General features: G+C 67.2%; 58 protein-coding genes and 3 tRNA genes (2 of these 61 only partly in view). 14 read left to right on the forward strand and 47 right to left on the reverse strand.

Annotated features, from left to right (window positions below; all coding sequences use genetic code 11):
- The 5 genes from ACZ5PP_RS02315 to ACZ5PP_RS02335 all read left to right on the forward strand — a co-directional run.
- A protein-coding gene (locus tag ACZ5PP_RS02315; protein WP_464826142.1) for a hypothetical protein crosses the window boundary here: on the forward strand, positions 1-260 show its 3' portion. It extends 85 nt beyond the left edge of the window; the window shows 260 of its 345 coding nt (coding positions 86-345); the start codon falls outside the window, past its left edge; it ends in the stop codon at positions 258-260.
- Positions 261-358: 98 nt separating this feature from the next.
- Positions 359-1,810: a DDE-type integrase/transposase/recombinase gene (locus ACZ5PP_RS02320; protein ID WP_464826143.1), complete on the forward strand. Its 1,452-nt coding sequence runs from the start codon at positions 359-361 to the stop codon at positions 1,808-1,810.
- Positions 1,807-2,652 carry an ExeA family protein gene (locus ACZ5PP_RS02325; protein ID WP_464826144.1) on the forward strand — a complete coding sequence of 282 codons (846 nt, stop codon included), beginning with the start codon at positions 1,807-1,809 and terminating at the stop codon, positions 2,650-2,652. The genes ACZ5PP_RS02320 and ACZ5PP_RS02325 overlap by 4 nt, the downstream gene beginning before the upstream one ends.
- 20 nt (positions 2,653-2,672) lie before the next feature.
- The gene (locus ACZ5PP_RS02330; RefSeq protein ID WP_464826145.1) at positions 2,673-2,900 is read left to right on the forward strand and encodes a hypothetical protein; all 228 of its coding nucleotides are present in this window, start codon (positions 2,673-2,675) and stop codon (positions 2,898-2,900) included.
- Between the two features lie 556 nt (positions 2,901-3,456).
- Positions 3,457-3,681 carry a hypothetical protein gene (locus tag ACZ5PP_RS02335; RefSeq protein WP_464827080.1) on the forward strand — a complete coding sequence of 75 codons (225 nt, stop codon included), beginning with the start codon at positions 3,457-3,459 and terminating at the stop codon, positions 3,679-3,681.
- Here the strand turns inward: ACZ5PP_RS02335 and ACZ5PP_RS02340 are convergent.
- A complete protein-coding gene (locus ACZ5PP_RS02340) occupies positions 3,631-3,999 on the reverse strand; it encodes a LysR family transcriptional regulator (RefSeq protein ID WP_464826690.1) in 369 nt (122 codons plus the stop codon). The genes ACZ5PP_RS02335 and ACZ5PP_RS02340 overlap by 51 nt on opposite strands.
- A gap of 713 nt (positions 4,000-4,712) precedes the next feature.
- On the opposite strand from ACZ5PP_RS02340, the gene ACZ5PP_RS02345 reads away from it, so the two are divergent.
- On the forward strand, positions 4,713-4,901 hold the full coding sequence (locus ACZ5PP_RS02345) for a LysR substrate-binding domain-containing protein (protein WP_432654225.1): 189 nt from the start codon (positions 4,713-4,715) through the stop codon (positions 4,899-4,901).
- 111 nt (positions 4,902-5,012) lie between these two features.
- Here the strand turns inward: ACZ5PP_RS02345 and ACZ5PP_RS02350 are convergent, their stop codons facing one another.
- From ACZ5PP_RS02350 to ACZ5PP_RS02420, 15 genes are all read right to left on the reverse strand, one after another.
- Positions 5,013-5,474 carry a cytochrome c gene (locus ACZ5PP_RS02350; RefSeq protein ID WP_464826691.1) on the reverse strand — a complete coding sequence of 154 codons (462 nt, stop codon included), beginning with the start codon at positions 5,472-5,474 and terminating at the stop codon, positions 5,013-5,015.
- Between the two features lie 60 nt (positions 5,475-5,534).
- A complete protein-coding gene (locus ACZ5PP_RS02355; protein ID WP_043743378.1) occupies positions 5,535-6,731 on the reverse strand; it encodes a lipid A deacylase LpxR family protein in 1,197 nt (398 codons plus the stop codon).
- Positions 6,728-7,171, reverse strand: a complete 444-nt coding sequence (locus ACZ5PP_RS02360; RefSeq protein WP_082047717.1) for an LOG family protein — start codon at positions 7,169-7,171, stop codon at positions 6,728-6,730. The genes ACZ5PP_RS02355 and ACZ5PP_RS02360 overlap by 4 nt, the downstream gene beginning before the upstream one ends.
- Entirely contained in the window at positions 7,168-7,575 is a 408-nt protein-coding gene (locus ACZ5PP_RS02365; protein ID WP_043743379.1) for a hypothetical protein, read from the reverse strand. Before ACZ5PP_RS02365 ends, ACZ5PP_RS02360 begins: the two co-directional genes overlap by 4 nt.
- Positions 7,572-7,991: a hypothetical protein gene (locus tag ACZ5PP_RS02370; protein WP_004255135.1), complete on the reverse strand. Its 420-nt coding sequence runs from the start codon at positions 7,989-7,991 to the stop codon at positions 7,572-7,574. Before ACZ5PP_RS02370 ends, ACZ5PP_RS02365 begins: the two co-directional genes overlap by 4 nt.
- 48 nt (positions 7,992-8,039) lie before the next feature.
- Positions 8,040-8,624, reverse strand: coding sequence for a hypothetical protein (locus ACZ5PP_RS02375; protein ID WP_004255136.1), 585 nt, complete (start codon positions 8,622-8,624; stop codon positions 8,040-8,042).
- A 25-nt stretch (positions 8,625-8,649) separates the two neighbouring features.
- Entirely contained in the window at positions 8,650-9,165 is a 516-nt protein-coding gene (locus ACZ5PP_RS02380; protein WP_004255139.1) for an ATP-binding cassette domain-containing protein, read from the reverse strand.
- Between the two features lie 7 nt (positions 9,166-9,172).
- Complete coding sequence (locus ACZ5PP_RS02385; protein ID WP_004255140.1) at positions 9,173-9,382, reverse strand: YgaP family membrane protein; 210 nt, start codon at positions 9,380-9,382, stop codon at positions 9,173-9,175.
- A gap of 20 nt (positions 9,383-9,402) precedes the next feature.
- A complete protein-coding gene (locus tag ACZ5PP_RS02390; protein ID WP_004255142.1) occupies positions 9,403-10,941 on the reverse strand; it encodes an efflux transporter outer membrane subunit in 1,539 nt (512 codons plus the stop codon).
- On the reverse strand, positions 10,938-12,056 hold the full coding sequence (locus ACZ5PP_RS02395) for an ABC transporter permease (RefSeq protein WP_004255143.1): 1,119 nt from the start codon (positions 12,054-12,056) through the stop codon (positions 10,938-10,940). Before ACZ5PP_RS02395 ends, ACZ5PP_RS02390 begins: the two co-directional genes overlap by 4 nt.
- 4 nt (positions 12,057-12,060) lie before the next feature.
- Positions 12,061-13,230 (reverse strand): ABC transporter permease, encoded by a 1,170-nt coding sequence (locus ACZ5PP_RS02400; RefSeq protein ID WP_004255145.1) that lies wholly within the window; start codon positions 13,228-13,230, stop codon positions 12,061-12,063.
- Positions 13,227-14,999: an ATP-binding cassette domain-containing protein gene (locus tag ACZ5PP_RS02405; RefSeq protein ID WP_004255148.1), complete on the reverse strand. Its 1,773-nt coding sequence runs from the start codon at positions 14,997-14,999 to the stop codon at positions 13,227-13,229. The genes ACZ5PP_RS02400 and ACZ5PP_RS02405 overlap by 4 nt, the downstream gene beginning before the upstream one ends.
- 1 nt (position 15,000) lies before the next feature.
- Entirely contained in the window at positions 15,001-16,038 is a 1,038-nt protein-coding gene (gene hlyD / locus ACZ5PP_RS02410) for a secretion protein HlyD (RefSeq protein WP_043743381.1), read from the reverse strand.
- A 27-nt stretch (positions 16,039-16,065) separates the two neighbouring features.
- Positions 16,066-16,491: a protein Asterix gene (locus ACZ5PP_RS02415; protein ID WP_082047718.1), complete on the reverse strand. Its 426-nt coding sequence runs from the start codon at positions 16,489-16,491 to the stop codon at positions 16,066-16,068.
- A 187-nt stretch (positions 16,492-16,678) separates the two neighbouring features.
- Positions 16,679-17,287 (reverse strand): TetR/AcrR family transcriptional regulator, encoded by a 609-nt coding sequence (locus ACZ5PP_RS02420; RefSeq protein ID WP_004255154.1) that lies wholly within the window; start codon positions 17,285-17,287, stop codon positions 16,679-16,681.
- Positions 17,288-17,622: 335 nt separating this feature from the next.
- Here ACZ5PP_RS02420 and ACZ5PP_RS02425 point away from each other — a divergent pair, with 335 nt between their 5' ends.
- The 7 genes from ACZ5PP_RS02425 to ACZ5PP_RS02455 all read left to right on the forward strand — a co-directional run bounded on the left by ACZ5PP_RS02425 (position 17,623) and on the right by ACZ5PP_RS02455 (position 23,971).
- The gene (locus ACZ5PP_RS02425) at positions 17,623-19,383 is read left to right on the forward strand and encodes a PHA/PHB synthase family protein (protein WP_043743383.1); all 1,761 of its coding nucleotides are present in this window, start codon (positions 17,623-17,625) and stop codon (positions 19,381-19,383) included.
- Between the two features lie 124 nt (positions 19,384-19,507).
- On the forward strand, positions 19,508-19,951 hold the full coding sequence (locus ACZ5PP_RS02430; protein WP_004255160.1) for a phasin family protein: 444 nt from the start codon (positions 19,508-19,510) through the stop codon (positions 19,949-19,951).
- Between the two features lie 10 nt (positions 19,952-19,961).
- Positions 19,962-20,708 (forward strand): acetoacetyl-CoA reductase, encoded by a 747-nt coding sequence (gene phbB / locus ACZ5PP_RS02435; protein ID WP_004255163.1) that lies wholly within the window; start codon positions 19,962-19,964, stop codon positions 20,706-20,708.
- A gap of 297 nt (positions 20,709-21,005) precedes the next feature.
- Positions 21,006-21,902, forward strand: a complete 897-nt coding sequence (locus tag ACZ5PP_RS02440; RefSeq protein ID WP_443080472.1) for a LysR family transcriptional regulator — start codon at positions 21,006-21,008, stop codon at positions 21,900-21,902.
- Between the two features lie 511 nt (positions 21,903-22,413).
- A tRNA-Cys gene (locus tag ACZ5PP_RS02445) sits at positions 22,414-22,487 on the forward strand.
- 72 nt (positions 22,488-22,559) lie between these two features.
- Positions 22,560-22,635: transfer RNA gene (locus tag ACZ5PP_RS02450), tRNA-Gly, on the forward strand.
- Positions 22,636-22,783: 148 nt separating this feature from the next.
- Positions 22,784-23,971, forward strand: coding sequence for an alkaline phosphatase family protein (locus ACZ5PP_RS02455; protein WP_004324896.1), 1,188 nt, complete (start codon positions 22,784-22,786; stop codon positions 23,969-23,971).
- 84 nt (positions 23,972-24,055) lie between these two features.
- Here the strand turns inward: ACZ5PP_RS02455 and ACZ5PP_RS02460 are convergent, their stop codons facing one another.
- On the reverse strand, positions 24,056-24,514 hold the full coding sequence (locus tag ACZ5PP_RS02460) for a DUF1178 family protein (RefSeq protein ID WP_004324898.1): 459 nt from the start codon (positions 24,512-24,514) through the stop codon (positions 24,056-24,058).
- A gap of 300 nt (positions 24,515-24,814) precedes the next feature.
- On the opposite strand from ACZ5PP_RS02460, the gene ACZ5PP_RS02465 reads away from it, so the two are divergent.
- Positions 24,815-24,898, forward strand: a tRNA-Leu gene (locus ACZ5PP_RS02465).
- Positions 24,899-24,972: 74 nt separating this feature from the next.
- Here ACZ5PP_RS02465 and ACZ5PP_RS02470 read toward each other — a convergent pair.
- The 30 genes from ACZ5PP_RS02470 to ACZ5PP_RS02615 form a co-directional block, all read right to left on the reverse strand.
- The gene (locus ACZ5PP_RS02470) at positions 24,973-25,221 is read right to left on the reverse strand and encodes a hypothetical protein (protein ID WP_464826692.1); all 249 of its coding nucleotides are present in this window, start codon (positions 25,219-25,221) and stop codon (positions 24,973-24,975) included.
- Positions 25,196-25,735, reverse strand: a complete 540-nt coding sequence (locus ACZ5PP_RS02475; RefSeq protein WP_464826693.1) for a hypothetical protein — start codon at positions 25,733-25,735, stop codon at positions 25,196-25,198. The genes ACZ5PP_RS02470 and ACZ5PP_RS02475 overlap by 26 nt, the downstream gene beginning before the upstream one ends.
- The gene (locus ACZ5PP_RS02480; protein ID WP_464826694.1) at positions 25,732-25,884 is read right to left on the reverse strand and encodes a hypothetical protein; all 153 of its coding nucleotides are present in this window, start codon (positions 25,882-25,884) and stop codon (positions 25,732-25,734) included. The genes ACZ5PP_RS02475 and ACZ5PP_RS02480 overlap by 4 nt, the downstream gene beginning before the upstream one ends.
- 132 nt (positions 25,885-26,016) lie before the next feature.
- Entirely contained in the window at positions 26,017-26,469 is a 453-nt protein-coding gene (locus tag ACZ5PP_RS02485; RefSeq protein WP_464826695.1) for a hypothetical protein, read from the reverse strand.
- Positions 26,469-27,536 (reverse strand): phage major capsid protein, encoded by a 1,068-nt coding sequence (locus ACZ5PP_RS02490; RefSeq protein ID WP_464826697.1) that lies wholly within the window; start codon positions 27,534-27,536, stop codon positions 26,469-26,471. Before ACZ5PP_RS02490 ends, ACZ5PP_RS02485 begins: the two co-directional genes overlap by 1 nt.
- A gap of 79 nt (positions 27,537-27,615) precedes the next feature.
- Positions 27,616-27,999 carry a hypothetical protein gene (locus tag ACZ5PP_RS02495; RefSeq protein ID WP_464826698.1) on the reverse strand — a complete coding sequence of 128 codons (384 nt, stop codon included), beginning with the start codon at positions 27,997-27,999 and terminating at the stop codon, positions 27,616-27,618.
- Positions 27,996-28,409, reverse strand: coding sequence for a transposase (locus ACZ5PP_RS02500; RefSeq protein WP_464826699.1), 414 nt, complete (start codon positions 28,407-28,409; stop codon positions 27,996-27,998). The genes ACZ5PP_RS02495 and ACZ5PP_RS02500 overlap by 4 nt, the downstream gene beginning before the upstream one ends.
- A 175-nt stretch (positions 28,410-28,584) precedes the next feature.
- Positions 28,585-28,860, reverse strand: coding sequence for a hypothetical protein (locus ACZ5PP_RS02505; protein ID WP_464826700.1), 276 nt, complete (start codon positions 28,858-28,860; stop codon positions 28,585-28,587).
- A gap of 136 nt (positions 28,861-28,996) precedes the next feature.
- Positions 28,997-30,559: a hypothetical protein gene (locus tag ACZ5PP_RS02510; RefSeq protein ID WP_464826701.1), complete on the reverse strand. Its 1,563-nt coding sequence runs from the start codon at positions 30,557-30,559 to the stop codon at positions 28,997-28,999.
- Entirely contained in the window at positions 30,556-31,197 is a 642-nt protein-coding gene (locus ACZ5PP_RS02515) for a hypothetical protein (RefSeq protein ID WP_138861433.1), read from the reverse strand. Before ACZ5PP_RS02515 ends, ACZ5PP_RS02510 begins: the two co-directional genes overlap by 4 nt.
- Positions 31,194-31,388, reverse strand: coding sequence for a hypothetical protein (locus ACZ5PP_RS02520; protein ID WP_138861434.1), 195 nt, complete (start codon positions 31,386-31,388; stop codon positions 31,194-31,196). The genes ACZ5PP_RS02515 and ACZ5PP_RS02520 overlap by 4 nt, the downstream gene beginning before the upstream one ends.
- Before the next feature lie 15 nt (positions 31,389-31,403).
- Positions 31,404-31,640 (reverse strand): hypothetical protein, encoded by a 237-nt coding sequence (locus tag ACZ5PP_RS02525; RefSeq protein WP_138861435.1) that lies wholly within the window; start codon positions 31,638-31,640, stop codon positions 31,404-31,406.
- A gap of 95 nt (positions 31,641-31,735) precedes the next feature.
- Entirely contained in the window at positions 31,736-32,524 is a 789-nt protein-coding gene (locus ACZ5PP_RS02530; protein WP_464826702.1) for a hypothetical protein, read from the reverse strand.
- Positions 32,525-32,635: 111 nt separating this feature from the next.
- Entirely contained in the window at positions 32,636-32,872 is a 237-nt protein-coding gene (locus ACZ5PP_RS02535) for a hypothetical protein (protein WP_415258100.1), read from the reverse strand.
- Positions 32,873-32,957: 85 nt separating this feature from the next.
- Entirely contained in the window at positions 32,958-33,167 is a 210-nt protein-coding gene (locus tag ACZ5PP_RS02540; protein ID WP_464826703.1) for a hypothetical protein, read from the reverse strand.
- A gap of 14 nt (positions 33,168-33,181) precedes the next feature.
- Positions 33,182-34,303, reverse strand: coding sequence for a tyrosine-type recombinase/integrase (locus ACZ5PP_RS02545; protein ID WP_464826704.1), 1,122 nt, complete (start codon positions 34,301-34,303; stop codon positions 33,182-33,184).
- 129 nt (positions 34,304-34,432) lie between these two features.
- Positions 34,433-34,693, reverse strand: a complete 261-nt coding sequence (gene minE, locus ACZ5PP_RS02550) for a cell division topological specificity factor MinE (RefSeq protein ID WP_004324900.1) — start codon at positions 34,691-34,693, stop codon at positions 34,433-34,435.
- Position 34,694: 1 nt separating this feature from the next.
- A complete protein-coding gene (gene minD / locus ACZ5PP_RS02555; protein WP_004324902.1) occupies positions 34,695-35,507 on the reverse strand; it encodes a septum site-determining protein MinD in 813 nt (270 codons plus the stop codon).
- A 31-nt stretch (positions 35,508-35,538) separates the two neighbouring features.
- Positions 35,539-36,315, reverse strand: coding sequence for a septum site-determining protein MinC (gene minC / locus ACZ5PP_RS02560; RefSeq protein ID WP_464826705.1), 777 nt, complete (start codon positions 36,313-36,315; stop codon positions 35,539-35,541).
- Between the two features lie 96 nt (positions 36,316-36,411).
- Positions 36,412-37,275 carry an Hsp33 family molecular chaperone HslO gene (gene hslO / locus ACZ5PP_RS02565; protein WP_004318246.1) on the reverse strand — a complete coding sequence of 288 codons (864 nt, stop codon included), beginning with the start codon at positions 37,273-37,275 and terminating at the stop codon, positions 36,412-36,414.
- Positions 37,272-37,664: an arsenate reductase gene (locus ACZ5PP_RS02570; protein ID WP_004318245.1), complete on the reverse strand. Its 393-nt coding sequence runs from the start codon at positions 37,662-37,664 to the stop codon at positions 37,272-37,274. Before ACZ5PP_RS02570 ends, hslO begins: the two co-directional genes overlap by 4 nt.
- 10 nt (positions 37,665-37,674) lie before the next feature.
- Complete coding sequence (locus tag ACZ5PP_RS02575) at positions 37,675-40,062, reverse strand: Tex family protein (RefSeq protein ID WP_464826706.1); 2,388 nt, start codon at positions 40,060-40,062, stop codon at positions 37,675-37,677.
- 223 nt (positions 40,063-40,285) lie between these two features.
- On the reverse strand, positions 40,286-41,134 hold the full coding sequence (locus ACZ5PP_RS02580; protein WP_004318241.1) for a D-hexose-6-phosphate mutarotase: 849 nt from the start codon (positions 41,132-41,134) through the stop codon (positions 40,286-40,288).
- A gap of 3 nt (positions 41,135-41,137) precedes the next feature.
- Positions 41,138-43,825, reverse strand: a complete 2,688-nt coding sequence (locus tag ACZ5PP_RS02585) for a bifunctional acetate--CoA ligase family protein/GNAT family N-acetyltransferase (protein ID WP_004318240.1) — start codon at positions 43,823-43,825, stop codon at positions 41,138-41,140.
- A 198-nt stretch (positions 43,826-44,023) separates the two neighbouring features.
- Entirely contained in the window at positions 44,024-45,481 is a 1,458-nt protein-coding gene (locus ACZ5PP_RS02590) for a sensor histidine kinase (protein ID WP_464826707.1), read from the reverse strand.
- 188 nt (positions 45,482-45,669) lie between these two features.
- Entirely contained in the window at positions 45,670-47,130 is a 1,461-nt protein-coding gene (glgA, locus tag ACZ5PP_RS02595) for a glycogen synthase GlgA (RefSeq protein WP_004318236.1), read from the reverse strand.
- Between the two features lie 16 nt (positions 47,131-47,146).
- Positions 47,147-48,415, reverse strand: coding sequence for a glucose-1-phosphate adenylyltransferase (glgC, locus tag ACZ5PP_RS02600; RefSeq protein WP_004318234.1), 1,269 nt, complete (start codon positions 48,413-48,415; stop codon positions 47,147-47,149).
- 2 nt (positions 48,416-48,417) lie between these two features.
- Positions 48,418-50,727, reverse strand: a complete 2,310-nt coding sequence (gene glgX, locus ACZ5PP_RS02605) for a glycogen debranching protein GlgX (protein ID WP_261788881.1) — start codon at positions 50,725-50,727, stop codon at positions 48,418-48,420.
- Between the two features lie 37 nt (positions 50,728-50,764).
- Entirely contained in the window at positions 50,765-52,957 is a 2,193-nt protein-coding gene (gene glgB, locus ACZ5PP_RS02610) for a 1,4-alpha-glucan branching protein GlgB (RefSeq protein ID WP_012585325.1), read from the reverse strand.
- An 879-nt stretch (positions 52,958-53,836) separates the two neighbouring features.
- Positions 53,837-54,744, reverse strand: the 3' portion of a protein-coding gene (locus ACZ5PP_RS02615) for a glucokinase (RefSeq protein WP_012585326.1). The gene runs 112 nt beyond the window's last position; 908 of the gene's 1,020 nt are visible here — the last part of the coding sequence; its start codon lies off the right edge, out of view; its stop codon occupies positions 53,837-53,839.

The following is a 54,744-nucleotide window of genomic DNA, read 5'->3' on the forward strand; positions in this document are numbered from 1 at the left end:
CGGCGGCGAGGCTGTGCGAGGCGCTCGCGGTGCCGCTGCGCACGCTCACCCGCTGGCGACGGTGGTGGCGTGAGGGCTTCATGCACACGCCGCTGTGGCAGGCGATGTGCGCCCGCTTCATGCCCCCGGTGTCGCCCCAGGGGCTGCCGGGCGAACTGCTCGCACGCTTTGCCGGCGAGGCCACCGAGGCGCTGCAGCGGCTGCTGCGCTTTCTGGCGCCGCTCACGGTGCGCGCGGTCACGCTGCCCGAGGGGCGTTGAGTTCCCGCAGAGGATGCAGATCGCCACCGAACCCGAGGCTTCGTAGCCTGCACTCCCAGTGGCGCCACCCCCCGGTGCGCCCGAACCGGGAGACCCTCTTGAGCACACCGACCGATCCCCCGCAACGCGACCGCTGGGCGCGGCTGCGCTTCTCGATCATCGGCCCCTTGCTGGCCGCACCGCCCGCGCCGGGCGAGGTGCACGGTGCGCTGACCACGCTCTCCGCCCACACCTGGCGCCATCCCATCAGCGGCCAGGACGTACGCTTCGGGCTGTCGACGATCGAGCGCTGGTACTACGCCGCGCGCAGCGCCGCCGACCCGATCGCGGCGCTGCGCGACCGGCCACGCCCCCGGGGCCGCTTCGCGAGCCTGGCGCCGGGCGTCATCGACGCCCTGGTGCAGCAGTACCGCGAACACCCGGGCTGGACCGCGCAACTGCACTTCGACAATCTGCGCGCCGCGCTCTCGGGCAGCGGGCTGACCGTGCCGTCCTACCCAACGGTGCGCCGCTACCTCAAGGCCCAGGGGATGTTCCGTCAGGCGGCCCCGAAGCGCACGAGCGCGGGCGCGGTGCTCGCGCGCGACCGGCTCGAGCACCGCGAGGTGCGCAGCTTCGAGCTCGACCATGTCTCGGCGCTGTGGCACCTGGACTTCCACCACGGCGCGCGCCGCGTGCTCACCCGCGCCGGCACCTGGGAGAAGCCCTTCCTGCTGGGCATCCTGGACGATCGCTCGCGCCTGGTCTGCCACCTGCAGTGGTATCTGGACGAGAGCGCGCAGAGCCTCGTCCATGGTCTGTCCCAGGCCTTCATGAAGCGTGGGTTGCCGCGTGCGCTGATGACCGACAACGGCGCGGCCATGCTCGCCGACGAGACGGTATCGGGCCTGAACCGCCTGGGGGTGCTGCACCAGACGACGCTGCCGTACTCGCCCTACCAGAACGCCAAGCAGGAGTCGTTCTGGGGCCGCGTCGAGGGGCGGCTGATGCCCATGCTCGAGGGCGAGCCCGCGCTCACGCTGGCGCTGCTCAACCAGGCGACCCAGGCCTGGGTCGAGCAGGAATATCACCGTACCGAGCACAGCGAGATCGGCGCCACGCCGCTCGCGCGCTATCTGGTCGGCCCCAACGTGCGCCGCGACTGTCCCACCCCCACGGTGCTCGCCGACGCCTTCCGCATCGAGGCGCCACGACGCCAGCGGCGCGCCGACGGCACCGTGACCCTGCACGGGCAGCGCTTCGAGATCCCGGCGCGCTACCACGCGCTGGCCGTGGTGCACCTGCGCTACGCGCGCTGGGATCTGACCCGGGTCGATCTCGTCGATCCGCACACCGGCGCCGTGCTGTGCCCGATCACCCCGCTCGATAAATCCGCCAACGCCGAGCGTACGCGCCGGCCGCGCGCACCGAGCACGGTCGATCTGTCGCCGCTGCCGCCTGCGGGCATGGCGCCATTGCTCACTCAGTTGCTCGCCGACTACGCCGCCACCGGCTTGCCGCCAGCCTATCTGCCTGTCCCCACTTCCCCCGCCGCACAGGACCTCGCATGAACACCAAACTGCTCGCCCTCTACGGGCTCAAGTGGCACCCCTTCACGACCGAGGTGCCTACCGAGGCGATTCATGTGCCCGCGCGCCTCGAGCACTTCTGCTGGCGCATCGCGCAGGGGCTGATCGGCGAGGGTGGCTTCGCGATGATCCACGGTGACCCGGGCACCGGCAAAAGCGTGGCGCTGCGTCTGCTGGCCGAGCGCCTGGCACGGCTGCCCGATCTCACCGTCGGCGCGATCACCCATCCGCAGAGCAACCTCGCGGACTTCTATCGCGAGATGGGCGATCTTTTTGGCGTGCCGCTGCGTCCGCACAACCGCTGGGGCGGCTTCAAGGCGCTGCGCGAGGCCTGGTTCGCCCATCTGGAATCGACCCGGCGCCGCCCGGTGCTACTCATCGACGAGGCCCAGGAGATGAGCCCGGCGGTGCTCTCGGAGCTGCGCCTGATGGCCAGCGCGAAGTTCGATTCGCAAGCGCTCCTGTGCGTGGTGCTCGCCGGCGACGCGCGCCTGCCCGAGAAGCTGCGCCGCGAGGAGCTCATCCCGCTCGGTTCGCGCATCCGCACCCGGCTCGCCACCGAGGCGGCCAGTCGCGAGGAGCTGTTCGCCTGCCTGCAGCATCTGGTGAGTGCGGCGGGCAATGCCAGCCTGATGAGCACCGCCCTCATGCACACCCTGTGCGATCACGCCGTCGGCAACTACCGCATCCTCACCACGATGGCCGCCGAGCTGCTCGCGGTGGCCGCCCACCGCGACCTGCCTCAGCTCGACGAGAAGCTCTACCTCGACGTCTTTGCCCCGCCCGAGATCGTCGCCCCACGCCGTGCCTCGGCCCGGCGCTGACCCCCCACCGGAACGTCATCATGCACAACCACCCCCCGAGCGCACCGCTGTCGTGGCCCGAATTGCCCGATGAGGCGGCCGTGGCCCTTCAGGGCGTACTCCACGACTTCGTCATGCTCTTCGAGTCCCACTACCTCGGCCAGATCGAGCGCTACTACCACGAGCGATCGCGCGAGCACCTCGTCGCACCCGACTTCGTCCAGCCCGACCTGTTCCGCTCGGCCTACCCGGACGATCCACCGTTCTGAACCGTGCTCAATCGGGATAGGGGCGGCCAGATTATCTGGCCGACCCCTCCCACACCACCCGGCATGCGGGTCCGCACCGGGCGGTTGGAATAGTTGAGGTCGAGACACAGGAGCAAATTCCTGCACCCCGCCTGAAGCCGCTTGTCTTTGATCCGCCGGAAACGGTTTCTCGCTGCCTACAAGCCTTGGGTTTCACCCTTGGCAACCTATGGGCGAGCTTCGCAAAGCGAACATCTGAGACACTCCGCCTCCGAGAACCACAGGGCACCTTCTCCTGTTCCTTTGGCCCTTCGCTCCTGACAGGCAGCTACTATGGCCGCTGCTGACTCCTCGCTCCGGCTCAACACCGTTGGCCTTTCAGCCACAAGGCGAGGTCTCCCCAGGTAAGAACGCGATCCTTCCCCGCACGACCGCCGGATTTACGCCACCTCGCTTTGACCACGAGGGCTTTGCGGTTCGTTGCCCGCTCGCCCTGCTCGGCATCGCCTCATATCCGGTTCTTGTCCATCGGCCCGCGGTTTCGCTCCACGCTTCCTCCCCACACTCGGTCACCCTCATGCAGTTGCGCTTCGCTTCATTCGCCGTGGTCAGCTTGTGGGAGGACTTTCACCTCCAAGATCGCGCCCATGCTGGGCGCACAGCACAAACGCCGCCCCTCAGCGTCACCGGGCGGCGTTTCCATTCGACGGCGTGCCTCGACACGCCATCGCGCTACGTGATCATCGGAACATCAAATTGGGTGACCACACTCATCTTCGCGGCACAGCGCAAGCAGTGCTGATAGCCTCGCCCGTCCTATGTCTCTCGACAGCGCGATTCGCAAAATGCCCTGAGAACCGGAGGCAGCAGCCTTCGCGCTGGCCACTGCCTGCTCAACGCTCAACATGACGCGGCGGGCGTCGTCGAGGAAGACTCGCCCTGCCCAAGTCAGGGTTGCGCCCCGCGGCGTGCGACTGAGCAACGTCACGCCTAGAGTTGTCTCCAACTTGCGGATCGTGCGTGATAGGGGAGATTGTTCTATATGCAGCCGCCTAGCGGCTCGACCGAAGTGCAGTTCCTCGGCTACAGCAATGAAGCAGCGAAGATGACGTAAGTTCATGCGCAGTCCCTCGTGACGTGACCAGTCCTTATGATCGTAGGGAGCCGCATGCGTGCGGAGAAGAGACCGGCATGTCTTGCAGCGGCTGCCGTCGCCGGCTCACAGCACGCGGGCAATGGTGTCCGGAGTTATTGCAACGCTGCTTGAACGCGGGCGGCGATCATGGCGGATGGCTAGCTAGAGCACTCGCGCCAGCGCGCCTCGGCTAGTCTTCTGTGGCCGCAGCGACCCGAGGAAGACAGTCGCGGCGTCTTACGTCACTCCCCGAGGGCGAGCGATTTGGTCTGTCGACACGGGCGGCGGCGCAGCGTCTGAAGTTCGCGCCAGCGGGCATCGCGCCGGATGAACTGTCGATGGGCATGTTCGGCGAATTCGAGATCGCCACCTGTAACCGCGCTGCTGAAGCACTGCGGCCGGAGCAGTGGCAGCAAGCGGCTGACGCGGGCGGACAAGCAATTCCTGCAACATGTGCCGCGCATCTTCACTGCCTTGCAGCAAGCCCGCGACAGCGTGAGGGGAGCGGCCAACGGCTTTCACGGTCAGCAACGCATTACGCTGTCCGATGGCATCACCCCGTCGCGCTTGCCGACCTTGCTGGCGCTATGCTGGCAGGAGGAGCCCGACGTCGAGTTGCGCCTGCTCGAGGTGTCACTGTCGCAGCAAATCAAGGGGCTGCATGGCGATCTGTATGACCTAGGGCCCAGTCTGGTGAAGTGGGTGACGACATCGTGGCCAAGGCGCTTTGGAGCGCCCCCCTCATGGTCGCGGCGCCGGCATGGCATCCGCTGCTCAAGCACAAACGTATCTCACTGGACGAGGTGCTGCGTTATCCGCTGGTGCTGGTGACCCACATGCATACGGGAGTCATGCACGTCAGATCCAACGAGTGCTGCCGCGGGTGAAGCAGGAACCCGTGATCGCTGCACGGGTGGCTTCCTGGGAACCTGAAACGCGTCGAGGTATATTGATTGGACAGAAGCTAGTCTTCCGTCAACAGGTGTAGCCATCCCTTGCTAGCGGCTTCCATAGAACTTTGCCACGAACGGGCGACGGTAACTCTGGTGGCAGGCTAGGCAGCTTTGCTGGGTTTTGGAGAAAGCCGCGATGACTGCTTGGCCGTCATTCCGCTGTGCAGCCTCGCCCATGGCGGTCGCGGCGTCATGCACCTGTCCATCCAGACCCCGAAACTTTCCAGCGTCTGCCCCAAGCCAGGCAAGGATGCGCATCTTTTCCGACATGGGCGGCTCGGCATGCTTGGCGATTCGTGGTGCTAGCTCGGCGACCAGTGGCCAGTCTTCTTTGGAGATCGCGCCCGTGACGGCTTGCATGTCGCGCCCGAGTCTTTCCATTATGGTACGAAGCGCCATTGGCTTTGCCGCCTCTACGGACTGCGCACCGAGTGCCGTGGCGAAGGTTGCCAAGAGCACGGACAGCGAGACGGTGAAGAACGATCTGGGTTTCAAGGGCTGGTTCACGAATTTCTCCATTGATGTTGTGACGAATGCTTTGGGTCTAACGAATGGTTGCAGGTGTCCTCAAAATTCCAGACTCAGCGCGATCGATCCGAATGCATGATGGCCCGCCTGCTGGTCGAACTCGCGGGTTCTCCAAACGCGCATCACGGCAAGCCGCACGCCACGTCCAGCAACGATCCATTGGCTGCTGATGCCGAGAGCTGCTTGCACGACCCAAGGCCGCCGGCTGACATGATGGCTATGCCGGAACATGTTTCCGTCGAGTGAGAAGTCCCAGGCGACGGCTCTACCCTCCAGGTTCAGGAAGACATGTGCCCCAGGTTTGGGCGCCAGGACCGATTGCGGCGTTGTCGTGCGCAGATCGGCAACACCAGAGGGCGGGCGGTTCTCCGCGCCAGGGCGAATCGGATAGCTGCCGAAGTCGTTCGGTATGTTCCAGCCCGCGCGAAACTCCACGCCGGTACTGGCGGCGGTTTCGATGTTTCCGACCCGCAGGGCATAGCTGCCGATCACGTCGCTGCCCCATCCAGGGCGGACCGCACCCTCCGTGTACGGCTTGAACTTGCGCTCCATGGCCATCTGAAACGCCGGCTCGTTGCGCAACTGGTTGTCCCAGCCGCGAAAGCGCTCAATGCCGCGTACCCGGTGCACAAGGTCCTGAGACTGTTCGGCCAGCGACCAGGGGCCGATCACGCCCAGGGTCAACTCACGCACGTCAAGCATTTCGTAACTGGCGGCTTGCGGATGGATGCGGCGATTCCAAGCCAAACCCAGGTAGAGCAAACCAGCGTACGGTCGGTCATCTGGAATCACATCGGTGCGCGTCTTGTTCTCGGGCGTGTACATGGCTTGGCCAAAGCGCACAACGAGGTTTTGCGATGACGAGTGGGCGCCGGCATCGTCCCAGAAGCCGGGATCGGCCCAGCCGATGAAGCGAGCGTACAAACCGATCGGCTGGGGCAGGCACTCCGGACGGAGCCCGCCTTGCAGATCGCGTGAGACTGCTGTTAGCGCGACACCGTTGGTGTAGTTGCGATCGGAGCCGGTGAACAAGTCGTTCTCCAGACGCAGGGTGCCGCCCCGCCAGCGCAGGGATTGCTCTGGCGAGCAGGAGGAAGTATTTGTAGAGAGCGAGACTTCGGAACCGAAAGCGGAAATCGGGCTGAACAATGCACCCGTAATCAACAAGGTGACGCACTGCATCGCCTGCACCTTGGTGTAGCGCAGGCTCCAGCGATACCCGTCGATGCCAATCATGTTGCCCCATCGCCTGCTGCGCTGGTGACGTAAAAGCGTTCGAGGGCACTGACGATTTCCTCTGCTTCGTCTACGCAGGTGAACAAGTCGAGATCGGATGGAGAGACATAGCCTTCGTCGAGCAGAAGGTCGAAATCAACTACGCGACGCCAAAATGCACGGCCGACCAGCACCACCGGAATACGCTGCATCTTTCCGGTCTGGATCAAGGCGAGCACCTCGAACAGCTCATCGAGCGTTCCATAGCCACCGGGGAAGGCCACCAAGCCCTTGGCGTGCAACAAGAAGTGCATCTTGCGCAGCGCAAAACAGTGGCATCGGAACGCCAAATCCGGGCACATGTAGGGGTTGGGTGCCTGTTCGTGGGGCAGCGTGATGTTGAGGCCAATCGAACGTGCGCCAACCTCGAAAGCACCGTGGTTGGCTGCTTGGCTCTTCACGGTTTTCCTACGGGGCCGTCGCCCATCCCGCGCCCTCCGCCCCTGGCCTGTATTGATGCCTGCGCGACCTCCTTGGCCTTTTCCTGCAGATCGTCGCTAGCCTTGGTGTTGAGGAGCCCGGCGCCGGAAAAATCCGGCTTGGGCGGCGATGCAGGCACACTCCGATCTCTAAGACGCTGATACAGCGCCCAGTGAGCCGCACCAGCCGACCCGCATTGCGATTCCGCGTCACTGATCGCCGGAGCCGCGGATACATTTCCATCCTCCTGTGCCTCCCCCGTGACGAAGCTCATGACGACACCGCCGTCATGATCTTGCGCTGGGGAAGGCGGCGCGGCCATGGCGCTGGCGACCAATGCCAAACCGAGCCACAGCACGGTGGCGAGATGCTTCTTCAGGTTCATTTCATATCTCTCGCCGATATGGCGGGTTGCCCGCGCGACAGGCCGTGCCAGGAAATGGCTGCGATCGCCACCCACACCAGCGTTCGGAAGCTCATCGCGATGACCGTGCGCATTTCATAGGCCCCGCCGGCATAGCCGTGCGCGCCGAATGCCGCAAGGGCAAATGCAGTCGCTGCGGCGATGACGACGGCCAGCCACACCGCCCAGCGATGCCGCAGCCACAGTCCAGCGCCAGCGATGACGTAGGCGAAGCCGGCCAGAAAGTTGAACCAGAGCACGAACGGCACGAAGTTCCCGGCAGAGGCTTGCGCCGCTTCTCCACCGAACAGGATCGCGCCGCCTTCCTTGATGGTCAGCAGACCGAACCCGACCGCGATCAGGGACATGGCCCGGATGAGAAATCCGCGCTGCTGCATGGGTCCTCACATAGTCATTACTCCATGACTCGCTTTTGCCTTCAGCCCCTAAGAGACAGCCAGTCCCGCCCGGTATAGGGCGAAGGCCTCGACGGCCTCCCGCAAGAACCACCCCCTCCACTGCGGCGCGGTAGGGGTCCGGAGCACCAGTTCCTGGATGACACTGACAAGCGAAATTGCCTCAGCACTTGGTTGCACGTCGGCCCTGACCAGGCCCTGCTGTTTGGCGCGGGCGATGATTCGGGCTAGGCGGGTGGCGTAGTTAGCGATGAGCATCCGGATGCGCCGCTGAAGGCTGGGGTCGCCATCCTGTGCCAACCACGACAACAGTCGCCGGGGAACGCCGGGGTGCCTGGCGATGAACGCGATCTGCTGCTGGAATACGCTCTCCAGTTCCCGCAGCGGGTCGTCTTTCCTCTCGCTCTTGACTGAGCGCAAGAGCCGGCCTCTCACTCTGGCAATAAACCTTTTTCGGCCACCGCGGCTGTCCGTCTGCGGAGGCGACCATCGATCCTCGGCCGCGGCGGCGGTTCCAAGCAGACTTTTCATATCCGCGAACAGGTAGTGGCGCGTGGTTTCCCACCACCGCTTGAGATGCTCCTGCTCGAAACGATTCATGCTGTCGTCCGTCATGGTGCCTCCTCCCTTATTTGCAAGGTCATTCAAACCCCCGCCCTTCACCGGCGTCTCCATGGGTCACGCCATCGCGGATGTGGTAGATGCGCTTGAATGTGGGGATGATCTTTTCGTCATGGGTGACGACGATGATGGCGGTCTCGAACTTCCGGGCCATGTCATTGAGGATGCGGATCACAGCCATGGCGCGCTCGCTGTCGAGAGGCGCGGTGCGCTCATCGGCCAGGATCACCGGCGGGCGATTGACCAATCCGCATGCGATGGCGACCCGTTGCTGCTCGCCACCGGAGAGTTGCGAGGGCATGGCGCGAGCCCGGTGTTGCACATCGAGCGCCGTAAGCAGTTCCAGCGCCTTCGCGCGCGACTCCCCATTCGCGACGGATGCCGGATCGAACTCGAATGGCTTGCGGTTACGCGTCGGTGCCTCTCGCCCGCCTTGCACCATGCCGCATTCCACCAGGAGGCGGGCGTTGGCAGCTTCCACCAGAAAACACGAGCCCGTGACTTCGCGTGCCGCACCCAGAAAACTCAGCTTCATGGGATGTTCACTCCGGCTTCTTCTCTTGCATCGGGCAGGTGCTCAGGCCGAACAGGCGGTAGCCTGGGCAGCGGCCAGCCAGCCCTGTGATGAGAGGCATGAATCCAATGAGTCCCAGCCAACGCCAGGATGAGTCCAGCCACAATGGGAGACTGAGGAGAACCAGTCCGATGACGACGCGCACAATGCGGTCGAGCCGTCCAACGTTGATTTGCATGACGGTCTCCTTGTGTTGAGTCAGCGGCTTGAAAACGCGACGGGGGCGGCAGCGCCCCGCAGCGGATGGGTTGCGGTCGATGCCGTCGTGGATACGTCCCAGCCACCGCCAAGGGCCTTGTACAGCGCCACCAATTGCACGGCGGCGTTGGTATGTGCCCGCGCGGCTGCGGTTTCGGCCTCATGCAGGCTGCGCTGGGCAGCCAGCAGTTCGACCAGCGCGATGTCGCCCGCCGCGTAGCGCGTCCTGGTGTGGCCGTAGGTTGTGCGCGCGGCATCCAGTGCCATGCCGCGGCGTTCCAGTGTGTCCAGCCCGCCGTGGTAGTCGCCCAGCGCGCGCTCGGCGTCGCCCAGCGCCGTCAGCACGGCCTGCTCATAGGCCAGCGCGGCCTGCCGCTCGGCCGCCTCGCGTGCCCGAATTTCGGCTCGCACACGGCCACCGTCGAACAGGCGCCAGGAAATCAGCGGCAGGATGGAAAAACGCGAGCTGGATGCATCGAACCAATCGCCCGTACTGAGCGCCTGAAACCCGCCGCCGACACCGATGGAGAGTTTGGGGAACAACTCGGCCGTGGCCACGCCGATGTCGGCAGAACTCGCTGCGAGGCGACGTTCCGCAGCCAGCACGTCAGGACGTCGGCGCAGCATATCTGCGCGCTCGCCCACCGGCAGTGCCCGCAGCGTGCTCGGCGTCAAGGGGCCATCAAGCAGTGCCAGCTCCCGCTCCGGCGGTGCGCCCAGCAGCACGCCCAGGCTGAGCACCGCGGTGCGCTGGCGCGCCTGGATATCCGGGATGAGCGCGTTGACTGCTGTCCATTGGGCGTACGCCGCCTCCACGTCGGCGGCCGACGCGTCGCCCAGCGCGTGCCGCAGGCGCACCAATTCAAAGGTCTGCTGCAGCGTATCCAGCGTGGCGCGTTGTGCGTGCAACTCGTAGCGGGCGCCGACGGCGGTGAACCAGGTGCGCGCGACCTCGGCCACGATACGCATGCGTACGCCCTGTGCCTCGGCTTCGGTCGCCTGCAGGCGGGCGCTGGCGCCTTCCAGGGCGCGCCGCTTGGCCCCGAACAAGTCGGCCTCCCAGGCCGCGTCGAAGCCCGCGTCGTAGATGGTCTGCGTGGCGTCAAGACCGGGGATGGAGCCTACGGGCAAGGGGCCGTTCTCGCTTTGACGGCGCCGGTTGACGCTCGCGCCTGCGGCGGCGGTGGGCAGTGCCTCGCCGGCCACACGTTCGCGCAGGGCGCGTGCCTCATCGATGCGTGCCGCAGCCTGGCGCAGATCCAGGTTCTGTGCCAGCGCTGTGGCCATCAGGCGATCGAGGACTGGATCGTCCAGTGCAGACCACCATTGGCTCAAGTCTGCGGACTGGGATTCACTTGCCAACGGCAAGGTCCAGCCGCTGCCGACGTCGACCGGCGGCGGCTCGCGGTAGTCGGGGCCCACGGTTGCGCAGGCGGTCAGCAGCACGCACGACAGGGCCAGCGCGACCGGACGCACGCGCCCAGGGGTCAGGCCGGTGACGGTTGCGCGAAGAAAGGGAGTGCGGGTCTTGGATTTCATTGCAGGCGTCCTCGGACGAATACGGTGGCCATCGTCAGCGTGGCGAGGGCGATGATCGCCAGCGGCCACAGGCTGGCGAGAATGTCACCGGGCGGCATGGCCTTGAGAAAGCTGCCTTCGACGATGATGAGGAAATGGGTCAGCGGAATGGCCTGAGCCAGCCATTGCAGAACGACGGGCATGTTTTCCACAGGCGTCGCAAAGCCTGACATCAGCACCGCCGGCACGCCGACGGCGAACGCCCCCAGGATGGCCTGCTGCTGCGTCATGCTGACCGCGGAAATCATCAGACCGATGCCGACCACCGAGGCGATGAACAGCACCAGGCTGGCAAGCAGGAGTGCAAACGAGCCCGTAAATGGGATGCCGAACAGGAAGACGCCCGCGCTGATCATGAACAGGCCCAGCCCGGTGCCAATTGCGAGTGCCGGCAGCGACTTGGAGATGATGATCTCGGGCGTCGAGGTGGGCGACACCAGCAACTGGTCGAAGGTGCCCAGCTCGCGCTCGCGCGCGATCGACAACGAGGTGATCAAGAGCGAGCTGAACAGCGCCAGGATGCCCGTCAGCCCGGGCACGATGAACCAGCGGTAGACCAGATTCGGGTTGAACCAGTGGCGCACGACCACGGGCGTTGGTGCCTGAGCGTCGGGCACGACCTCGGCGCCGACATCGGCGGCGATGGTGGACAGATAGGCCACGGTGATCTGCCCGGAGTTGCTGCGCCGGCCATCGACCAGTACCTGCGCGCGGCCACTTTCGCCGGCAGCGATGGAGCGCGAGAAATCCACCGGGATGGCGAGCGCGGCGATCACCTCGCCACGGTCGATCAGCTCGTGGAGCTGCTGCTGGCTGTCGACATGCCGGACGTGGGTGATGAAGCGGGCGCTGTCCAGTCGCTGTACCAACTCGTGCGACCACCGCCCCGCATCCTGATCGTAGACGGCGATATCGACGTTGCGCACTTCCAGCGTCGCGGCAAAGGCGAACACTAGCAACTGCAGGATCGGCGGCACGAACACCACCATGCGGCTGCGCGGATCGCGCAGGACGCTGAGCACTTCCTTGATGAACTGGGCGCGCAGGCGGGTGAACGAGAATGCGGAAGTCAACATCGCGTCACTCCAAGTTCTTGCGCGTGGCGCGCTTGGCGATCACGAAGAACAGCACCCCGATCGCCGCCATGGCCGCCAGGTTGGGCAGGAACACGGCCCAGATGTCGCCGGCCAGGAACACCGTCTTCAGCGAATCGACGAAGTAGCGCGCCGGAACCACCAAGGTGATGGCGCGGATCGGTGCCGGCATGGCGTCGATCTCGTACAGAAAGCCCGACAACATGAAGGCCGGCAGGAAGCCCGTGAACAGCGCGATCTGCGCGGCCAGGAACTGGTTGCGTGCCAGCGACGAGATCAGCAGACCCTGACCCAGCGCCGGCACCATGAACACCGCCGACAAGAGCAACAGGGACAGCAAGGAGCCGCGCATCGGGACGCCGAACACGAACACCGCCAGCGCCGATGCGCCCAGCGTGGACAGCATGCCGAGCGCGAAGTACGGCAGCAGCTTGCCGATCAGGATTTCGGCCACCGAGGCCGGCGTGGACAGCACTGCCTCCATGGTGCCGCGCTCCCATTCACGCGCCACCACCAGTGCAGTCAGCATGGTGCCGATGATGGTCATGACGATGGCGATGGCGCCGGGAATCAGTGCGCGTCGGCTTTCCAGTTCGGGGTTGAACCAGTAGCGCGGCTCCAGCATGATGGACTGCGCCGGTGCTCCGACGTCCAGTCCGGCACGCCAGGACTGGACCACGCCACGGGCGTAGTTCTCGACGTAGTTGGCGGTATTGGGGTAGGAGCCATCGGTGACGATCTGCACCAGCGGCTCGCTGCCACGGAGGGCCAGACGCTGCTCGAAATCCTGCGGGATCACCACGTAGCCGCGCAGGTCGCCTGAGACCAGTTGGTCGGCTACTTCGCGCCGGTCATGGGCGAAGTGCGTATTCAGGAAGCGAGTGCCCGAAAACGCTGCGGCCAGCGACTGTGCCGATGCGCCGGGCGACTCCAGGACCACGCCGACACGGACATCCTTCGCATCCAGCGACACCGCATAGGCGAACAGCAGCAGCAACACCACCGGGAGCACGAACGCGATCAGCAGCGTCGAGGGGTCGCGCAGCGCCTGGTAGCTTTCCTTGGTCACCAGGGCGATCAAGCGCCGTAGATCAAAATGGCGCAAGTCGGTCTGCAGGGAGTCACTTCCGTCTTTGTGCATTGTGGCGCCGTTCATGTGGCGGCCTCCAGCTCGCGGTCTGACGACTCCACCAGGTGGATGAAGGCGTCCTCCATCGTCGGGTCGGGCCGTTCGGGGCTGACCGCCGAACGTTTGAGCGCGTCGGGCGTATCCAGCGCGATCAGTTGCGCACGCGAGAGCATGGCCACGCGGTCGCAGTATTCGGCCTCGTCCATGAAGTGGGTGGTGACCATGATGGTCACGCCCTTGCGGGCCAGTCCGTTGATGTGGGTCCAGAATTCGCGCCGGGTGATCGGGTCCACGCCCGAAGTGGGCTCATCCAGGAACAGCACGGGCGGCCGGTGCATCAGCGAACAAGCCAAGGCCAGGCGCTGCTTATGTCCCAGCGGCAGGGAATCGGGCGTGGCGGACAACCAGTCGCCCAGATCGAAGGTTTCGATCATCTCGGCAATGCGCTCGCGCCGGGTGTTGCCTTCCAGTCCGTAGACGCCGGCCGAGAATTCCAGGTTCTGCTGCACCGAGAGCAGGCCGTAGAGCGAAAACTTCTGCGCCATGTAGCCGAGCCGGCTCTTGGCTGCGCCGGTGGCGCGGCGCAGATCATGGCCCACCACATGCGCTTCGCCAGCAGTGGGTTTCAACAGGCCGCACAACATCTTGAAGGTGGTGGACTTGCCGGCGCCGTTGGGGCCGAGCAGGCCGAAGATTTCGCCCTTTTGCACCTCGAAGCTGACGTTGTCGGTGGCGGTGAACTCACCGAAGCGCTTGGTGAGGTTTCGGCACGACACGGCAATATCGGAACCCAGCTCAACCGGCGGCAGACGCTCGGCCAGCGTCGAAGTGCCGCCGGGGCCGCCACCGAGCAGATCGATGAAGGCGTCTTCGAAGCGCGCGGGCACCTGCGCCAGTCGCACCTGCGCCTGATCGGACAGGGCCTGGAGCTGCTCCGCTTGAGCGCCCTCGCGCAACACCACGCGCACGCCGGCGCCCTGGATCACGCCATCGCTCACGCTGGGCAGGTCGAGTGCCTGGGTCAGGACCGCTCGGCGCTCGGCACCGACGTCTTCCAGACGGAAACTGCGGCCTTCGAGCTGCGCGGTCAGCTCCTGCGGCGGGCCCTCGAACAGGAGCTGCCCTTGGTTCAGCAGCAGCACGCTCTCACAGCGCTCGGCTTCGTCGAGATAGGCGGTGGACCAGACCACGGCCATGCCTTCATCGGTCAGCGCCTGCACCATGCGCCACAAGTCCAGGCGGCTGACCGGGTCGACACCCACGCCCGGCTCGTCCAGCAGCAGCACCTTCGGCCGCGCCATGAGCGCACAGGCCAGGCCCAGCTTCTGCTTCATGCCGCCGGAGAGCTTGCCGGCCAGGCGTTTGGTGAAGGGTCCGAGCCGCGTGAAGTCCAACAGCTCGGCAAACAGATCGGCGTTGCGGTCCGCATCCATGCCGCGCAACTGCGCATACAGGCGCATGTTCTCCATCACCGACAGGTCTTCGTACAGTCCAAAGCGCTGCGGCATGTAGCCGCTGGCGACGTGAATGGCGTCGTTGTCCTTGACCACGTCATAGCCTGCCAAGGTGACGTGGCCGGCGTTCGGCACCAGGAGGCCGGTCAGAATCCGCATCAGCGTCGTCTTGCCGGCGCCGTCCGGGCCGACCAGACCGGTCAGCCGCCCATAGTGGATGCGCGCGCTCAAGCCCCGCAGAGCCTTTATGTCGCCGAAATGCTTGTCCACGCCCTCGATGACGACGGCAGCGTCTTCGCCCGCACCAGCAGGCACGGCGGCGATGGCACGGCTTGCCTGCATTTCACCGCTCCCCCGGGATACCGGTGCCGGCTTTCGCATCGACCTCGATCGTCACCGGCATGCCCTGGCGCAAGGCACTGTCGCTGTCGGCTTCGTCGATGACGATGCGCAGGCGGTACACCAGATCCGTGCGCAAATCCGTCGTCTCCACCGTCTTGGGGGTGAACTCGGCGCGCGGCGAGATGAAGCCGATCTGGCCGCGATAGACCTTCTCTGATGAATCGCTTTTGACGCGTACCACAGTACCGGGCGCGATGCGCCCCAAGTCCGACTCGCCCACGTAGGCGCGCACGTAAACCGGCTTGTCCAGGCTCAGGCTGTAGACCGCGCTCTGGCTTGCAACCATGCTGCCGGGCTCGCGCACCCGTGCGATGACGGTGCCACTACTGGGCGCCACCAATTCGGTGTCCGCCAAGGCTGTCGTGGCTTGCGCTGCGGCAGCCTGAGCGGCCGCAAGGCGAGCTTCTGCCGCGGCGATGTCTTCCTTGCGGAAGCCTTCGGATGCTTGCGACAGGGCCGCCTTCGCTGCTTCGACGCCAGCGGCTGCCTGGTCTCGCGCCGTGCGGGCGGCATCGACCGTACGCTGGCTGCTGGCACCCGATGTCAGCAGGCCACTCTGGCGCTTGAAATTCCGCTCGGTCTCGGTGGCGAGCGCCTGTGCCTGCCTGAGGGCCTCGCGCGCCTGGGTGATTTCCTGCGGTCGCAGGCCGCGGCGCAGCTTGGCCAGTTCCGCCTGCGCCACCTGCACCTGGGCCTGCGCTGCCGCAAGGGCTTCCCGATAGGGTTGCGCGTCAAGCGCCGCCAGGCGCGCGCCCACGCTGACGGCATCGCCCTCGTCGAAAGCCATTTGCATCACGCGCCCGGGCTGACGGAAGGCCAGTTGCACCTCGCGGATATCGACGTTGCCGTAGAGGCGCAATGCATCTTGTTGTCCATGGTCGCGCGACAGCCAGAACGCCAGTGCGCCGCCAAGAGCGAGCAAGACGACGGCGATCACGACCCAACGGGTTTTTCTGGAGAGGAGGTTTGGAGTTGTCATCGATGGGTTTCCGCTGGATAAAGGTGCTCAGTGCTCGCGTGCGACCGGCGCATTCGCCGCTGACCGGCGCCAGGCTATGGCCGCTATGCCTGCCCACACCAACGTGCGCAGCGTCATGGCGACCACCGTGCGCCGCTCCCAGGCGCCACCCAAAGCCACATGCACTCCGAAAGCCAGGAACACGAGTGCGGTCGCCACCGTGATGACAATCGCCAACCACGCGGCCCAGCGCTGGCGCATCCACAAGCCGACGCCGGCGACGATGTAGGCGAGCCCGGCCAGAAAATTGAACCAGAGCACGAAAGGCACATAGTGGCCGGCGGCTTGGCGCGCCGCGCCGTCGACAAACAGAACGGCGCCGCCCTCCCGAAGAGTGAGCAGGCCGAAGCCGATCGCGAGCAGGGAGATCAGCCAGTGCCAGATGCTGCGTTGTGGATGAGTGGTCATCTTCATGGCCTTCACTTGATCGCGGAAACTCCCAAGCCTTCGCCGTCGTCGCGGTGTGCGTGTGCGTTCCGCCGGGCGGTCGGGCTGAGTGTTGAATGACGCGGATTCGCGCTGGAGGCGCAACGCGATCGCATGACCGTGGTGTGCCTCTCGGCCGACCGGGCAACTGCGTGGCGGCAGGATGGAAGGCGTTTCATCGGGTGTGCGTGATGCCACGGAGATAGATGGCAAACACGGCTGGCGCATCACGACGGATGCGACTGACCTTGCCGGCCAACAGCGACTGCATGACCAGTCCCTGGATCGTGCCGATGAACAACACGGCGGCGGCATCTACGTCCAGATCCGCATCCAGGTCGCCTTGGGCCTTGCCTGCCTCCATCAGGCGGCGCAGGCGCTGTTCGTATTGACGGAGCAAGGTCTGCACCATCCGCTTGGCGAGCGTCTCGCCAGAGCGTTGCAGCTCTCCGAACAGCATGCGCGGCACGCCGGGATGCTTGGCCACGAAGTCGATGTGCGTCATGAACATGGCTTCGAGTGCCGCGGCAGGCGACGCGGCGCCCTCGGCCGCCTTGTCCACGCGCACCAGCAGACGCTCACCGACCCAGGTCATCGTTGCCTCCAGGATCGCGTCCTTGGTGGGGAAGTGGCGAAACAGCGCGCCCTGCGTCAAACCCATTCGATCGGCGATGGCCGTGGTCGTGATTTCGGCCGGGTTTTGCTCCGCGGCCAAGTCCACCACCGCTTGCACTGTGGCAGCACGCCGCTCTTCAGCGGACAGATGTTGAGGACGTTCGCTCACCGATCAGACTCCATAAAGTAAGTGACTTATTACTATCCTAACATGCAAAACATCCGCGTCGCAAGATCGGGAATACGGTTCATCGCATGGGAAAGGATGGTTCCTGTCCCATCCATGGATCGTAGCCAAGTGAGCTGACGAGACCCAGGAAGCGAACACACTCCTCAGGCACATCATGAGTAATCGGTCGGCAGGTCGGCCACCCCAGTCAGAGCAAGAGAAGCGGTTTCGTTCGAGCGAAGGCGGAAATCCCCCGGGCGTTCTTCAAGGCTTTGCATCTTTTCCCGTAGGCATTATGATAGTAATAAGTTACTTACAACATCGGAAGACCAGAGATGAACACCCTTGCCATACCTGACAAGCCCGCGCCGGCACCGTCCGAAGTCGTCTGTCGCCCCGATGTCCTGGATACGCTTGCGAACGCGTGCCGGGCACGCGGCACTGGCGGGTTGTCACCGGCGGCGGGTTTGCTGGCTTGGTACGACTGGGCGCTGCACCTGAGCCTTTCACCGGGCAAGCAGCGCAGCCTGATCGAAAAGGGATTGCACAAGCAGCGACGCTTGGCGCGCTACGTCGCGCACGCTGCAAGTGCCCACGGCTGCCCCACGTGCATCGAGCCGTTGGAGCAGGATCGGCGCTTCGAGGCGCCGGCCTGGCAGCAATGGCCGTTCAACGTGATCCACCAGGGCTTTTTGCTGCAGCAGCAGTGGTGGCACAACGCCACCACCGGCGTGCGCGGCGTGTCGCGCCATCACGAGAACATGGTCACTTTCGCCGGGCGGCAGTGGCTGGACATGTGGTCGCCATCGAATTTCATCTGGACCAACCCGGAAGTGCTGGAAGCCATCAGAACCAGCGGCGGCGCCAACCTGTGGCGCGGCGCGATGAACTTCCTCGACGATACACAGCGTCTTGCGCTTGACGATGAACCGGCCGGGGTCGAAGGCTTCAAAGTCGGCCAGGACGTGGCGGTCACACCAGGAAAGGTGGTGTTTCGCAACCACCTGATCGAGCTGATCCAGTACACACCCACGACCCCCGATGTGTATGCCGAGCCGGTGCTGATCGTGCCCTCCTGGATCATGAAGTACTACATCCTCGACCTGTCACCGCACAACTCGATGGTGAAGTACCTGGTCGACCAGGGGCATACGGTGTTCATCCTTTCCTGGAAGAACCCGACCGCGGCCGATCGCGACCTCGGCCTCGAGGATTACCGATGGCTGGGGGTCATGGATGCACTGGACGCGGTCACGGCCATCGTGCCTGAGCGCAAGGTGCAGGCGGTTGGCTATTGCCTGGGCGGCACCTTGCTGACGATCGCCGCAGCCGCGATGGCGCGCGATGGCGACGAACGGCTGCACAGTTTGACGCTGCTGGCGTCGGAGACCGACTTCCGCGAGTCGGGCGAAATCGCGCTTTTCATCGACGACAGTCAACTCGCCTGGCTGGAAGCCGGGATGTGGGACAAGGGCTATCTCGACGGCAAGCAGATGGCCGCCTCTTTCCAGATGCTCAACTCGCGCGACCTGATCTGGTCGCGCCGCGTGCGCGAGTACCTGCTGGGCGAACGGCAGGAGTTCAATGACCTGATGGCCTGGAATGCCGACGTGACGCGCATGCCGTATCGCATGCACAGCGAGTACCTGCGGCGTTTGTATCTGAACAACGATCTGGCCGAGGGACGCTACCAGGTCGGCGGACGGCCGGTGGCGATCGCCGACATCGAAGTGCCGATGCTCATCGTCGGCACGGTGCGCGACCACGTCGCCCCCTGGCCATCCGTGTACAAAATGCACCTGCTCAGTGATGCGGAACTGACCTTCGTACTGACCAGCGGCGGGCACAACGCCGGCGTGGTCAGCGAGCCGGGGCACCCCCGGCGCAGCTACCAGATTGCGACCCGCAGCGCCGGCGCTCGCTACATCGATCCGCAAACGTGGCGTGCCGAAACCCCGTTGAACAAGGGCTCCTGGTGGCCAGCCTGGCAGCAGTGGCTGGCGCGACGTTCGACCGAGCGGGTATCGCCACCTGCCATGGGAGGCACGCAGGCGCCGCTCGGTGATGCGCCTGGTACCTATGTGGCAATGCGGTGACAAGACGCACTGAAGCCAAGACGCACTGAAGCCGAGACAAGGCCAGACCATTTCAGCAGGGACATCACTAGGGATGGCCCACACCCGCCCCAAAGGGGGCCCACCATGACCGAAGGGCACTGCAATGAGCAACGAACTGCCAATCCATCTCTACAAAGCCAATGCCGAGCTGCAACTGCAGATCACGCGCTTGCTGCAGGAGAGCAGCCATCACTGGCTCGAAGCCATGCAACAGCTCAGCGCTGGCGGCGTGCTGGAGACCACCTCGCGCATCCAGGGCCTCCAACAGGCGGCCGACTGGCAGGCGCTCGCGACTTTGCCGTCAGAGGTGTTCTGGCGCCTGTGCCAAGGCCGCATGGGCGATGCCCAAGCGGTCGGGCAAGTAGCAGCCAAGAGCCAGGCGGCCTTTGCCAATGGTCTGCGTCAAGCACTTACGACTTGGCAGGAATCTGTCTCCGAGGCATTCGGCACCAGTGGCGACGCAGCCTCTTTCACGCAGCTTTGCCAGCGCTGGGCGCAGCCCTGGACCGCCCCAAGCGCCGTACCCCAAGGCAAGACCAAGAAATGAGGGGACGGCAATGTATACGACGCAACGGACGGCGCTGGTGACGGGAGGCAACCGGGGGTTGGGCGCTGCAATCGCCCGTACCCTGCACGACGTCGGCCACCGCGTGATCGTCACGCATACCCCCGGCAACATCACGATTGGCCAGTGGCAGCAAGCGCAAGCGACACAGGGCTACACATTTGCTGCCTACGGGGTGGATGTATCCGACTACGAATCAACGCAGGAACTGGCGCGGCGCATCCACGCCGACGGTCATCGGATCGATATCCTGGTGAACAACGCCGGCATCACCCGCGACGCAACGCTGCGCAAGCTCGACAAGGCCGGGTGGGATGCCGTACTGCGCACCAACCTGGACTCCATGTTCAACGTCACCAAGCCGTTCGTCGATCCGATGGTCGAGCGCGGCTGGGGTCGCATCGTCAACATCTCGTCGATCAACGGCAGCAAGGGCCAGTTCGGGCAGACCAATTATTCGGCGGCCAAGGCCGGGGTACATGGATTCACCAAGGCGCTCGCACAGGAGGTGGCGCACAAGGGCGTGACGGTCAACACCGTCTCGCCGGGCTATTTCGCCACCAAGATGGTGATGGCGGTGCGCGAGGATGTGCGCCAGAAGATCATCGATGCGATTCCGATTGGCCGTCTCGGTCAGCCGGCCGAGATTGCGGCACTTGTCGCCTTCATCGCCAGCGAAGCCGCCGCCTTCATGACCGGCAGCAACGTGGCGATGAACGGCGGCCAGCATATGTATTGAGTAGTCGAGGAGCCTGCGGCATGAAAGTCTGGACCATTCGCGTGGGCAACGTCTCCCCCGGTCGCTGCAATTCACCGAAGAGCATCCTTGGCACACTCGGGTGCTCGGACCCGAAGCATGCGCATTGACACGAGGGTGTTTGCGTGCTGACGGATAGTGATCTGCAAGCCCTCCGGTTGACCGCACGTCTAGCAGGCGTCCTCACCCTGATCCTGATCGACACCCCCATCGCTTGGTGGCTGGCTCGTACCAAGGTCTGGTGGAAAGGGCCGATAGGAGGCTGCCTTGGAGCCTAGATTGCTACGCTATTTCGTTGCAGTCGCGGAAGAGCTGCATCTCGCCCGCGCGGCCGAGCGTCTCGGCATCGAGCAATCTCCCGTATCACGAGCAATGCGCGACCTCGAACGCCTGCTGGGCGTCTCATTGTTCGACCGCAGTGCCCGGCAGACGCGGCTGACTTGGGCCGGCCAGGTGTTGCTGGGCGAAGCTCGGCGCGTGTTGGCCACCGTGGACCAAGCGGTTCAAGCTACCAAGGCTGCAGCGCAGGGCTACCAGAGCTATTTGCGCATCGCCATCTGCGACAGCCTTGCCCAGCCACGCATCGCCTCGCTACTGGCGCGCAGTCGCGAGGAAGAACCTGAATTGGGGATTCGGGTCTTCGATCTGCCGTTTTCGCGGCAGCTCAAGGGCCTGCACGATGACCTGCTGGATGTCGGCTTCGCGCTGTCGGATGCGGTCACCGGAGGGCTGATCGCCGAGCCTGCTTGGAGCGATCCGCTATCGGTGATCGTGCCGACACGCCATCCGCTGCTCGCGCATGCACAGGTCAAGTTGGAAGACGCCTTGAAGTTTCCGCTGGTCCTGTGTCACCCGGATGCGGCGTCGGGCTGCCATGACCAGATTCAGGCACTGCTCGACGGCGCGGCCATCACGCCCAAGATAGCCGACCACGTGACAAGCCTTGGCGTGATGCTCACGCTGGTGGGAGCCGGTTATGGCATCGGCTTTGCCATCGGTGCACAGGTGCAGACTTGCCAGCGGCCCGACATTGCGATACGCCCGCTGGCGGGCATCACGCCCACGCTGACGACCTATCTGCTGCGCCGTCAGAGCGAGCCCTCGGAACCGATGAAGCGGTTCTTGCAGCGTGCTCGGCGGTTGTTCCGGCCGCAAGGCGATGTGCACGCTCCTTGACCCGCATCGGTCCAGGTACGTTGGCTATTGGCAGCCGTCTCCGGCTCTGGGTGGACTTATCTGGTCCGTCACGTTGACCGACTTGGATTTTTGAGTCCAGAATAGAGGCCTTCTTGGGGAGCTGACCCCAAGAAATTCTTTGTTGATCAACCGGTTGGGTTGTGGGTGCTGTTCCCTTCACCCGCTTCATAGAGCGGGTGGTTCGCATAGGATCGAGACCCGCGACTCTGGCCAGTTGATCTTTGGCGATTCGCGAAGGATCCGCGCTCCGCCGCCTGCGCCGCGCCGGACAGAGTCGGTGTCGCAAAAAGTACCGCGAAGGTGTTGCCAGGCGAGAGCTGTTAGTACATAATGCAGTCCTTCGCGGCACAATGAGAAGTAAAAATTGCTGCGTTATCAAGGAGTTAAAGCGGGGATTTAAGTCTCGTTTCCCGCTCCAAAGAATTCGCAGGCTGGGCAGTGCCCAGCCAAGTGGCCCCGGGGCATTGGGGCAGCTGGCCGAAACGGTTGTGGCGCGATGGCAGAGTGGTTATGCAGCGGCCTGCAAAGCCGTGTACCCCGGTTCGATTCCGAGTCGCGCCTCCAGTAGTAAAAAAGTTGTAAAGAAGTATTGCGATGCGGTGCAAAAGAAGCTAGAATTTGCGCCCTGTCGTCAAAGCGGGAATAGCTCAGTTGGTAGAGCGCAACCTTGCCAAGGTTGAGGTCGCGAGTTCGAGACTCGTTTCCCGCTCCAGATTCTGAAAGCCGGATGTGCGCCCAGCGCCCATCCGGCTTTTGCATTGTGCCCCCGCGGTGCATGCCTCGCCGGCGGTTTGCCGGACGCGGCCTTGCAGGGTAGGCTCGAAGCTCTCCCGGAGCTCTCTGCGATCCTCGCGCACCGCATGCCCTTCACCATCGACTCCACCTTGCCCCTCCCGGCCGGCGCCGTTCTTCCCGACTATGGCGACGGCGGGCTCTACGGCTTCGCGCGCGGGCTCCGCCACTGGCTGCACGACCGCAAGGCCGGGTGGCCTGCGGCCGAGGTCGCGCCGGGCGAGCGCGCGCTGGTCGTGCTGCTGGTCATCGACGGGCTGGGCGAACGCTTTCTCGACACGGTCGGGTGGGGCTCCGCGCTGCATGCGGCCAAGCACGCCGGCCTGAGCTCGGTGTGCCCGAGCACCACGGCGAGTGCGATCACCACGCTGGCGACCGGCGTCGCGCCGGTCGAGCACGGCCTCAACGGCTGGTTCATCCACGATCGCCGCTTCGGTGGCGTGATCGCGCCCTTGCCGCTGATCCGCCGCAGCGGCGAGCCGCTGGAGGCCTTCCGCCTGCTGCCGCGACTGTTCCCGGTGGCGCCGATGTATCGCCACGCCTGCCGACCGGTCACCCTGGTCTCCCCCGTGCAGATCGCATTCTCGCGCTTCTCGCTGCACCATGGGCGCGGGGCACACATCGAGCCTTACGAAGGGCTGCAGGACTACGTGGCCGCCATCGTCGACATGGCCGATGCGCTCGCGCACAGTGGCGGGCTGATCCACGCCTATTACCCGGTGTTCGACATGCTGAGCCACCAGCACGGCTGCCGCTCGGCCGAGGCGGTCGCGTGCTTCACGCGCGTCGATGCCGCCTTCGTGTCGCTGCAGCAGGCGCTGGCGGGGCGCGACGTGCGTCTGCTGGTGACGGCCGACCACGGCTTCATCGACGCGCCACCCGAGCGCCGCATCGACCTCGCGCCCGACGGCGAGGTCGCCGCCATGCTCGCCGCGCCGCTGTTCGGCGAGCGCCGGCTGGCTTTCTGCCGGGTGCGCGCCGGTGCGCAGGCCGAATTCGAAGCGTGGGCTGCGGATGAGCTGCGTGGCAAGGCGGTGGCGGTGCGCGGCGAAGACTTTCTCGCCGCCGGCCTGCTCGGCCCGGGTCAGGTGCATCCGCGGCTGGCCGAACGCCTGGGCAGCCACGCGGTACTGATGGAGGCCGGGTGGACGATCGTGGATCACGTGGCAGGCGAGCACGAGCACACCATGATCGGCGTGCATGGTGGCCTCAGCGCGGACGAGATGCGCGTGCCGCTGATGCTGGCACGTACCTGAGGACGGGCACTCCACACGGCTGCGACAGGGCGGTGGACCTGGCGGTCCGTGCTCGGCACGCATCCCCGCCTGCGCCCTGGCTCTTCAGTGCAGGTCTTCCTCGGCTGGCGGGACCGGCAGCACCAGGATGCCCTCTTCGAGCAGGGACTCGACCTCGTCGGCGGAGGCCGAGCCGCGAATGTCGCGCGCCTCGGTTTCGCCGTAGTGGATGCGGCGCGCCTCCTCGGGCAGGCGCTCGCCCACGTTCTCCGCAACGCGCGCAAGGCTGCGCAGCTGCGTCATCAGGCGCGCGAGTCCTTCGGGAGCAGGAGCGGAGGGAGGGACGGCGCTCGCGGCCTGCACCTCACCCGCTGCGGGCGGCCTTGCCGAGGCGGACTGGCCGGTCTGGACGTAGGGCGCGCTCGGCAGGCGGCGGACCTCGGTGGCGCCGCAGATCGGGCAGTTCACCAGGCGATCCGCGAGCTGCGCCTCGAAGGCTGCGGCGGAACCGAACCAGCCTTCGAAGCGGTGTGCATTGCTGCAGTGTAGGTCGAGTACGATCATGGCGAGGACTGTCCGGTCACTGTGCCGGGCAGGACGCCGCAGCAAGGATGGGACAATGGCTGAGCGGGATGGTGCCCGGGACGGGACTCGAACCCGTAAGGCTTGCGCCGGCGGATTTTAAGTCAATATCGAACACCATCAAACGCATAGGAGCACGCTATAACACTAAGATTCATAGGGCGGCGCGGCGGTCGATTGTCGCACCGTTGCGGTGCTTTGCGGTCGCTTGAGGTGCTTTGTGCGCAGCAACTACGCACCGAATACGCACGGGCTTATGCACTTGGTACAATGCGCGGCCTTGCCCGGGTGGCGAAATTGGTAACCGCAGTGGACTTAAAATCCATCGCCTACGGCTTACGGGTTCGAGTCCCGTCCCGGGCACCAGCAAGGATGCTTCTCGCGCTCCCTCCCATGTAGAAGCGCGCGCCGACTGCGGCCGATCCGCGCGCGCGAGGGCGTCACGGCAGAATGTCGTCCGGGCCAAGGATACCGCGGACCTCCAGGATGCGGCGCAGCTTGCGCAGGGCTTCGCGCTCGATTTGGGCGATGCGGGATTGACTCAGCGGCTTGTCGCCGGTCTCGGCGGCCAGCGCTTCGGCGATCTCGTCATAGCTCACCTCGGCAAAATGCGACGGGTTTGCGTGGCGGGCAATCTCCGCCAGGCGCACGAACTGGGGTTCATCAATCGGGACTTCGTAGCCGGCCATGCTCGGGTCTCCATGTGCCGCGCGCGATCAGTTGGCCGGCGACTTCCTGCACTCGCGGCCAGTGGGCGGTCAGCACCGCCAGGGCGAGGCGCTGCGAGAATCCGTGTCCGGCCAGGCCGTTGCCGAAGTGGGGCGTGAGGATTGCGCGGGCCTTCCTCCAGTCGCCGGAGCGGTGGCGGATCGTCACGCCTTTCCAGGGGTGGCCGGTATGGATCAGCTCGGCGACGATGCCGGCGTGAAAGCACGCGGCGGCCTGTGTAGCTGCCAGGGGGCGGTCATAGTCGGCGGGGGCGGTGCCATGATCGAGTTGGCCAGGATCGAAGCGCACTTCTCCGCCGCAGTCGTCGGCGCGCGCTGATTCTGGGGCGATGCCTACCCACTCCAGCACCACTACATGGCCGGCTTCATGGTGGGCGTAGCGGGCGAGGTCTCGAGTGCGCAGCTCGGGCGGGATCTCCGCCAGCGGATGCACGCGGCGCAGCTCGCCCAAGGGCGGGAGCGCGATGCGTGTCATCGGAACGGAAGGAAGTCGGTCAGATGAAAGTCCGCCAGCCGGCGCGCGAGGATATCGACGCCTTTGCCGTGGATGCGCCATCCGGCGCCGAAGCGTTCGATGTGCAGGCGGCGGCGGGCGCACTCAACGAAAATTTCGTCTTGGGTCATGAGGTGGTCTCCGGTGAGGTGGCAGACCTTGCCGCGGGGCACGAGTCCCGCGTCCGGTGGTCTGCCGTGCGCGCTGCTTCGCCTGTCAGCACGCCCGGTGCGCCCCGCGGAGGAGTGCCGCGGGATGCTTGCTCAGGGCCGGCGCCAACAGCCGCGGAAGTCCTCCAGTGCGGCGGAGTCGGGCGCTTCGGTCGGTACGCCATCGTCCACGAACGGCTCCGCGGGCGGCGTGGTGATCGCGGCGGCTTGCAGAATCTGCATCGCCGGGTTCGTCGTGAGGTCGCCGGCCAGGCGGGCGAAGGCGTTGAACTCGGCGATGACGAAAGCGGCCTGGTCGAGCTCTTCGCGCAGCTCGTCGCGCCGGCCTCGCCAGTAGCTGCGGTGCGCGGTGTGCGCGGTATCGAGCGCGCGCAGGAGTGCGCCTTCTGCGTCTTCGCAGTTCCTTCGCGCCCGTTCGAGCGTCCTTGCATCGCGGCCGGCGCGGTCGAGTGCGTCGACGGCAGCCATATACGCGCGCTCGGCGGCGTCGAGGTTCTGGACGGCGCTGCGGTAGATCTCCGCGGTGCCGATCTCGGCGGCCGGCATCACACCGCCTCCCGGTGGCGGACGATGCCGCGACCATCGGTAAGAAGCGTAGCCCCCAGGTCTGCGACGAAGCGGAACAGCACACCATCGAAGTCGACATCGGGGTCGCTCACCTGTTCGACGCGCAGCGGGCTCGCGGCGCCGCGCAGCTTCAGGGTTGCAATCGCCGGCTGAACTTCCTTTCGGGCGAACAGGTAGTAATCGTTGGTGCTCAGGCGGCAAGACGGAATCACCTGAATCGGCAGGTCGGCGGCCTTGACCAGCCGGCGCGCGCCGAATTCAAGCGCACCGCTCACCACGAGATAGGCGGCGCTGTAGTTGCCCTCGCGGCCCTGCCGGGTTCGCTGATTGCGCAAGCTGTGCATGCTCGCAGCCAAGCCGTTTGCGTCCAGGGCTTCCCATCCGGCCGGGATCAGGCGGAAGCTCTCGTCGGGGAAGTCGTTGAAGCCCCCCACCCAATAAGGCTTCGTGTCGTAGATCGCCCCCGGCGCCACGAGTTGCCCATAGACCAGATCAGCTTCGACAAGGGCGGCCAGGTTGGCTGCTTCATTCAGGTTGGCGAGCAGGGCGCCCACGTCGTCGTTCACCAGATCCGTCCGCGAAATGCCAAGCCGGGCGCCGTAGGTGTCGAGGCGAACGTTCTTGTGCAGCGAAGCGGACCACGCCGTTCCGGGGGTGTGTTCGGCGAGCTCGCGCGTGCGGACCAGCGCGAGGTCGGATTGTGCGGCGACGATCTCGCCGGGCTTGAAGTCGCGCACCTCGTGTTCCGCGCAGAAAGCGCGATGATCGGCCGCGCCCTCGAAGGTGTGCCATGCCAGCGTGCGCAGCGCGGCGCCGACGGTATCGGTGAATGTCGCAGTGCCGGCGCCCATCACCATGACGGAGCGCGCGTTTTCGTGGGGGCGCGGTGGGCGCTTGAGTTGCGCTGCGGCGGTCGCAATCGCGCTGAGGGGGCGTTCGGCGTAGTGGGCGGCCAGGGGGTGCGGGTTGCGCGGCGCATGGCCGGCGGCGATCAGCAGTGCATCGGTGCCGGCGGCGATCACGTCGCGCGGGTCGTGGTTCAGCATGGCGGGAGTCCTTGAAGGGTGATGCAGCCATGTTGCCGACTTGCTGCTGATGCTGTACGCCTATCGCATCAGTATTGCGCTATCGGATGAGCTCGAACAGGTTGCGGGCGGTCGTCGGCACTCGCTGCCTGGTGTCGAAGGCGCGGCGCAGTGCGTCGTCTATCGGCGCCAGGGCAAGTGCGGGGTTTCGCTCCCTTTGCGGGCGGATGCGCCCCTCGTATCGCTTGATGGCGGCCTCCAGGCGACACGCGGTGCGCCAAGGGCCATCGTTACCACACAGGAGGGCGGCGGCTTCCCGCAACGCCTGGTTGCGCTCGCGCAGACGGGAAGCGCGATCAATCCCGCACGCGGTGTCGAGGTCCGCGCCGCCGTAGAGGTGGCGGCGCATGGCCTCGCTGATCCAGCGGGACACATCCGGGCCGGTGTCGCCGGCCGCAGCTCGGCGGGCAAGTTCGATGCTCATGCGCTGCACCTTCGGAATACAGGATCTTCGAGCCGGCCGGGGCGGAACTCGAAGCCGGCGCTGCGCAATGCGGCGGTCAGTCGTTGCTCGATCAGGACTGCGGCGCTTGTCGCAATGTCGACTTCATGCGATTCGAGCAAGGCGCGGAAGGTCCGCATCGCGGTTGCGCTCGGGGGGCGCGGTGCCCAGGGGTCGGTTCCGATGAATGCCGCGAATGCGTGACTGTCCAGGATTGCGGCCTCCGCTTGGCGGTCGCTCATACGCCAAAGCACTTGGAGCACATGACAGCGGAGCATCATTCGCAGGGCGTAGCCCTTGCGGCCCGTGCGGCGATTGTCGGCCTGGTAGTACGGGCGTGCGACCTCTTCCAGGTCAACCCAGTTGACGGCCCCTTCGACCAGCTTCAGCACGAGCTCTCGTTTTGGTGTCGTTGCCTTGGGCCACCGAATCGAGGTAAACAGGGCCGTCTGCGCGGAATCGGTAATGCAACAAGCTTTCATGTTGTTCCCGTGTTTTGTTGCCTATGCAACGGAGGCGCCGCCTAGCGGAAAACGGAGCCTCCACGTACCCGAGTGCGAATTGCTCTCAGGAGGACCCACGCGCATCGCGCTCGTCGTCGCGCTCGTCGTCGCGCTCGTCGTCGCGCTCGTCGTCGCGCTCGTCGTCGCGCTCGTCGTCGCGCTCGTCGTCGCGCTGCGCGCGAACGGTCGATTGAAGTTGCAGGATTGCCGCTTGCAATGCTTGTGCTGCGCTGCGCAGGTCTCGCGGATCGTCAGCAGGCAACGCGCGGCCATTGCGAAGCACTGCGAAGTTCCAGCCGGTTCCGAACTGGTGCGTCAGAAGGATTTGCGTGGTGGTCATTTCAGGGTCCTTGGTGGTGGTGGAATTCGGCTCTTGCGGGTAATGCGGTGGTTGCGGGGTGTGTTTCTACTCACTTATGTAATATGTCACTGCCTTTTTTCATACGTAGGTATAAACACACCCCGCAATCACCGCATTACCCGCAATCCGTGCGAACGGCCCAAAGGGCGGTTTTCGAGTGGCCATCGGTGCCGGCCTGCACCGCGCGGAGCGCGTCGACAATCCGGTCGCGGTTCGATCGCAGCCATCCGCCGAGCCGGCGCGCGGTGATCTTCTCGTGACAGATCAGTTGCAGCGCCTCGCGCAAGTCCGGGTGCTGGTACTCGCCTGAGGCGGGGCCTACTGACAGCGCGGCGGCGACAACCTCGGCCGCACTTACCGGCTTCGAGTTGAAGGCGTCGAACCATGCCGACAGCAGCAGGCGCGAGGCTTCCAGCTCGGGGTCGAACTCGCGCAAGGTCTCAGCGGGGGCAAGGGGGTCGGGAAGCCCAAGCCAGCGCAGCGGACGGCGCACAAGGCGATCCCATTCCGTGAAAGAGCCAACGGGGGGCAGATCGACCGCAGGCGAGCCGGCCGCGAGGTAGGCGAGGGGGATCGTCAGCGCGGCGGCGATCAGGCGACCGCGCTCGGCGCGGGCGTATTCCAGGGCGTCACGGTCGAAGCGGCGCAGCTCGGGGCGCTCCATGCCGGCATCCAGGCGAATCAGCAGCGTGCGTCGCTTCAGGTCGCCTGTGATCGTGAGGGCGTTACCGGTGGCGATCAGTTGCGCATTCGTCGGGACCGTCACCAGCGCGGATCCGCCGAGCGGGCGGAAGCGGGCGAGGGGTTGGGTGCAGACTTGGCAGAGCAGATCGAAGCCAAGCGGAAAACTGATGTTGTCGAGCGCAATCACCGGATCACCCGCAAGGAAGGCGCCGGCCAGCCTCTTTTCGTTTTCATCGTCGCTCCGCCCCAGGCTCATCACCGCGGGGCGGGATCCGGTCGCAACGATGCTGATCACGTCGGCAAGCAGGCTTTTTCCGGTGCCGGGTGCCGTTGCCGATACGCCCACCATCGGCGCCGCAGGAATCGAACGGCGCACCACGGTTCCGATCAGTGCGGCGAGGGCTGCGGATCGGTCGCCTTCTGATGTGAAGGGCCATGTTCCCAAGGCGTCTATCAGAAGCTCGGCGGCGGCCTTCGCATCGTCTGCGTCAGGGCGCGGGTTGATGCCGGGGTAGCACGGAAGCTCCGCGGGATCGCATGCCACGTAGAGCCCGGAATCCGGGTCATATCCTGCCTGGTCGAGCAGGCGCCCGTCTGCGGTGATCGTCGGGGCCTCAACAACACCGCTCAGGCGCTTGTGCTCGGGAAAGTGTCGTCGCGCCAGGTAGGCGTCAGCCAATCGGCGCGGGCAGTCTGCGGGGCGATCCGCGCCGCTCCGGCCGTCAAACTTGAACAGGCTTGCGTAGGTGCCGGCGAGGGTCATCAGGTGCGCCGGCTCCACCGGCACAATGACGGCGCCCTTTTCGCTCCGGTGCAGGTGAACGAACCGCTCGCCAAAGGTGAACAGATCGGGAGCGCGCGCCAGGGCGGCGCCTACTGCGGCAACGTTCTCGGGCAGGCTGCCGTCTTCGATCTTGATTGTGGGCAGATCGGACGGCGGTGGGGGTTGGGTCTTGGCAGCGTCGATGACGCGAAGGTGGACGGGCTTGGTCATGCATCGGACTCCACCAGCACGCGGAGCCGTTCGCGCTCTCTTGCGCCGGGGCGGGGCGGGTGCACGATCAGGTCGACGCATGTCGCGCCGTGGTCGATCAGGGCTTGTGCCAGCTTCAGCAGGCGGTCGGGATCCGCGTTGGACGGATGCGCCACACGCACGCGGCGGCCGTCTGCCACATCGAAGCGAAGGCGTGCGGGATTGTCCTCGGGTTGCACCACGAGGAGCGGCGCCGGTAGGTTCTTGGCGTTTGGCCAGCCAAGCGCAATGTTCAGCGGCTCATCAGCCGGGGGAGGGTTTTCGGCCAGGCTCTTTCCGTAGGCCGGATGGCGGCGGGGATGTGCGCCGATGCCGCGGCGGCGGAGCGTGATGCTTGGCGAAGCCGTGGCGGGCACTTCAGAGGGGCGGGCGAAGGTCACGCCCGCCGAGTATTGATCGCGGATCTCCGCAATCAGCGTATCTGCCGAGCCGTCACGGTCAATCGCGCGGGCGGTGCAGGCGGGGCAGATTGCAACGGCGATGCCCAGTCCAGGCGCGAGCATCGAAACCTCAACAACGGTCGATTGCTCGGGGTTCGCATCCTGATTACAGGCGAAGCATGCCATCGCCTTCGGAGCAAGAATGCGCGTGTCGTTCATGCGTCACCCCTCTTGCGGGCGATGGCGTCGGCGCGCGTGCGGCGCTTGCCATTGCCGCGGAAACGGGGGGGCTTTTCCTGGGGCCAGTTGGCGAGGGTATCGAGCGCGGGCGGGGTTGCGCTAGAATTGGCGGTGTCGAATGCTTGGGGCGCGGCCTGGTCAGGGCTGGCGCCCTTTTCTTTTTCGGTCATGGTCGGCGCTCCCGGTCATGCCACAGATGCGCCGCGGCCGGCGCGGGCTGCCAGCCACTGTTCATAACGGGTTTTGCTGATGAGCAGTTTCTTGCCAACGCGCACGCACGCCGGGGCAAGACCGTTCTTTTCCCGCTCGCGCAACTGCCAGCGCAGGGTGTAGGCCGTCAGGATGCGAGGGTACTTGCTCGCAAGCTCTTCGATGGTGTGAAGGTCATCGAGCGGGAGCGTTGCGCTAGGGGTTTCTTGCATGGCGATCACCTTGCGTTAGATGGTGATCGCGAGTTTTACGGAGTGCCCTTTGTTGCAGTGAGGACAACAGGCGAGAATTCCGGCGTGGGTTGTCCTTAGCTTGTTGCTTTGACTTTCCGGAAGTTGTCCAGGGTGCAGCCGGCCGGCGAATCGAGCACGGCGGCGGTAAGGTCGACGCAGTCCTGGTCCGGAAGGTCGATGTTGACGTCGTGGCGGGATTGGATCTCACGCAAGGCAACGTCCAGCGCGCGCCAGTAGTCACGAACAGAGGCTTCGCGCGTCGCCGTGGCGACATGCAGCGCGTCAATCATGGGCTCGTGCTGTTCGTCGCGGTCTTGCAGGCTGGCTAGGGCCTCGATCAGATCGGCACTCGTTGGCCAGCAGGCAGGGTTGACGTGTTGGTCGAGCTCCGCCAACGCTGGCGCGACGTGAAGGCGAAAGCTGCCGGCGATGTTGGCGCCGCGATAGGCTGCATGCGTGTCCGCAATGCATGCAGCCTCATTGAGCAAGTCGACAGGGTGCGAATCGGCATTTCGGCTGAGGTTTCGAGCATTACAGATCGCGTCCCGAGCGCGCAGCTTGCGCGCCAGCTCGGCGGCCAATTCTCGAATCTCGCGCGAAAGCTCGCGGGCGCGGCGGATGTCCTGCCTGACTGCCTTCGTTCTATTGGGCGCGCATGAGGCGGCGGTGTCGAGAAACGCCCACAGAAGGCGCTGCCAGCGTTGCGGGCCATCGAGCGCGCGAACGTGCGGGTTCAGATCTACGATCCGGACCAATGCCGAGCGTGCGAGCGTGCGATTCTTTCGCAGGTTGTCGCCGAAGGGCCGATGTGTCGTGATGACGGCGCGGAGCTCGTCTTCTAGCCAGGCTTCAAAAGAAACCATTTCGCCCACCTATGCGGCGCCCTGGTAGAAGGTGCCGCCCCAGGCCGGCCAGGTGTCCGGCTTTTCCTCCCGTCGAAGTAGGGGCGGCGTTACGCCATTGGCGAAAGTCTGCTACTCAAAGAGAATTTCGGAGCCGCTCCGCGGGTGTTCGTTGAGCACCTCGCATGCGTAGTTTTCGAAGATCTTGCACACGTCGCTTGCAACGCCGGGGTCATCGGACTCGATCGAGCGGGACAGGGCGCCAAGCGCACTGGCGAGCCGTTCGAAGTGCAGGCGCAAGTCCTCATACTTCGCTTGCAAACGTTCGGGGGTGATGGTGGCGTTTGTGCTAGTTTCGGTGTCAGCCATGATGCGGACCTCCTATGTAGGTCGGTTGTGGTCAGGGGCTTCCAGGCGTTCCCGCGCCTGGTCGCTCCGCTTCTGCCTGAGTCCGTCAGGCGGCGGTCTTGCTCGGTTGTAGCGCGGCTTTCAGTTGCCGCCGTGCCGCGCGTTGCGCGGCTTCGATGGTGGCGAACCGTTCCAGGTGCGAACAACTCACGAGGTAGTCGGCGCCGGATCTCCACAGGCTGCCGTAGGCAATGCCATTGGCGCGCACCGCCCAGTCGTCGATACGGGGCTTGCGGCGGTCGAAGGTGATCTTCATCGCGGGGTCTCCGGTCAGGCGGCGCCGTTGTTCTTCTTGCCGACGGTGCCGAGCGCCTTTTCTGCGAGTTCGAGCACATCATCGGCGGCCAGGTGCTCGTAACGCTTGAGCATGGCGAGCGTCTTGTGTCCGCTGATCAGCGCCGCTTGCGCGAGGTTGGCTCCGTTGCGGATCACCTTGGTAACGCCCGTGTGCCGGGTGGTGTGCATCACGACCTTGTGCACGGGGTCGTCGGTATCGTCCAGGCCGGCGCGAATCCGAACGAACCGCCACAAGGTGTCCACGTTCTTCGGGCGCTCGGGTTGCTTCGGGTCGAAGAAAACCAGATCGCTGCCGAGCGGGCGCACCTTGGCGGCGGTTGCGAGCGCGGCGCGCACGTCTGCGACCAGCGGGAGCGCGCGCGGGCTTCCGTTCTTCGTCTTTCCCAGCACCGCGATTCCGCGGGCAAGGTCGACGTCACGCCAGCGCAGGTTCAGCACTTCGGACTTCCGCGCGGCGGTGGTCAGGAGCATCAGCACGAACAGATGCATGCCATCCCAGCGGGATGCCGCGGCGGCGGCGAGGAGGCGCGATTCTTCGTCGGGGGTAAGGATGCGCTGCCGGCCGGGGCCTTCCTTCAGGCGTTTGACCTTGCCGCCCTTCATCGGGTGCGCCTCGATCACGCCATGCTGTAGGGCGAAGCCGAAGACCGCCGACAGGGCCGCGCCGTACCGGTTGATCGTCGCAGGGGATAGGGGCTTGTCGGTCGTGATCACGCCCGACGTGGTGCGGCGACGTGCCCGCCTGGTGCGAAGCGTCAGCAGTGCTCCGTTGACGTCGCCGTGCGTGATTTCAGCAATGGGGCGGGCGCCGAGCTCGTCACGCCAGAATTCCAGATGTGCCGGCGATGCGTAGTCGCACACGTCCGCACGGATGAAGTCCTCGATCAGATCGGCGAGGGTCTTCCCGCGGGGGCGTGCGACACGCTCCAGGGCGGCGTCGTTCTCGTTGTTGCGCAGCCAGTCTTGCGCCTCGCGCTTGCTGGCGAAGACCTTGGAACGGCTGGCGAAGCCCGCGCGGCGGATGTGCGCGCGGTAGGTCGTCACCGTCTTTCCGGTGGCCTTGTCCGTGCGCTTCCTTTCGACAATGGAGCCCATTTTCCCTTTCTCCTCAGAGCAACTACGCACCGCACTACGCACAGCGCGCTAAGTTGTTGAGGATTATAGGGTGTCAAAAGTTTTTAAGTCCGCTATGGTTACCGATTTCATCACCCGGGCGGCCGAGGCTCAGCGGTTCTGCTCCGGCAGCACGATATTGACCTCGAGCACCTCGTAGTTGTCCTGCTTTTCGAGCTGGACCTTGATGTCGTCGGGGTTGACCGCGACGTACTTCGAGATGACCTCGATCAGCTCGCGCTGCAGGTCGGGCAGGAAGTCGGCCCTGGGGCTGTCGCCCGCGCGCTCGTGGGCGATCAGCAGCGACAGGCGGTTCTTGGCGATCTCCGCGGTCTTCTTCTTTTCGCCGAAGAGGCGGGCGAGGAAGGACATGTCACTTGCCTCCGAACAGGCGCTTGATCAGGCCGGGCTTTTCGTAATTGACGTAGCGCAGCGGCAGGTCTTCGCCGAGGAAGCGGCCGACGACGTCGGCGTAGGCTTCGGCGACGTCGGTACCCTTGAGGTGGATCGCGGGCGTGCCCTGGTTCGAGGCGTGCAGCACGGACTCCGACTCGGGGATCACGCCGATCAGCGGCACGCGCAGCAGCTCCTGCACGTCCTTGTACGACAGCATCTCGCCGTCCTCGACGCGCTTGGGCGAGTAGCGGGTGATGAGCAGGTGCTCCTTGACCGGCTCGCCGCCCTCGCGCGCACGCTTGGACTTGCTCTGCAGGATACCGAGGATACGGTCGGAGTCGCGCACCGAGGAGACCTCGGGGTTGGTGGTCACGATGGCCTCGTCGGCGAACGTCAGCGCCATCACCGCGCCGCGCTCGATGCCGGCCGGGGAGTCGCACACCACGTACTCGAAGCCCATGTGCTCGAGCTCCTGCAGCACCTTCTCGACGCCTTCCTCGGTGAGCGCGTCCTTGTCGCGCGTCTGCGAGGCCGGGAGGATGAACAGGTTGTCGCAGTGCTTGTCCTTGATCAGGGCCTGGTTCAGGCGGGCCTCGCCATTGACCACATTGACCAGGTCGTACACGACGCGACGCTCGCAGCCCATGATGAGGTCGAGGTTGCGCAGGCCGACATCGAAGTCGATGACGGCGGTCTTGAAGCCGCGCAGGGCGAGTCCGGAGGCGAATGCCGCACTGGTGGTGGTCTTGCCGACGCCGCCCTTGCCCGAAGTTACTACGATGACTCTCACGGTTTCCCCTTGTGGATGCGGTATGGCTGGCTCAGTCGAGCTTCAGCGCTTCGAGGTTGAGTGTATGGTCGGTGCCGCTCAGCCGCACCAAGGTGGGCTTGCCGGCAAAGGCTTCGGGAATGCCGCGCTCGAAGGTGCGGTACACGCCGGCGATCGATACGAGTTCGGGGCCGAAGTTGCTGGCCACGATGCGCGCCGCCTGGTTGCCCTGAGCGCCCGCGATCGCGCGTCCGCGCAGGGGGCCGTAGCAGTGGATGCTGCCATCGGCGATGACTTCGGCGCCGGGGCTCACGCCACCGAGCAGGACGAGATCGGTGCCGCGCGCATAGATCTGCTGGCCGGAGCGCAGCGGGCGTTCGACGAACATGGTCGGGGTGGCCGCAGCGGCGACCGGGGGCGGCAGCGGGGGCGGCGCAGCCGCGGGCGCGGGCTCCGCGGGAGCAGCGTGGCGCGCGGGCGCCTCGGCGGGCGGGCGGGCGGCGAGCTGCGCCGGATCGACCAGTGCGAGCCCGGCGCGCCGGGCGCCCTCGTGGTGTTCCGCCGCCAGGCGCATCACACCGATCGGCTGCAGGCGGTAGCGCCGCAGCAGCGACTGCAGGCCCGACCAATCGATACGCTCGGGCAGTTGCGCCACCCCGCCGAAATCGAGGATGAGCAGCTCGCCGCTGAAGAAGTCGGGCATGCCGCCGAGCATCTTGTGCAGCGAATCGGCAAGCGTGCTCGGTTCCGCCGCCTGCAGGACGGCGATGGTGGCGCCCAGGGTCGTGTTGTGGAACTCGATCGATCTTGCGGGCGCGCTGGCGGACATGTGCTGAACGGTCTTCAAAATCGAGCGAGTGTACTTAGGCGAACACGTTCGGGCAAGGCCGGCGGCGCAAGCCGGCCGGCATTGCCGGCTTCCGGCTCAATGCAGGGTGGGCGGGCGGAAGAGCGCGTCCACGTCGCTGCGATCGAAACGGTAGGTGTGGTTGGACAGATCGTCATGCACCACCACCTCGCCATGCTGGTCCAGGACCGTGCGTACTTCGTCCTCGCCGAGTGCGCGCAACATCTCGGCGATCTTGTCCGGATCGGCCGGCCATTCGTGGGTGACCGGACGCGCGTCGAAGAGGCGGATGTCCTCCTCGGCGAACAGGCGGCGCAGGATCTGCTCGGCGTCGAGGCCGAGCAGCTCGTCCTCGCGCACGGTGTGGGCCAGCTGCTGGACGCGCGACCAACCGTCGATGTCCTTGAGGTCGGCACCGGGCAGCTTCTGCACGAACAGGGCCACCGCCGCCTGCGCGCTGCACGCCAGCCACAGCCTGGCGGGCTGCTGCTCGGACTGGACGAGATAGTGCTCGAAGACCTCGGCGATGCTGTCGCCTTCCAGCGGCACCAGGCTCTGGTAGGGCTGATCGAGGCCTTCGATGTCGAGGGAGAGTTGCAGGCGCCCGTCGCCGACGAGCTCGACCAGCGTGCCCGCGGCGGGCGTGCCCTCGGCCTTGGCGTAACCGCGCAGGTTCAGGGTCTCGGCGCAGTCGATCACCAGCAGGCTGACGGGGCCGTGGCCGGTGATCTGGAAGGTCAGCCGGCCGGGCTGCTTGAGGTTGCCGGCGATCACGGTGGAGACTGCGCTCATCTCGCCGAGCAGTCGCGCCACCGCGGGCGCATAGCCGCGCCCGTCCTGCATGGCTTCCCAGACGTCGGTGAGGCGCACGACCGCGCCGCGGATGTCGAGGTCCTCGAGCAGGAAACGTTGCACATAGCTGGTGGGGAGGGGCGTCTTCATCTTGGAGTGTCCGGTGTTCCTGCTGGCGGTTGGGCTCGGCCCCGGCTGTGGCGCTCGAAGGCCTCGGTATCCAGGCCGACGACGAGTCCGCCGTCGGCGAACTCGACCACCGGGCGACGGATCAGGCTGGGCTGGGCCTGCATCAGCGCGATCGCGGCGGCCGTGTCGGCGATCGCCTGCTGCTCGGGCGGGAGCCTGCGCCAGGTGGTGCCGCGCTTGTTGACGAGCGCTTCCCACCCGAGCTTCTCGCACCAGCGCGCGAGTGTGGCGGCGTCGACGCCGGCCTTCTTGTAATCGTGGAGTTGGTAGGCGACACCCGCGCCGTCGAACCAGGCGAAGGTCTTCTTCATGGTGTCGCAGTTCCTGATGCCGTGGATCGTCGTCGGCATGACGGCCTCCTCAGCGATTGCCGCGGGCGCGGGCGAATGCTTCGGCGAGTGCGTTGGCAGCGGCGGGGCGGGAAGCCTCCTGGCGCGCGCCACTCTTGCCCTGCGCGGGCGGGCGCCGGTTGTCGCCGCCGCGCGGGCGCTGCTCGCCACGCGGGGCCTGGCCGCCTTCCCCGCGCCGCGGCGCACCCTCGTCGCGCCGGGCGCCGGACTCGCCGCGCTTCGCAGTCACCTCGTCGCCCAGGCGCATGGTGAGCGCGATGCGGTGGCGCGGGATGTCCACCTCCAGCACCTTCACCTTCACCACCTGACCCGCCTTGACCACGCTGTGCGGGTCCTTGACGAAGGTGTTGGACAGCGCGGAGATGTGCACCAGGCCGTCCTGATGCACGCCGATGTCGACGAAGGCGCCGAAGTTGGTGACGTTGGTGACCACGCCTTCGAGCAGCATGCCGGGCTCGAGGTCCTTCAAGGTCTCCACGCCCTCGCGGAAGGTCGCGGTGCGGAACTCGGGGCGCGGGTCGCGGCCGGGCTTTTCCAGTTCGGCGAGGATGTCCTGCACGGTGGGCAGCCCGAAGCGCTCGTCGGTGAACTCCTCCGGTTTCAGGCTCTTGAGGAAGCCGCCGTTGCCCATCAGTTCGCGCACGCTCTTCCGCACGCGCGCGAGGATGCGCTCGACCACCGGGTAGGCCTCGGGGTGCACCGAGGAGGCGTCGAGCGGGTTGTCGCCGCTGGGGATGCGCAGGAAGCCCGCGGCCTGCTCGAAGGTCTTGGGGCCGAGGCGGGGCACGTCCTTCAATGCGCTGCGGCTGCGGAAGGGGCCCCGGGTATTGCGATACTCGACGATGTTGCCGGCGAGCGTGGCGTTCAGACCCGAGATGCGTGCGAGCAGCGGTGCAGACGCGGTGTTCACGTCCACGCCGACCGCGTTCACGCAGTCTTCCACCACGGCGTCCAGGCTCTTCGCCAGGCGGCCCTGGTTGACGTCGTGCTGGTACTGGCCGACGCCGATCGACTTGGGATCGATCTTGACCAGCTCGGCGAGCGGATCCTGCAGGCGGCGGGCGATCGAAACCGCGCCGCGCAGGCTGACGTCGAGCTCGGGGAACTCGCGTGCGGCGAGTTCGGACGCGGAATACACCGAGGCGCCGGCCTCCGAGACGACGATCTTGGTCAGCTGCAGCTCCGGGTAGCGCTTCATCAGCTCGGCCACCAGCGCGTCGGTCTCGCGCGAGGCGGTGCCATTGCCGATGGCGATCAGCTCGACCGCATGCTTCTTCGCCAGCGCGGCGATGGTGGCGATCGACGATTCGCGGTCGCGGCGCGGCTCGAAGGGATACACGGTGGCGGTGTCGACCAGCTTGCCGGTGGCATCCACCACCGCGACCTTCACTCCGGTGCGGATTCCGGGGTCGAGGCCGATGGTGGCGCGCGTGCCGGCGGGGGCGGCGAGCAGCAGGTCGTGGAGGTTGCGCGCGAAGACGCGGATCGCCTCTTCCTCGGCGCGCTCGCGCAGCTCGCTCATCAGCTCGAGTTCGAGGTGGATGGAGATCTTCACGCTCCACGCCCAGCGCGCGGTCTCGGCGAGCCAGCGGTCGCCCGGGCGGCCCTGGCTGCGGATGCCGAAGCGCACGGCGATGCGGCCTTCGCAAGGATGCGGGGCGTCGGGGTCGGGGCGCTCGACGTCGAGTGCCAGGCGCAGCACGCCTTCGTTGCGCCCGCGCAGCAGCGCCAGCGCACGGTGCGAGGGCATGGTGGCGATCGGTTCGGCGAAGTCGAACCAGTCGCGGAACTTGGCGCCTTCGTTCTCCTTGCCCTCGATCACGCTCGAGCGCACCCGGCCATGTTCGTGCAGGTAGCTGCGCAGCTCGCCGAGCAGGGTGGCGTCCTCGGCGAAGTGCTCCATCAGGATCTGGCGCGCGCCGTCGAGCACCGCCTTGGTGTCGGCAAAACCGGCCTCGGCGTTGATGTACTTTTCGGCTTCGACTTCGGGCGTCAGGGTCGGGTCGGCGAGCAATGTCTCGGCCAGCGGGCCGATGCCGGCCTCGCGCGCGATCTGTGCCTTGGTGCGGCGCTTGGGCTTGTAGGGAAGGTAGAGGTCCTCGAGGCGCTGCTTGGTGTCGGCGTCCTCGACCTCGGCACGCAGCTCGGCGGTGAGCTTGCCCTGCTCCTCGATCGAGGCCAGCACGGTGGCGCGGCGGTCTTCGAGCTCGCGCAGGTAGCCCAGGCGTTCCTCCAGCGTGCGCAACTGCGTGTCGTCCAGGCCACCGGTGACTTCCTTGCGGTAGCGGGCGATGAAGGGCACGGTGGCGCCATCGTCGATGAGCTGGACGGCGGCGATGACCTGGCGCGGCGAGACGCCGAGCTCTTCGGCGATGCGGTATTCGATCGGGGGGAGCATGGGGAAGAGGCGGTGAAGCGCAGAAGATAAGGCCCGGATAGTGCAACAGGCGGCGCGGGGAGAGCAACCCGCGGACCGGTGTGGCGGCCGCTGCGGGGCGAAGCGAGTCGTGAGCGGGCGATCCGGCGACGGCGGCGCGGACTCCGGGCGCCGTGAGTGCGACTCGCGTCGCTCCGGCAGAAGGCAGCGAGGCTGCGGCGGCTCGTGCGTGCGCGACGCAGGCTCAGAGGGCGACCAGGGTCTGCCGCCCCCACCACGATTCGCCGGGCTGCACGCGTACCGGCTGGCGGGCGGCGGCGGCCTCGATGCAGAGCATGCGGCGGAAGCCGTCGTCCGGCAGGTCCGCGATCGCGGCGCTGCGCTCGATCCAGGGGTTCCACACCACCACGTCGGGGAAACCGTCGGCATTGACGCCCAGGCTGCGGTGGTATTCGCGCAGCAGCAGCGGGCGGTTTACCTCGTGATAGACGCGGTCGGTCTCGGACTCGATCACCAGGGCGTCCCCGCTATCGCGCTGGATGCGGTCGGCGTCGGTCTTGTCGCGATAGGAGAAGCCGTGCAGGCCTTCGATGCGCGATTCCTCGACCTCGCGTACCGCGAGGTAGGTGTGCAGCGCGGCGGTGAACTCGAAGGCCTCGTCGCCGGTGTTGGTGATCTCGAGTTCGAGGTCGAGCCGGCTGTCCTCGATCAGGATCGACAGTTCGGCCGAAAACGCGTACGGCCACAGCGCGCGGGTGGCTTCGTCGTCGGCGAGCGTCAGCCCCGCGAGGGCGAAGTCCTTGCCGCTGCGCTCGGTCGTGAGCGACCACCGCCGGTTGCGCGCGAAGCCGTGCGCGGGCAGGGGGCCCAGGTCGGCGAACTGCGGGAAGCACACCGGGATGCCGCCACGGACCGCGCTGTGCCCGTCGAACACTGCCTTCGGGCTCAGGTACAGGCGCTCCTCGCCACCCGGCGGCGCCCACGACAGCACCTGCGCGCCGTGCAGCGCCACCACCGCGCGTGCACCCGAAGCGGTGGCCAGGCGCAGCGCTGGCTGGCCGTGGAACTCGATGGGCTCGATCGTCGCGGGCATCGCTCAGTCCTGCAGCGCCAGAATGCCCAGCTTGACCGAGCTGTCTTCCGGGTCGTTGCTGAGCACGAAGCCGAGCTTCTGCACGAACTTGAGCATGCGCTCGTTGTTGGCGAGGAAGACGCCGTTCATGTACTGGATGCCACGGCTGCGCGCGGTCTCGATCAGTACGCCCATGAGCTTGCGGGCGAGGCCGCGGTGCTGCCAGTCGTCGGCCACCACGACCGCGAACTCGCAGGACTCGCCGTCGGGGTTCACCGCGTAGCGGCACACACCGATCTCGTTCTCTACGCCGTCGGCCTCGAGGGTGGCGACGAAGGCCATCTCGCGGTCGTAGTCGATCTGGGTGAGGCGGGCGACCATCGCGGGCGGCAGCTCGCGCATGGTGTTCATGAAGCGGTAGTACTTGGTCTCGGCCGACAGGCGGCGCACGAAGTCGACCTCGAGCTCGGCGTCCTCCGGCTTGATCGGACGGATCGTCACCGTGGTGCCGTCGGGCACGGTCCAGGTGCTGATCAGGTGCGACGGATACGGGTGGATCGCGACGTGGTCGTAGCGGTCCGCCGTCGGAGACACGTTTTCCACGCTGATGTTCGCGTCGACCGCGACCACGCCGTTCTCGTCCACGATCAGCGGGTTGATCTCCATCGCGGTGATCCACGGCAGCTCGCAGACCATCTCGGAGATGCGCAACAGCACCAGCTCGAGCGCGTTCATGTCCACCGCCGGCATGTTGCGGAACTCGCCGAGGCGGGTGGAGATGCGGGTCGAGCGGATCATGTCCTTGACGAGGAAGCTGTTGAGCGGCGGCAGGGCCACCGCGACGTCGCGGTTCTCCTCGACCAGGTTGCCGCCCTCGCCGAAGGTGATCGCGGGGCCGAACACCGGGTCGCGGCGCACGCTCACCACCAGCTCGCGGCCGTTGCGCTTCTGGATCATCGGCTCGATCGCGATGCCGTTGATCACCGCCTCGGGCTGCACGCGCTTGACCTCGTCGAGGATCTCCTGATAGGTCGAGCGCACCGCGGCGAGGCTGCGGATGTTCAGGCGCACGCCGCCCACCTCGGACTTGTGCACGATGTTCGGCGAGTCGATCTTCATCACCACCGGCAGGCCGATCTCGGCCGAGAGCACCATCGCCTCGGCGGCACTGCGCGCGACCACGGTCTGCGCGATCGGAATGCGGAAGGCCGCGAGCAGCGCCTTCGACTCCATCTCGTTGAGCTTCTTGCGGCGCTCGGACAGGGCCATCTCGATCACCAGGCGCGCGCTCTCGATCGAGGGCGGCGGCAGGTGCGACAGCGAGGACGGCGTCTGCATCAGCAGCTTCTGGTTCTGGTAGTAGGCCGAGATGTGGCTGAAGAGCTCGACCGCCGGCTCCGGCGTGCGGAAGTGCGGGATGCCCGCGGCGCTGAACTTGGCGCGCGCCTCGGCGACGAGCTCCTCGCCCATCCAGCACACCAGCACCGGCTTGTCGGCGGTCTTCTCGAGCTCGATCACGACGTCGGCGACGCCGCTCGGGTCGGTCACCGCCTGCGGGGTCAGCATCACCAGCACGCCGTCGACGTTGGGGCCTTCGAGCACCGCCTTGAGCGCCGCGCGATAACGTTCCGGGCCGGCGTCGCCGAGGATGTCCACCGGGTTGCCGTGCGACCAGCCGCTGGGCAGGCAGGCGTTGAGCTTCTCGACCGTGCTCTCGGCGAACTCCGCGAGCGGGATGCCGATGTCGGCCGCGCGGTCGGCCGCCATGACTCCCGGGCCGCCGCCGTTGGTGATGATCGCGAGGCGGTTGCCGCGCGGGCGGAAGTGCGAGAACAGCGCGTTGGCCGCGGCGAAGAGCTGGCCCATGTTGTACAGGCGGATCACGCCGGCGCGACGCAGCGCGGCGTCGAACACCGCGTCCTCGCCCATCGGCGCGCCGCTGTGCGACAGGATCGCGCGCGAGGCGCCGGGGTGGCGGCCGGCCTTGACCAGCAGCACCGGCTTGACGCGCGCGGCGCCGCGCAGCGCGCTCATGAAGCGGCGGGCGTCGCGGATGCCTTCGACGTAGAGGAAGATGCTCTCGGTGCGCGGGTCCGAGATCATGTATTCGAGCACCTCGCCGAAGTCGATGTCGGACGAGGAGCCCAGGGACACCACGGTCGAGAAGCCGACGTTGTTCGGTTTGGCCCAGTCGAGGATGGCCGCGCACAGCGCGCCCGACTGCGAGATCAGGCCGATGCTGCCCTTGAGTGCGCTGGCGTGCGCGAAGGTGGCGTTGACGCCGAGCTGCGGCCGCATGACGCCCAGACAATTGGGGCCGAGCAGGCGGATGCGGTGGCGGTGCGCGGCTTCGACCACCTGGCGCTCGAGCAGCGCGCCGCGCGCGCCCGATTCGGAGAAGCCGCCCGACAGCAGGATCACCGCCTTCACCCCGGCGCGGCCGCAGGCCTCCATCAGCGCCGGGGTCTTCTCGGCGCGGATTGCCATCACCACCAGGTCCAGGCGCTGCGGCACGTCTTCCACCGACTTGTAGCAGGCGACCCCGTGCACCTTCTCGTGCTTCGGGTTGATCGCGAACAGCTTGCCCTTGTAGCCGGCCTCGAGCATGTTGCGCATGAGCACGCTGCCGAGGGAGGCCTCGCGTTCGCTGGCGCCGATGATGCCGACGGAGCGCGGCTCGAGGAGCGGGGTCAGATAGTGCTTTTCTTTCATGGTGGCCACCTGAGGTCCGAGTGGTGTGCTGCAATGGTTTGGCGGGCGCAGGGCGCGCGCGGAATGGAATTCATTGTACTGCAGTGCACAACGGGCAGTTGAGACCTTTGTCTCTGCCGCCTGCGATTCGTGCCGCGGCCGACCGACCGCCGCTGTCCGGAGTGGGCGTTCCCGTTTCGGAGCGCGGCGTCGTCACCCTCAATGCCCCAGCATGAAGCAGAAGCGCGCGCCCTTGCCCGGTTCCGCGCTGGCCCACACCCGGCCCTCATGGCGGGCGACGATGCGTTGTACGGTGGCGAGCCCGATCCCGGTGCCGGGGAACTCGTGCTGCGCGTGCAGGCGCTGGAAGGGCTGGAAGAGCTTGCCCGCGTAGTTCATCTCGAATCCGGCGCCGTTGTCCTCGACGTGGAACACCGTGCGCTCGCCGTCGCGTTCCGCGCCGAAGACGATACGCGGATGTTCGCACTGGCTTGTGAACTTCCATGCATTGCGCAGCAGGTTGTCGAGCAGCACGTGCATCAGCACCGGGTCGGCGACCACCGTCATGTCGCTGGTGATCTCGACCGCGACCACGCGCCCGGGCGACTCCGCCTGCAGGTCGCGGATCACCGCTTCGGCAATGCGCGACAGGTCGACCGGCCTCCTGCGCAACGGTTGCCGGGAGACGCTGGCGAGGTCGATCAGCGCATCGATCAGGATCGCCATGCGCTCGGCGCCGGCGCGGATGCGCACGAGCTGCTCGCGTTGGCGTTCGTCGAGCCGCGGCCCGGCCTCCTCGACGAGGATGCGCGCGAAGCCGTCGATGGCGCGCAGCGGCGCACGCAGGTCGTGCGAGACCGAATACGAGAAGGCCTCGAGCTCGCGCACCGCGGTCTCGAGTTCGGCGGTGCGCGAGCGCACCCGCGACTCGAGCTCCTGATTCAGGTTGCGCAGGCTGAACTCGGCGATCTTGCGCGCCGAGATGTCGTCGATGGTGCCGGCGATCCCGCTTTCCTGCCCGCTGCCGTCGCGCAAGGCACGGCAGTCGATCGCCACCCAGCGGATCTCGCCGGAGAGCGTGCGCAGCCGCAACTCGTCGGTCCATTCCTGGCCGTCTCCACACAGCAGGGCGCGGATTGCGTCGCGTGCGCGCAAGCGGTCGTCTGGATGGAGGAAATCGGTCAGCGCATGCTGGCGCGTGGCGTCCAGATCGAAACCGGAGAGATCCTTCCAGGCGTCGTTGAGAAACACCAGGCGGCCAAGCTCGTCGGTGCGGAAGAGCACCTCGCTGAGCGAATCGACCACCTCGCGATAGGATTCGGTCGCGACCACCCCGATCGCCGCGCCTGCGCGCGCGGGCGCGGTCGGAGCGGCGTGCGCGGCGGGGAGGAGGGCGTGGGGGAGCGCGCTCGCCGGCGCGCAATCGTCGGCGTCTGCAGGCGTGCCTGCCCACTCCCGCCTCGAAGCCGCGCCGCCGCTCGCCGGGGCGTCGTCGTGAAGCGGGTCGTCCGCAGCGCGGCCCTCTGCCGCACCGGCGAGGGTGCGTCGGCGCAGGCTGCGGCGGCCGAGCAGATAGCCCAGCCCGCCGCCGAGCAGAACCAGACCGCCGTTCCAGGCCAGCCCGCCGACATCGATCCCCGCGGCCTGCGCCGAGCCCGCGCCGAGGGCGAGCGCCACCACGAGCACATGCCCGGCACGAGGCGGTGGGTGCGGTCTGGACGCGTCGATGGGGCTCACCTGGTCAGTGGCGGCGGTCCCGCATGCCGCATGGTTTCCGTGGCGGTCGGACTCGTCCTGTATAGCACAGAAGCTGCCCGCGGCGGGCCGTGCGCGAAGCGGGTGCGGCGACGGGCGCCGGCGCGACCTCATGCAGGCGTGAGACCACGATAAAGGGCGAGATATTCCCGCGCGGCACGCGCCCAGCCGAAGTCCTTCGCCATGCCGCGGGCGCGCACGCGTCTCCATTCGGTGGGACGGCGGTGGACGGCATTCACCCGCAGCAGCGTGCGTTCGAGCGCAGCGGCGGAGAACTCCTCGAAGACGAAGCCGGTGGCGTCGGTGTCGAGCGTCTCCAGGCGGGTGTCGGCTACCGTGTCGGCGAGGCCGCCGACGCGCCGCACCAGAGGCAGGGTGCCGTACTTGAGGCCGTAGAGCTGGGTCAGGCCACAGGGTTCGTAGTGCGAGGGCACCAGGATCACGTCGCTGCCGGCGATCAGGCGGTGGGCGAAGGCTTCGTCGTAGCCGATGCGCACCGCCACCGATTCAGGCGCGGCTGCCGCCGCGTCACGGAAGGCGGCCTCCAGCCCGGCGTCGCCGCTGCCGAGCAGGGCGAGCTGGCCGCCGCCCGCCAGCAGCGCGTGCAGGGCCTGCAGCACCAGGTGCAGGCCCTTCTGCTCGGTGAGCCGGCTCACCACGCAGTACAACGGGCCCTCGGCCTTGCCCGCCAGCCCGAGTTCGCGGCGCAGCGCGCTGCGGCAGCGCGCCTTGCCGGCCATGTAGTCCGCGGTGTAGCGCGCGGGCAGCAGGGTATCCGTGGCCGGATCCCACACCGCCGCATCGACCCCGTTGAGGATGCCCGAGAGCTCGTGCGCGCGGGCGCGCAGGAGGCCGTCCAGCCCGCAGCCCTGTTCCGGCCCCTGGATCTCGCGCGCATAGCTCGGGCTCACCGTGGTGACGCGCCCGGCGTAGTACAGCCCGGCCTTCATGAAGTTGAGGTGCCCGTGGAACTCCACGCCGTGGATCGAGAAGAAATGCGCGGGCAGCCCGAGCGCGTCGAAGCAGGCGCGCGGGAACATGCCCTGATAGGCGAGGTTATGTACCGTGAACACGCAGCCCGGCACGCTCCGCCCGCGCGCTGCCGCGACCTGCAACCATGCCGGCACGAGGCCGGCGTGCCAGTCGTGCGCGTGCACCACGCCGGGTTGCCAGGACGTGTCGAGCCCTTGGGCGAGCTCGGCTGCGGTCCACCCGAGCAGGGCGAAGCGCAGGTGGTTGTCGGCGTAGGGCTGCTGTGCGGCGTCGGCGTAGGGACCACCCGTGCGCAAGTACCAGCCCGGGGCGTCGATCACGTAGGCCTCCCCGCCGATCGCGGGCAGGTGTCCGCGCAGGAGCCGCGCCGGGTTGTTCCCCATCCCGCCCGGCGCTTGCAGGCGGGCGATCTCGACCGGCGACTCCAGCCCGGCGAGGATGGCGTCGAAGCCGGGCAGCAGCACCCGGACGTCCGCGCCGAGCGCGCCCAGGGCGGGCGGCAGCGCCCCGGCGACGTCGGCCAGCCCGCCGGTTTTCAGCAGTGGGAAGATCTCGGCACACACCTGAAGGATCCGCATCGTCTGGTCTCCGCGCTCACAGTCGGTCGAGCATTTCGCGCGTCACCAGCACCACGCCGCCCTCGGTGCGGTGGAAGCGGCGCGCATCCGCCTCGGCGTCCTCGCCGATCACCGTGCGCTCGGGGATCACGCAGTGGCGATCGATGACGACCTTCTTCAGGCGGCAGTGGCGGTTGATCTGCACGTCGGGCAGCACCACCGCCTGCTCGATCGTGCTGTAGGAGCGCACCAGCACGTTGGAGAACAGCACCGACTCGCGCACGACCGATCCGGAGACGATGCAGCCGCCCGAGACCAGCGCGTTGAGCGCCTCGCCGCGGCGACCGTCGAGATCGTGCACGAACTTGGCCGGCGGTAGTTGCTCCTGGTAGGTCCAGATCGGCCAGTCCTTGTCGTACATGTTGAGCGCCGGCGTGGTCGAGGCGAGGTCGAGGTTGGCCGCCCAGTAGGCGTCCACCGTGCCGACGTCGCGCCAGTAGGGGCCGGAGAAGGGCGGGGTGGCGATCGCCGACAGCGTGAAGGGGTGGGCGAGCGCCTGGTTTTCCGCCACCGCGCGCGGAATCAGGTCCTTGCCGAAGTCGTGGCTGGAGTCCGGATTCTTCGCGTCGTCCTCGAGCAGGCGGTAGAGGTAGTTGGCCGAGAATATGTAGATGCCCATGCTGGCGAGCGACAGCCCGGGATTGCCCGGCAGCGCTGGCGGGTCGGCGGGCTTCTCGACGAAGGCGGTGATGTGGCGCCGTGCATCGATCGCCATCACGCCGAAGGCCTTGGCCTCCTCGCGCGGTACCTCGATGCAGCCCACGGTGACACCGCGCCCGCTCGCGGCGTGGTCCTCGAGCATGATCGAGTAGTCCATCTTGTACACATGGTCGCCGGCGAGCACGACGATGTAGTCGGGCGGCGTGGAGTTGCGGATGATGTCGAGGTTCTGGAACACCGCGTCGGCGGTGCCCTGGTACCACTGTTCCTCGTCGATGCGCTGCTGCGCCGGCAGCAGGTCGACGAATTCGCCCATCTCGTTGCGCAGGAAGCTCCAGCCGCGCTGCAGGTGGCGCAGCAGCGAGTGCGACTTGTACTGTGTGATCACGCCGATGCGGCGCAGACCCGAGTTCATGCAGTTCGACAGCGCGAAGTCGATGATGCGGAACTTGCCGCCGAAGTGCACCGCCGGCTTGGCGCGCACGTTGGTGAGATCGCGCAGGCGCGAGCCGCGCCCGCCGGCGAGCACGAGGGCGAGGGTGCGGCGCGTGAGGATCCGTCGTCGGTTGGCGGCTTCGGCAGGCATGATCAGGACTCCTGGTGGTGTTGTGCGGATTCTAGGAGGACGAGCACGGTGCGCGCGGACAGCACCGGCTCGACAGGATGGCTTTCGTGGCCGGGGGCGGGCGGCGCCGGGCCCCCGTCGGCCCGGGCACTGTCGAAGACCGGCGACCATCCGCCCGCGGGCAGGCGGAAGCGGCACGCGGCCGCGGCGGGATTGACGAGCAGCAGCACGCTGCGCGCGGGTGCGGCGGCCGCGGGTTTGGCGATGTGCTCGACCGTGTGCGGCCGCAGGCCGGGCGGATGCAGCAGGATCGCCAGTGCGCGCTCGCGGGGATCGTTCCAGTCGGCGGCCTGCAGCTCGGCGCCATCGGGGCGCAGCCAGCGCACGCTCGCCGCCTCGCCGTGCTCCGGGCCGCGCAGCCAGGCGACCTGGCGCAGCGCGGGGTGGGCTGCGCGCAGGGCGAGCAGCCTTCGAGCGCAGGCGAGGAGTTCGCGGTCGGCGGCGGCCCAGTCGAGCCAGGTCGTCTCGTTGTCCTGGCAGTAGGCGTTGTTGTTGCCGCGCTGGCTGTGGCCGATCTCGTCGCCGGCGAGCAGCATCGGCGTGCCCTGGGCGAGCAGCAGGCTGGCGAGCAGGGCGCGCTGCAGGCGGGCGCGCAGGGCGAGCACGTCGGGGTCCGCGCTCGGGCCTTCCACGCCGCAGTTCCACGAGTGGTTGTGCGGATGGCCGTCGCGGTTGTGCTCGCCGTTGGCCTCGTTATGGCGGTGGTCGTGGCTCACCACGTCGCGCAGGCCGAAGCCGTCGTGCGCGCACAGGAAGTTGATGCTGGCCGTGGGGGCGCGGCGGTCGTGGTCGAACTCCGCCGCAGAACCGGCGAAGCGGTGGGCGAATGCGCCGCGGTCTCCCCCTCCGCATAGCCACCAGGCGCGCATCGTGTCGCGGAAGCGGTCGTTCCATTCCATCCAGCCGGGCGCGAACCCGCCCAGCCGGTAGCCGTCCGGGCCGAGGTCCCACGGTTCGGCGATCCACTTCAGGCGGGCGAGCAGCGGGTCGGCGGCGATCGCCGCGAACAGCGGCGCACCGGTATCGAAATGGCCGTGGCGGTCGCGCCCGGTCGTGACCGCGAGGTCGAGGCGGAAGCCGTCGATGCGGTAGCGCGCGGCCCAGTGGCGCAGCGCGCCGACGACCAGCTCGACCATGCGCGGCTCGCCGAGGTTCACCGCGTTGCCGCAGCCGCTCCAGTCGCGGTAGCACGCCGGGTCTTGCGGGTCGAGATGGTAGGCGCGCGCGTTGGCCAGCCCGCGCAGCGACAGCATCGGGCCGTCCGCGTCGAGCTCGGCCGTGTGGTTGAAGACCACGTCGAGCACCACCTCGAGCCCGGCGGCGTGCAGCGCGTCGATCGCCCCCGCGAGTTCCCCGGTCGGGGTGGTGCCCGCGCGCCCGCTCCAGTAGCGCGGCTCGGGGGCGAGCCAGGCTGCGGGCGCATAGCCCCAGTGGTTGGCGAGGCCACGGCGCTGCAGCGCCGCTTCGTCGGCGCGGAAGTGCAGGGGCAGCAGGCTCAGCGTGGTGAGGCCGAGCGCCCGGTAGTGATCGAGCATCACCGGGTGGGCGAGGGCGGCGTAGCTGCCGCGCAGCGCCGGCGGGATGTCCGGGTGGCGCATCGTCAGCGCACGCACGTGGGCCTCGTAGAGTACCGTGCGCTCGCGCGGGATGTGCGGGCGGGGAGGGCGGTCATACGCCGGAGCAGGGGCGGGGGCGGGCACCCTCGCCTTGGGGGCGAAGGCAGCGTTGTCGCGCGGGTCGGGCAGGCGCGGATCGTCGCTGCGGGCGGCGCGGAACGCGGCGAGCCTTACCGCGAGCTCCACATCGTCGGCTGCTCCGGGCTGCTGGCGGCCGTAGCTGCCGACCACCTCCTGCGCCCAGGGGTCGAGCAGCAGCTTCGCCGGGTTGAACCAGTGGCCGCGCCCTGGCGCCCACGGGCCATGAGCACGCAGGCCATACACCAGGCCGACCCCGCCGGCAGGCAAAAAGCCATGCCAGACGCCTTCGCTGCACGCCGGCAGCGCCAGGCGGCGAAGCGCCTCGCGGCCTGCGGCATCGAAAAGACAGACCTCGATCGCTTCGGCGTCCGGCGACCACACCGCGAAGTTCACCCCGGTCTCGCCGCTGTCTGCGGTGAGGGTGGCACCGAGCGGCCACGGCTGCCCCGGGCGCAAGTCCGGATCAGGCAGCGCATGCGCCATGGCGAGCGGATCCGCTGCGGCGCCGGGCCCGTCCTCGCAAGGAGCGCACCCGTGCTGCAGGATGGGAAGGGAGTCGGGGTGCGGGGCGCTCATCGCTGCGTTCTCTTGCCGGGGCATGCGTCCAGGCGTGTCAGTCCACGCGTACGAACATCGCCACGCCTAGCGGCGGCAGGCGCAGCACGATCGACTGTGCCTCGCCCTGCCAGGGCAGTGCCTCGCTTCGCAGCGCGCCATTGGTGACGCCCGAGCCCCCATACACCGGATCGTCGGTGTTGAGAAGCTCGCGCCAAGTGCCCGCCGCGGGTATGCCGGTGCGCCAGCCCTCGCGCGCCACCGGGGTGAAGTTGCACGCGACCACCACGCTGCGGCCGTCGCGCGCGCGGCGCTCGAAGACCAGCACCGAGTGCGCCGCATCGTCGTGGGAGATCCAGCGGAAGCCTTCGCTCGCCGTGTCCTGCTCGTACAGTGCCGGATGGCTGCGCAGCACGCGGTTGAGATCGCGCACCAGGCGCTGCATGCCCGCGTGCGGGGCGTGCCCGAGCAGCTCCCAGGGCAGGCTGGCGTCGGCGTTCCATTCGGACCACGGGGCGAACTCGCAACCCATGAAGAGCAGCTTCTTGCCCGGGTGCGCCCACATGTAGCCGTAGAGCAGGCGCAGGTTGGCGAACTTCTGCCAGACGTCGCCGGGCATCTTGGCGAGCAGCGAGCCCTTGCCGTGCACCACCTCGTCGTGCGACAGCGGCAGCACGAAGTTCTCGCTGAAGGCATACGCCAGCGAGAAGCGCAGCTGGTCGTGGTGGTGCTTGCGATGCACCGGGTCGCGCGCGAGGTAGGCGAGGAGGTCGTTCATCCAGCCCATGTTCCACTTGTAGTGGAAGCCCAGGCCGCCGCCCTGCAGGTCGGGTGAGGGCGGGCGGCTGACGGCGGGGAAGGCGGTGGATTCCTCGGCGAGCGTGATCGCCTCGGGGCGCTGCGTGCCGACGAGGTGGTTCATGCGACGCAGGAAGTCGATCGCCTCCAGGTTCTCGCGCCCGCCGAAGCGGTTCGGCACCCACTCGCCCTCGCGCCGGCTGTAGTCGCGATACAGCATCGAGGCCACCGCATCCACCCGCAGCCCGTCGGCGCCGAAGCGCTCGATCCAGTACAGCGCGTTGCTGGCGAGGTAGTTGCGCACCTCGGCGCGGCCGTAGTTGTAGATCAGCGTGTTCCAGTCCTGGTGGAAGCCCTCGCGCGGGTCGGCGTGCTCGTACAGATGGGTACCGTCGAACTCGGCCAGGCCATGGGCATCGCTCGGAAAGTGTGCCGGCACCCAGTCGAGGATCACCCCCAGCCCGGCGGCGCGCGCGGCATCGGTGAAGGCGCGGAAATCCTCCGGTGTGCCGAAGCGCGCGCTCGGCGCGTACAGCCCGGTGGGCTGGTAGCCCCAGGAGCCGTCGAAGGGGTGCTCGTGCACCGGCAGCAGCTCGAGGTGGGTGAAGCCGAGCCCGACCGCGTAGGGCACCAGGCGCTCGGCGAGCTCGCGGTAGGACAGCCAGCCGCCGTCTTCCTTGCGCTGCCAGGAGCCGAGGTGGACCTCGTAGATGCTGATCGGCGCGTCGAGCGCGTTGGCGCGCCGGCGCGCTTCGTCGATCGCCAGCCCGGGCAGCAGGCGCTGCACCACCGAGGCGGTGTGCGGGCGCAGCTCGGCGCGGAAGGCGAAGGGGTCGGCCTTGAGGCGCACGACGCCGTCGGCGCCGAGGATCTCGTACTTGTAGAGCTCGCCCTCGCCGATGCCGGGCAGGAAGATCTCCCACACGCCGCACTCGCGGCGATGCCGCATCATGTGGCGGCGCCCGTCCCAGGCGTTGAAGCCGCCCACCACAGAAACCCGGCGCGCGTTGGGCGCCCACACCGCGAAGCGCGTGCCGGCGACGCCGTCGACGGTCACAGGGTGCGCGCCGAGCCACTCGTAGGGGCGGTGATGGCTGCCTTCGGCGAGCAGCCAGACGTCGAGATCCTCGATCAGCGCGCCGAAGCGGTAGGCGTCGTCGAAGCGCGTCTCGCCGCCACCGGACCAGCGTACGTGCAGTCGGTAGCGCAGCGGATGCGAGCCTCCCGGGAGCGCGCCGATGAAGAGCGGCGATCCGTCCTGAGGTTGGAGCTCGAGCAGCGGACGGCCGTCGATGTCGAGCACCACGACCGCCTGCGCACCGGGCAGCAGCGTGCGCAGCACCATTCCGCCCGCGACCGGATGTGCGCCGAGCAGCGCGAAGGGATCGGCATGGCTCGCCTGCAGCAAGGACTGCAGCGACTCGGGAGCCACCCTGGCCAAGTCCGGGTCCATCGCTTGCAAGGGGGGTGCCGCAACGCTCGTTCGCGTCCTGGCCTTGCCGGCCTGCTTTTCGCCGCGCATCTGCGCCTCTCCGGTTCGAGTGCCGGGCGTTTTTTTCGTTGCGTCGCAGCGAAACGGGCCCGACAGCCCCAAGGATAAAACTTTCGCGCGTTTTGCGCTGCAACGGATCCGCATTTCCCGCCCGCCGCGCGTCGCAGCGGAAGACTCCGTTCCATAAGCCGCGGTGTCCGTAGGCGCGACGCAAGTCGCGACCGCACGATTGCGCATGCGGCGACCGCGGCGAGCGCGGCGGCGCCCCGATCGCGACTCGCGTCGCTCCCACCGCCCGACCCGGACGCCGGCAACAGAGCACGCGCGCCGGTTTTCGTGGGAGCGACGCAAGCCGCGACCGCACGATTGCGCATGCGGCGACCGCCGGTGAGCGCTGCGGCGCCCCGATCGCGACTCGCGTCGCTCCCACCGCCCGACCCGGACGCCGGCAACAGAGTGCGCGCGCCGGTTTTCGTGGGAGCGACGCAAGTCGCGATCGCACGATTGCGCATGCGAAAACCGCCGGTGAACGCGGCGGCGTCCCGATCGCGACTCGCGTCGCTCCCACCGCCCGACCCGGACGCCGGCAACAGAGCACGCGCGCCGGTTTTCGTAGGAGCGACGCGAGTCGCGACCGCACGATTGCGCATGCGAAAACCGCCGGCGAGCGCGGCGGCGCCCCGATCGCGACTCGCGTCGCTCCCACCGCCCGGCCCGGATGCCGGCAACAGAGCACGCGCGCCGGTTTTCGTGGGAGCGACGCAAGTCGCGACCGCACGATTGCGCATGCGAAAACCGTCGGTGAGCGCGGCGGCGCCCCGATCGCGACTCGCGTCGCGCCTACGGGGAGACGTGCCCGCGCGGCTCGGCGAGCGTGGTGAAGCCGAGCTCGATGGCGCTGTCGAGTGCCGCCGAGGCGCCGGTGAGGGCGGCGTGGGGGGCGACGACCACCCAGATCGGGATGCGTTCGAGCCAGGGGCGAAAGCGGCCCTTGGCGACGAAACGTTCGCGGAACGCGGAGCGCAGGAAGAAATCCCCCAGCCGCGGCACGATGCCACCGCCGATATACAGCCCGCCGCGCGCGCCCAGGGTGAGCGCGACGTCGCCCGCCACCGTGCCGAGCAGCGCGCAGAAGAGCTCGAGTGCCTCGACGCAGTGGCGGCAGCCGCCGGCCAGCGCCCGTTCGCTGATCTCCGCCGGCGTGCGCTCGACACGCGCTTCGCCGTCGAGCGCGCGCAAGGTGTCGTGGAGCACGACCAGACCGGGACCCGAGAGCACGCGCTCGGCCGAGACATGGCCATGGCGGGCGGCGAGCCAGGCGACCACCGCGGCCTCGCGTGTGCAAGAGGCCGGCAGCGTCACGTGCCCGCCCTCGCCTTGCAGCGGGACCCAGCCGCCCGGCACGGGCAGCAGGCCCGAAACGCCGAGCCCGGTGCCGGCGCCGATCAACGCCCGCGCGGCGCCCGCACGCGGCTCGCCGCCGCCGACGCGGACCAGGTCGCCGTCGCCGAGCGCGGGCAGCGCGAGCGCGAGCGCGGTGAAATCGTTCACCACGGTCAGCCGGCGCAGGCCGAGCGCGCCGCACAGCGCGCCGATCGAAAAGCGCCAGGGATGATTGGTCATCGCGACGCCGTCGCCGTCGATCGGCGTGGCGATGCCGAAGGCGGCGTAAGCGGGCAGGCGGGCGCCGGTGTCCGCCAACCAGGCGCGCAACGCGGCCTCCGGGCCGCTGTGTTCCGCGCAGCGCA

The sequence above is a fragment of the Thauera sp. DNT-1 genome, from assembly GCF_055393985.1.

What these genes read in the sequence shown, in the direction of transcription:
- ACZ5PP_RS02325 (WP_464826144.1), top strand. Translation starts at nt 1,807, where the DNA reads ATGAACACCAAACTGCTCGCCCTCTACGGGCTCAAGTGGCACCCCTTC.
- ACZ5PP_RS02330 (WP_464826145.1), top strand. Translation starts at nt 2,673, where the DNA reads ATGCACAACCACCCCCCGAGCGCACCGCTGTCGTGGCCCGAATTGCCC.
- ACZ5PP_RS02335 (WP_464827080.1), top strand. Translation starts at nt 3,457, where the DNA reads ATGCAGTTGCGCTTCGCTTCATTCGCCGTGGTCAGCTTGTGGGAGGAC.
- ACZ5PP_RS02340 (WP_464826690.1), bottom strand. Translation starts at nt 3,999, where the DNA reads ATGAACTTACGTCATCTTCGCTGCTTCATTGCTGTAGCCGAGGAACTG.
- ACZ5PP_RS02355 (WP_043743378.1), bottom strand. Translation starts at nt 6,731, where the DNA reads ATGATTGGCATCGACGGGTATCGCTGGAGCCTGCGCTACACCAAGGTG.
- ACZ5PP_RS02365 (WP_043743379.1), bottom strand. Translation starts at nt 7,575, where the DNA reads ATGAACCTGAAGAAGCATCTCGCCACCGTGCTGTGGCTCGGTTTGGCA.
- ACZ5PP_RS02370 (WP_004255135.1), bottom strand. Translation starts at nt 7,991, where the DNA reads ATGCAGCAGCGCGGATTTCTCATCCGGGCCATGTCCCTGATCGCGGTC.
- ACZ5PP_RS02375 (WP_004255136.1), bottom strand. Translation starts at nt 8,624, where the DNA reads ATGACGGACGACAGCATGAATCGTTTCGAGCAGGAGCATCTCAAGCGG.
- ACZ5PP_RS02380 (WP_004255139.1), bottom strand. Translation starts at nt 9,165, where the DNA reads ATGAAGCTGAGTTTTCTGGGTGCGGCACGCGAAGTCACGGGCTCGTGT.
- ACZ5PP_RS02385 (WP_004255140.1), bottom strand. Translation starts at nt 9,382, where the DNA reads ATGCAAATCAACGTTGGACGGCTCGACCGCATTGTGCGCGTCGTCATC.
- ACZ5PP_RS02390 (WP_004255142.1), bottom strand. Translation starts at nt 10,941, where the DNA reads ATGAAATCCAAGACCCGCACTCCCTTTCTTCGCGCAACCGTCACCGGC.
- ACZ5PP_RS02395 (WP_004255143.1), bottom strand. Translation starts at nt 12,056, where the DNA reads ATGTTGACTTCCGCATTCTCGTTCACCCGCCTGCGCGCCCAGTTCATC.
- ACZ5PP_RS02400 (WP_004255145.1), bottom strand. Translation starts at nt 13,230, where the DNA reads ATGAACGGCGCCACAATGCACAAAGACGGAAGTGACTCCCTGCAGACC.
- ACZ5PP_RS02405 (WP_004255148.1), bottom strand. Translation starts at nt 14,999, where the DNA reads ATGCAGGCAAGCCGTGCCATCGCCGCCGTGCCTGCTGGTGCGGGCGAA.
- hlyD (WP_043743381.1), bottom strand. Translation starts at nt 16,038, where the DNA reads ATGACAACTCCAAACCTCCTCTCCAGAAAAACCCGTTGGGTCGTGATC.
- ACZ5PP_RS02415 (WP_082047718.1), bottom strand. Translation starts at nt 16,491, where the DNA reads ATGAAGATGACCACTCATCCACAACGCAGCATCTGGCACTGGCTGATC.
- ACZ5PP_RS02425 (WP_043743383.1), top strand. Translation starts at nt 17,623, where the DNA reads ATGAACACCCTTGCCATACCTGACAAGCCCGCGCCGGCACCGTCCGAA.
- ACZ5PP_RS02430 (WP_004255160.1), top strand. Translation starts at nt 19,508, where the DNA reads ATGAGCAACGAACTGCCAATCCATCTCTACAAAGCCAATGCCGAGCTG.
- phbB (WP_004255163.1), top strand. Translation starts at nt 19,962, where the DNA reads ATGTATACGACGCAACGGACGGCGCTGGTGACGGGAGGCAACCGGGGG.
- ACZ5PP_RS02455 (WP_004324896.1), top strand. Translation starts at nt 22,784, where the DNA reads ATGCCCTTCACCATCGACTCCACCTTGCCCCTCCCGGCCGGCGCCGTT.
- ACZ5PP_RS02460 (WP_004324898.1), bottom strand. Translation starts at nt 24,514, where the DNA reads ATGATCGTACTCGACCTACACTGCAGCAATGCACACCGCTTCGAAGGC.
- ACZ5PP_RS02470 (WP_464826692.1), bottom strand. Translation starts at nt 25,221, where the DNA reads ATGGCCGGCTACGAAGTCCCGATTGATGAACCCCAGTTCGTGCGCCTG.
- ACZ5PP_RS02475 (WP_464826693.1), bottom strand. Translation starts at nt 25,735, where the DNA reads ATGACACGCATCGCGCTCCCGCCCTTGGGCGAGCTGCGCCGCGTGCAT.
- ACZ5PP_RS02480 (WP_464826694.1), bottom strand. Translation starts at nt 25,884, where the DNA reads ATGACCCAAGACGAAATTTTCGTTGAGTGCGCCCGCCGCCGCCTGCAC.
- ACZ5PP_RS02485 (WP_464826695.1), bottom strand. Translation starts at nt 26,469, where the DNA reads ATGCCGGCCGCCGAGATCGGCACCGCGGAGATCTACCGCAGCGCCGTC.
- ACZ5PP_RS02490 (WP_464826697.1), bottom strand. Translation starts at nt 27,536, where the DNA reads ATGCTGAACCACGACCCGCGCGACGTGATCGCCGCCGGCACCGATGCA.
- ACZ5PP_RS02495 (WP_464826698.1), bottom strand. Translation starts at nt 27,999, where the DNA reads ATGAGCATCGAACTTGCCCGCCGAGCTGCGGCCGGCGACACCGGCCCG.
- ACZ5PP_RS02505 (WP_464826700.1), bottom strand. Translation starts at nt 28,860, where the DNA reads ATGACCACCACGCAAATCCTTCTGACGCACCAGTTCGGAACCGGCTGG.
- ACZ5PP_RS02510 (WP_464826701.1), bottom strand. Translation starts at nt 30,559, where the DNA reads ATGACCAAGCCCGTCCACCTTCGCGTCATCGACGCTGCCAAGACCCAA.
- ACZ5PP_RS02515 (WP_138861433.1), bottom strand. Translation starts at nt 31,197, where the DNA reads ATGAACGACACGCGCATTCTTGCTCCGAAGGCGATGGCATGCTTCGCC.
- ACZ5PP_RS02520 (WP_138861434.1), bottom strand. Translation starts at nt 31,388, where the DNA reads ATGACCGAAAAAGAAAAGGGCGCCAGCCCTGACCAGGCCGCGCCCCAA.
- ACZ5PP_RS02525 (WP_138861435.1), bottom strand. Translation starts at nt 31,640, where the DNA reads ATGCAAGAAACCCCTAGCGCAACGCTCCCGCTCGATGACCTTCACACC.
- ACZ5PP_RS02530 (WP_464826702.1), bottom strand. Translation starts at nt 32,524, where the DNA reads ATGGTTTCTTTTGAAGCCTGGCTAGAAGACGAGCTCCGCGCCGTCATC.
- ACZ5PP_RS02535 (WP_415258100.1), bottom strand. Translation starts at nt 32,872, where the DNA reads ATGGCTGACACCGAAACTAGCACAAACGCCACCATCACCCCCGAACGT.
- ACZ5PP_RS02540 (WP_464826703.1), bottom strand. Translation starts at nt 33,167, where the DNA reads ATGAAGATCACCTTCGACCGCCGCAAGCCCCGTATCGACGACTGGGCG.
- ACZ5PP_RS02545 (WP_464826704.1), bottom strand. Translation starts at nt 34,303, where the DNA reads ATGGGCTCCATTGTCGAAAGGAAGCGCACGGACAAGGCCACCGGAAAG.
- minE (WP_004324900.1), bottom strand. Translation starts at nt 34,693, where the DNA reads ATGTCCTTCCTCGCCCGCCTCTTCGGCGAAAAGAAGAAGACCGCGGAG.
- minC (WP_464826705.1), bottom strand. Translation starts at nt 36,315, where the DNA reads ATGTCCGCCAGCGCGCCCGCAAGATCGATCGAGTTCCACAACACGACC.
- hslO (WP_004318246.1), bottom strand. Translation starts at nt 37,275, where the DNA reads ATGAAGACGCCCCTCCCCACCAGCTATGTGCAACGTTTCCTGCTCGAG.
- ACZ5PP_RS02570 (WP_004318245.1), bottom strand. Translation starts at nt 37,664, where the DNA reads ATGCCGACGACGATCCACGGCATCAGGAACTGCGACACCATGAAGAAG.
- ACZ5PP_RS02575 (WP_464826706.1), bottom strand. Translation starts at nt 40,062, where the DNA reads ATGCTCCCCCCGATCGAATACCGCATCGCCGAAGAGCTCGGCGTCTCG.
- ACZ5PP_RS02580 (WP_004318241.1), bottom strand. Translation starts at nt 41,134, where the DNA reads ATGCCCGCGACGATCGAGCCCATCGAGTTCCACGGCCAGCCAGCGCTG.
- ACZ5PP_RS02585 (WP_004318240.1), bottom strand. Translation starts at nt 43,825, where the DNA reads ATGAAAGAAAAGCACTATCTGACCCCGCTCCTCGAGCCGCGCTCCGTC.
- glgA (WP_004318236.1), bottom strand. Translation starts at nt 47,130, where the DNA reads ATGCGGATCCTTCAGGTGTGTGCCGAGATCTTCCCACTGCTGAAAACC.
- glgC (WP_004318234.1), bottom strand. Translation starts at nt 48,415, where the DNA reads ATGCCTGCCGAAGCCGCCAACCGACGACGGATCCTCACGCGCCGCACC.
- glgX (WP_261788881.1), bottom strand. Translation starts at nt 50,727, where the DNA reads ATGAGCGCCCCGCACCCCGACTCCCTTCCCATCCTGCAGCACGGGTGC.
- glgB (WP_012585325.1), bottom strand. Translation starts at nt 52,957, where the DNA reads ATGGACCCGGACTTGGCCAGGGTGGCTCCCGAGTCGCTGCAGTCCTTG.